Source organism: Leptolyngbya sp. CCNP1308 (genome assembly GCF_034932455.1).
Taxonomy (GTDB): domain Bacteria; phylum Cyanobacteriota; class Cyanobacteriia; order Phormidesmidales; family Phormidesmidaceae; genus Nodosilinea.
Genome location: NZ_JAYGIH010000073.1, coordinates 1 through 55,304 on the forward strand (window position 1 = coordinate 1; position 55,304 = coordinate 55,304).

59 protein-coding genes and 1 pseudogene are annotated in these 55,304 nt (G+C 59.1%); 32 read left to right on the top strand and 28 right to left on the bottom strand.

All coding sequences use genetic code 11. The annotated features are described in order from the left end of the window. The first annotated feature begins 431 nt into the window (after positions 1–431). A complete protein-coding gene (locus tag VB780_RS16675) occupies positions 432–1,565 on the top strand; it encodes a SpoIIE family protein phosphatase (RefSeq protein WP_323352300.1) in 1,134 nt (377 codons plus the stop codon). Between the two features lie 284 nt (positions 1,566–1,849). Here VB780_RS16675 and VB780_RS16680 read toward each other — a convergent pair whose 3' ends face one another. Genes VB780_RS16680 through VB780_RS16690 form a run of 3 tightly spaced genes read right to left on the bottom strand, consistent with a single transcriptional unit; the run spans position 1,850 to position 5,083 of the window. Then, positions 1,850–2,176, bottom strand: coding sequence for an STAS domain-containing protein (locus VB780_RS16680; protein ID WP_323352301.1), 327 nt, complete (start codon positions 2,174–2,176; stop codon positions 1,850–1,852). Between the two features lie 59 nt (positions 2,177–2,235). Then, the gene (locus VB780_RS16685; RefSeq protein WP_323352302.1) at positions 2,236–3,309 is read right to left on the bottom strand and encodes a glycerate kinase; all 1,074 of its coding nucleotides are present in this window, start codon (positions 3,307–3,309) and stop codon (positions 2,236–2,238) included. Positions 3,310–3,361: 52 nt separating this feature from the next. After that, positions 3,362–5,083 carry a DUF3352 domain-containing protein gene (locus VB780_RS16690; protein ID WP_323352303.1) on the bottom strand — a complete coding sequence of 574 codons (1,722 nt, stop codon included), beginning with the start codon at positions 5,081–5,083 and terminating at the stop codon, positions 3,362–3,364. A 356-nt stretch (positions 5,084–5,439) separates the two neighbouring features. Between VB780_RS16690 and VB780_RS16695 the strand changes: the two genes are divergently transcribed. Next, on the top strand, positions 5,440–6,105 hold the full coding sequence (locus tag VB780_RS16695) for a Pr6Pr family membrane protein (RefSeq protein WP_323352304.1): 666 nt from the start codon (positions 5,440–5,442) through the stop codon (positions 6,103–6,105). A gap of 40 nt (positions 6,106–6,145) precedes the next feature. Here VB780_RS16695 and VB780_RS16700 read toward each other — a convergent pair whose 3' ends face one another. From VB780_RS16700 to VB780_RS16725, 6 genes are all read right to left on the bottom strand, one after another. After that, positions 6,146–6,724, bottom strand: coding sequence for a Uma2 family endonuclease (locus tag VB780_RS16700; RefSeq protein WP_323352305.1), 579 nt, complete (start codon positions 6,722–6,724; stop codon positions 6,146–6,148). 81 nt (positions 6,725–6,805) lie between these two features. Then, positions 6,806–7,216 (bottom strand): hypothetical protein, encoded by a 411-nt coding sequence (locus tag VB780_RS16705; RefSeq protein WP_323352306.1) that lies wholly within the window; start codon positions 7,214–7,216, stop codon positions 6,806–6,808. 24 nt (positions 7,217–7,240) lie between these two features. Continuing rightward, positions 7,241–7,918 (bottom strand): arsenical resistance protein ArsH, encoded by a 678-nt coding sequence (gene arsH, locus VB780_RS16710; RefSeq protein WP_416349242.1) that lies wholly within the window; start codon positions 7,916–7,918, stop codon positions 7,241–7,243. Between the two features lie 101 nt (positions 7,919–8,019). After that, the gene (locus tag VB780_RS16715; RefSeq protein WP_323352308.1) at positions 8,020–8,676 is read right to left on the bottom strand and encodes a pentapeptide repeat-containing protein; all 657 of its coding nucleotides are present in this window, start codon (positions 8,674–8,676) and stop codon (positions 8,020–8,022) included. After that, complete coding sequence (locus tag VB780_RS16720; RefSeq protein ID WP_323352309.1) at positions 8,676–10,037, bottom strand: DICT sensory domain-containing protein; 1,362 nt, start codon at positions 10,035–10,037, stop codon at positions 8,676–8,678. The genes VB780_RS16715 and VB780_RS16720 overlap by 1 nt, the downstream gene beginning before the upstream one ends. 70 nt (positions 10,038–10,107) lie before the next feature. Then, positions 10,108–11,700, bottom strand: a complete 1,593-nt coding sequence (locus tag VB780_RS16725; protein ID WP_323352310.1) for a photosystem II high light acclimation radical SAM protein — start codon at positions 11,698–11,700, stop codon at positions 10,108–10,110. A 472-nt stretch (positions 11,701–12,172) separates the two neighbouring features. Here VB780_RS16725 and VB780_RS16730 point away from each other — a divergent pair, with 472 nt between their 5' ends. From VB780_RS16730 to VB780_RS16750, 5 genes are all read left to right on the top strand, one after another. After that, positions 12,173–12,532, top strand: coding sequence for a DUF1830 domain-containing protein (locus VB780_RS16730; protein WP_323352311.1), 360 nt, complete (start codon positions 12,173–12,175; stop codon positions 12,530–12,532). Between the two features lie 144 nt (positions 12,533–12,676). Next, complete coding sequence (locus VB780_RS16735) at positions 12,677–13,114, top strand: DUF4079 domain-containing protein (RefSeq protein WP_323352312.1); 438 nt, start codon at positions 12,677–12,679, stop codon at positions 13,112–13,114. A gap of 77 nt (positions 13,115–13,191) precedes the next feature. Beyond that, positions 13,192–13,761: a hypothetical protein gene (locus tag VB780_RS16740; RefSeq protein ID WP_323352313.1), complete on the top strand. Its 570-nt coding sequence runs from the start codon at positions 13,192–13,194 to the stop codon at positions 13,759–13,761. A gap of 178 nt (positions 13,762–13,939) precedes the next feature. Further along, positions 13,940–15,037 carry an ABC transporter ATP-binding protein gene (locus VB780_RS16745; protein ID WP_323352314.1) on the top strand — a complete coding sequence of 366 codons (1,098 nt, stop codon included), beginning with the start codon at positions 13,940–13,942 and terminating at the stop codon, positions 15,035–15,037. Between the two features lie 129 nt (positions 15,038–15,166). Beyond that, on the top strand, positions 15,167–15,850 hold the full coding sequence (locus VB780_RS16750) for an SH3 domain-containing protein (protein ID WP_323352315.1): 684 nt from the start codon (positions 15,167–15,169) through the stop codon (positions 15,848–15,850). Positions 15,851–15,966: 116 nt separating this feature from the next. On the opposite strand, the gene VB780_RS16755 is transcribed toward VB780_RS16750, so the two are convergent. The 3 genes from VB780_RS16755 to wecB form a co-directional block, all read right to left on the bottom strand. Beyond that, complete coding sequence (locus VB780_RS16755) at positions 15,967–16,887, bottom strand: MBL fold metallo-hydrolase (protein WP_323352316.1); 921 nt, start codon at positions 16,885–16,887, stop codon at positions 15,967–15,969. Positions 16,888–17,235: 348 nt separating this feature from the next. Further along, the gene (locus VB780_RS16760) at positions 17,236–17,871 is read right to left on the bottom strand and encodes a sigma-70 family RNA polymerase sigma factor (protein WP_323352317.1); all 636 of its coding nucleotides are present in this window, start codon (positions 17,869–17,871) and stop codon (positions 17,236–17,238) included. Positions 17,872–18,176: 305 nt separating this feature from the next. Further along, positions 18,177–19,310, bottom strand: a complete 1,134-nt coding sequence (gene wecB, locus VB780_RS16765) for a non-hydrolyzing UDP-N-acetylglucosamine 2-epimerase (RefSeq protein ID WP_323352318.1) — start codon at positions 19,308–19,310, stop codon at positions 18,177–18,179. Positions 19,311–19,672: 362 nt separating this feature from the next. Between wecB and VB780_RS16770 the strand changes: the two genes are divergently transcribed. Beyond that, positions 19,673–20,149, top strand: a complete 477-nt coding sequence (locus tag VB780_RS16770; protein WP_323352319.1) for a CRR6 family NdhI maturation factor — start codon at positions 19,673–19,675, stop codon at positions 20,147–20,149. A gap of 67 nt (positions 20,150–20,216) precedes the next feature. Here the strand turns inward: VB780_RS16770 and VB780_RS16775 are convergent, their stop codons facing one another. Together VB780_RS16775 and VB780_RS16780 are read right to left on the bottom strand one after the other, a co-directional pair. After that, positions 20,217–20,936, bottom strand: coding sequence for an EcsC family protein (locus VB780_RS16775; protein WP_323352320.1), 720 nt, complete (start codon positions 20,934–20,936; stop codon positions 20,217–20,219). An 82-nt stretch (positions 20,937–21,018) separates the two neighbouring features. Continuing rightward, entirely contained in the window at positions 21,019–21,861 is an 843-nt protein-coding gene (locus VB780_RS16780) for a DNA adenine methylase (protein ID WP_323352321.1), read from the bottom strand. A gap of 168 nt (positions 21,862–22,029) precedes the next feature. Here VB780_RS16780 and VB780_RS16785 point away from each other — a divergent pair, with 168 nt between their 5' ends. From VB780_RS16785 to VB780_RS16800, 4 genes are all read left to right on the top strand, one after another. After that, complete coding sequence (locus VB780_RS16785) at positions 22,030–22,227, top strand: DUF751 family protein (RefSeq protein WP_323352322.1); 198 nt, start codon at positions 22,030–22,032, stop codon at positions 22,225–22,227. Between the two features lie 27 nt (positions 22,228–22,254). Then, positions 22,255–22,707 (top strand): 30S ribosome-binding factor RbfA, encoded by a 453-nt coding sequence (rbfA, locus tag VB780_RS16790; RefSeq protein WP_323352323.1) that lies wholly within the window; start codon positions 22,255–22,257, stop codon positions 22,705–22,707. Next, on the top strand, positions 22,704–24,410 hold the full coding sequence (locus tag VB780_RS16795) for a glycoside hydrolase family 3 N-terminal domain-containing protein (protein ID WP_323352324.1): 1,707 nt from the start codon (positions 22,704–22,706) through the stop codon (positions 24,408–24,410). Before rbfA ends, VB780_RS16795 begins: the two co-directional genes overlap by 4 nt. Positions 24,411–24,485: 75 nt before the next feature. Further along, positions 24,486–24,644 (top strand): hypothetical protein, encoded by a 159-nt coding sequence (locus VB780_RS16800; RefSeq protein WP_323352325.1) that lies wholly within the window; start codon positions 24,486–24,488, stop codon positions 24,642–24,644. On the opposite strand, the gene VB780_RS16805 is transcribed toward VB780_RS16800, so the two are convergent. Beyond that, positions 24,641–25,057: a nuclear transport factor 2 family protein gene (locus VB780_RS16805; RefSeq protein ID WP_323352326.1), complete on the bottom strand. Its 417-nt coding sequence runs from the start codon at positions 25,055–25,057 to the stop codon at positions 24,641–24,643. The genes VB780_RS16800 and VB780_RS16805 overlap by 4 nt on opposite strands. A 337-nt stretch (positions 25,058–25,394) precedes the next feature. Between VB780_RS16805 and trpD the strand changes: the two genes are divergently transcribed. Continuing rightward, positions 25,395–26,465, top strand: coding sequence for an anthranilate phosphoribosyltransferase (gene trpD / locus VB780_RS16810; RefSeq protein ID WP_323352327.1), 1,071 nt, complete (start codon positions 25,395–25,397; stop codon positions 26,463–26,465). Positions 26,466–26,505: 40 nt separating this feature from the next. Here the strand turns inward: trpD and VB780_RS16815 are convergent, their stop codons facing one another. From VB780_RS16815 to VB780_RS16830, 4 genes are all read right to left on the bottom strand, one after another. Then, positions 26,506–26,709, bottom strand: a complete 204-nt coding sequence (locus VB780_RS16815; RefSeq protein WP_323352328.1) for a hypothetical protein — start codon at positions 26,707–26,709, stop codon at positions 26,506–26,508. A gap of 59 nt (positions 26,710–26,768) precedes the next feature. After that, positions 26,769–27,401: a rhomboid family intramembrane serine protease gene (locus VB780_RS16820; RefSeq protein WP_323352329.1), complete on the bottom strand. Its 633-nt coding sequence runs from the start codon at positions 27,399–27,401 to the stop codon at positions 26,769–26,771. Positions 27,402–27,406: 5 nt separating this feature from the next. Continuing rightward, the gene (locus VB780_RS16825) at positions 27,407–28,975 is read right to left on the bottom strand and encodes an NAD(P)H-hydrate dehydratase (protein WP_323352330.1); all 1,569 of its coding nucleotides are present in this window, start codon (positions 28,973–28,975) and stop codon (positions 27,407–27,409) included. Positions 28,976–29,058: 83 nt separating this feature from the next. Next, the gene (locus VB780_RS16830) at positions 29,059–29,910 is read right to left on the bottom strand and encodes a hypothetical protein (RefSeq protein WP_323352331.1); all 852 of its coding nucleotides are present in this window, start codon (positions 29,908–29,910) and stop codon (positions 29,059–29,061) included. 639 nt (positions 29,911–30,549) lie between these two features. Between VB780_RS16830 and pip the strand changes: the two genes are divergently transcribed. After that, positions 30,550–31,497 carry a prolyl aminopeptidase gene (pip, locus tag VB780_RS16835; protein ID WP_323352332.1) on the top strand — a complete coding sequence of 316 codons (948 nt, stop codon included), beginning with the start codon at positions 30,550–30,552 and terminating at the stop codon, positions 31,495–31,497. Positions 31,498–31,571: 74 nt separating this feature from the next. Here pip and VB780_RS16840 read toward each other — a convergent pair whose 3' ends face one another. Continuing rightward, positions 31,572–32,057 (bottom strand): hypothetical protein, encoded by a 486-nt coding sequence (locus tag VB780_RS16840; RefSeq protein WP_323352333.1) that lies wholly within the window; start codon positions 32,055–32,057, stop codon positions 31,572–31,574. A 245-nt stretch (positions 32,058–32,302) separates the two neighbouring features. Here VB780_RS16840 and VB780_RS16845 point away from each other — a divergent pair, with 245 nt between their 5' ends. Next, positions 32,303–33,325 carry a CHAD domain-containing protein gene (locus tag VB780_RS16845; protein WP_323352334.1) on the top strand — a complete coding sequence of 341 codons (1,023 nt, stop codon included), beginning with the start codon at positions 32,303–32,305 and terminating at the stop codon, positions 33,323–33,325. A 177-nt stretch (positions 33,326–33,502) separates the two neighbouring features. Further along, positions 33,503–33,850, top strand: coding sequence for a hypothetical protein (locus tag VB780_RS16850; RefSeq protein WP_323352335.1), 348 nt, complete (start codon positions 33,503–33,505; stop codon positions 33,848–33,850). Between the two features lie 81 nt (positions 33,851–33,931). Here VB780_RS16850 and VB780_RS16855 read toward each other — a convergent pair whose 3' ends face one another. Further along, the gene (locus VB780_RS16855) at positions 33,932–34,603 is read right to left on the bottom strand and encodes an SEC59/DGK1/VTE5 family protein (RefSeq protein WP_323352336.1); all 672 of its coding nucleotides are present in this window, start codon (positions 34,601–34,603) and stop codon (positions 33,932–33,934) included. A gap of 77 nt (positions 34,604–34,680) precedes the next feature. On the opposite strand from VB780_RS16855, the gene pyrH reads away from it, so the two are divergent. Further along, positions 34,681–35,409 (top strand): UMP kinase, encoded by a 729-nt coding sequence (gene pyrH, locus VB780_RS16860; RefSeq protein ID WP_323352337.1) that lies wholly within the window; start codon positions 34,681–34,683, stop codon positions 35,407–35,409. Continuing rightward, positions 35,399–35,959, top strand: a complete 561-nt coding sequence (gene frr / locus VB780_RS16865; RefSeq protein ID WP_323352338.1) for a ribosome recycling factor — start codon at positions 35,399–35,401, stop codon at positions 35,957–35,959. The genes pyrH and frr overlap by 11 nt, the downstream gene beginning before the upstream one ends. A 30-nt stretch (positions 35,960–35,989) precedes the next feature. On the opposite strand, the gene VB780_RS16870 is transcribed toward frr, so the two are convergent. After that, positions 35,990–36,151 carry a family 2 glycosyl transferase gene (locus VB780_RS16870; RefSeq protein ID WP_323352339.1) on the bottom strand — a complete coding sequence of 54 codons (162 nt, stop codon included), beginning with the start codon at positions 36,149–36,151 and terminating at the stop codon, positions 35,990–35,992. 556 nt (positions 36,152–36,707) lie between these two features. On the opposite strand from VB780_RS16870, the gene aroF reads away from it, so the two are divergent. The 4 genes from aroF (at position 36,708) to VB780_RS16890 (ending at position 40,621) form a co-directional block, all read left to right on the top strand. Next, the gene (gene aroF / locus VB780_RS16875) at positions 36,708–37,604 is read left to right on the top strand and encodes a 3-deoxy-7-phosphoheptulonate synthase (RefSeq protein WP_323352340.1); all 897 of its coding nucleotides are present in this window, start codon (positions 36,708–36,710) and stop codon (positions 37,602–37,604) included. A gap of 88 nt (positions 37,605–37,692) precedes the next feature. Next, positions 37,693–38,502, top strand: a complete 810-nt coding sequence (locus VB780_RS16880) for a DUF2993 domain-containing protein (RefSeq protein WP_323352341.1) — start codon at positions 37,693–37,695, stop codon at positions 38,500–38,502. A gap of 179 nt (positions 38,503–38,681) precedes the next feature. Beyond that, complete coding sequence (locus tag VB780_RS16885; protein ID WP_323352342.1) at positions 38,682–39,341, top strand: MotA/TolQ/ExbB proton channel family protein; 660 nt, start codon at positions 38,682–38,684, stop codon at positions 39,339–39,341. Continuing rightward, positions 39,338–40,621, top strand: a complete 1,284-nt coding sequence (locus VB780_RS16890) for an NAD(P)/FAD-dependent oxidoreductase (protein ID WP_323352343.1) — start codon at positions 39,338–39,340, stop codon at positions 40,619–40,621. Before VB780_RS16885 ends, VB780_RS16890 begins: the two co-directional genes overlap by 4 nt. A 37-nt stretch (positions 40,622–40,658) precedes the next feature. On the opposite strand, the gene VB780_RS16895 is transcribed toward VB780_RS16890, so the two are convergent. Beyond that, entirely contained in the window at positions 40,659–41,033 is a 375-nt protein-coding gene (locus VB780_RS16895) for a sensory rhodopsin transducer (RefSeq protein ID WP_323352344.1), read from the bottom strand. A 346-nt stretch (positions 41,034–41,379) separates the two neighbouring features. On the opposite strand from VB780_RS16895, the gene VB780_RS16900 reads away from it, so the two are divergent. The 4 genes from VB780_RS16900 to VB780_RS16915 all read left to right on the top strand — a co-directional run bounded on the left by VB780_RS16900 (position 41,380) and on the right by VB780_RS16915 (position 45,636). Beyond that, a complete protein-coding gene (locus VB780_RS16900) occupies positions 41,380–41,946 on the top strand; it encodes a cysteine hydrolase family protein (protein ID WP_323352345.1) in 567 nt (188 codons plus the stop codon). Positions 41,947–42,083: 137 nt separating this feature from the next. Continuing rightward, positions 42,084–43,766, top strand: coding sequence for a chaperonin GroEL (gene groL / locus VB780_RS16905; protein WP_323352346.1), 1,683 nt, complete (start codon positions 42,084–42,086; stop codon positions 43,764–43,766). 98 nt (positions 43,767–43,864) lie between these two features. Continuing rightward, entirely contained in the window at positions 43,865–45,091 is a 1,227-nt protein-coding gene (gene corA / locus VB780_RS16910) for a magnesium/cobalt transporter CorA (protein ID WP_323352347.1), read from the top strand. 32 nt (positions 45,092–45,123) lie between these two features. Further along, positions 45,124–45,636, top strand: a complete 513-nt coding sequence (locus VB780_RS16915) for an adenine phosphoribosyltransferase (protein WP_323352348.1) — start codon at positions 45,124–45,126, stop codon at positions 45,634–45,636. 221 nt (positions 45,637–45,857) lie between these two features. On the opposite strand, the gene VB780_RS16920 is transcribed toward VB780_RS16915, so the two are convergent. Further along, positions 45,858–46,601, bottom strand: coding sequence for a PrsW family intramembrane metalloprotease (locus VB780_RS16920; protein ID WP_323352349.1), 744 nt, complete (start codon positions 46,599–46,601; stop codon positions 45,858–45,860). 96 nt (positions 46,602–46,697) lie between these two features. On the opposite strand from VB780_RS16920, the gene crtL reads away from it, so the two are divergent. Next, positions 46,698–47,927, top strand: coding sequence for a lycopene beta cyclase (gene crtL, locus VB780_RS16925; protein ID WP_323352350.1), 1,230 nt, complete (start codon positions 46,698–46,700; stop codon positions 47,925–47,927). A gap of 73 nt (positions 47,928–48,000) precedes the next feature. Here the strand turns inward: crtL and VB780_RS16930 are convergent. Together VB780_RS16930 and VB780_RS16935 are read right to left on the bottom strand one after the other, a co-directional pair. Then, a pseudogene (locus tag VB780_RS16930) lies at positions 48,001–48,810 on the bottom strand (IS5 family transposase). A gap of 80 nt (positions 48,811–48,890) precedes the next feature. Then, positions 48,891–49,466, bottom strand: coding sequence for a cyclic nucleotide-binding domain-containing protein (locus VB780_RS16935; RefSeq protein WP_323352351.1), 576 nt, complete (start codon positions 49,464–49,466; stop codon positions 48,891–48,893). A gap of 270 nt (positions 49,467–49,736) precedes the next feature. On the opposite strand from VB780_RS16935, the gene VB780_RS16940 reads away from it, so the two are divergent. From VB780_RS16940 to glp, 4 genes are all read left to right on the top strand, one after another. Beyond that, positions 49,737–50,570: an RMD1 family protein gene (locus tag VB780_RS16940; protein WP_323352352.1), complete on the top strand. Its 834-nt coding sequence runs from the start codon at positions 49,737–49,739 to the stop codon at positions 50,568–50,570. Between the two features lie 7 nt (positions 50,571–50,577). Then, complete coding sequence (locus VB780_RS16945) at positions 50,578–51,396, top strand: tetratricopeptide repeat protein (protein ID WP_323352353.1); 819 nt, start codon at positions 50,578–50,580, stop codon at positions 51,394–51,396. A 136-nt stretch (positions 51,397–51,532) separates the two neighbouring features. After that, positions 51,533–51,751, top strand: coding sequence for a hypothetical protein (locus VB780_RS16950; protein WP_323352354.1), 219 nt, complete (start codon positions 51,533–51,535; stop codon positions 51,749–51,751). Positions 51,752–51,972: 221 nt separating this feature from the next. Next, a complete protein-coding gene (gene glp, locus VB780_RS16955; protein ID WP_323352355.1) occupies positions 51,973–53,208 on the top strand; it encodes a gephyrin-like molybdotransferase Glp in 1,236 nt (411 codons plus the stop codon). A 48-nt stretch (positions 53,209–53,256) separates the two neighbouring features. Here the strand turns inward: glp and VB780_RS16960 are convergent, their stop codons facing one another. Beyond that, entirely contained in the window at positions 53,257–53,625 is a 369-nt protein-coding gene (locus VB780_RS16960; protein ID WP_323352356.1) for a hypothetical protein, read from the bottom strand. 253 nt (positions 53,626–53,878) lie between these two features. Between VB780_RS16960 and VB780_RS16965 the strand changes: the two genes are divergently transcribed. Beyond that, the gene (locus VB780_RS16965; RefSeq protein ID WP_323352357.1) at positions 53,879–54,175 is read left to right on the top strand and encodes a putative quinol monooxygenase; all 297 of its coding nucleotides are present in this window, start codon (positions 53,879–53,881) and stop codon (positions 54,173–54,175) included. 10 nt (positions 54,176–54,185) lie between these two features. Here VB780_RS16965 and VB780_RS16970 read toward each other — a convergent pair whose 3' ends face one another. After that, entirely contained in the window at positions 54,186–54,998 is an 813-nt protein-coding gene (locus VB780_RS16970) for a prepilin peptidase (RefSeq protein WP_323352358.1), read from the bottom strand. Positions 54,999–55,304 lie beyond the last annotated feature (306 nt).

Here is a 55,304-nt window from a genome sequence, read left to right on the forward strand (position 1 = left end):
TCAGGCAGCGGTGCCCATTGTGCCTTGAAAAACAGTTCTAGGAAGGCTTTCAGGCTTTGGCGCTGATAAGCACTCGGCATCCCGTCCAACAGTTGGTAAATTAGCTCTTGGGCGTGGGCAAGAATCTTCATGGTCCTTGCTGTCTATACGTTTCACGCCCTTTTCTCTCATCCCCCCAGCCAAGGTGCAAGATCTGAGTCAGAGAACATCAAACCGCTAACCTAGCCGCCCCACTCTGAAGAGATTGCGTAGGATCTTTATGAAGCTCCTGGCTGGGTCAGTTTAGGGTTACGCTAAACCTCAGTATCCCTACTTGTCCGTGGTGCCGGATCAGTGGGGAAAGCTAGACACACCTGGGTTGCTCTACTGCCGCCATCACCACCGACTGGTGCTCCAGGTTTTATGGTTACTCCCTCGGTCTAAAACGCAGCATGATCGACATCCTCATCATTGAGCACGATGCCGCCACAGAGCAGTTTCTAGTCAGCGCTCTTAAGCAGCAGGGGTACAGCGTCACCACGGCCCGCAGCGGCGCAGAGGGCCTGACCCTGGCCGAGAAGCTGCTGCCGGGGGTAATCATCTGCGACTGGAACATTCCCGGTACCATCGACGGGTTGGCCATTTGCCAGGCGCTCAAGCACCACCCGGTGCTCTCGATTACGTCGCTGCTGCTGCTGACCGCCCGCTACAGCACCGCCGACCGGGTAAAAGGGCTGGAAATGGGGGCCGACGATCTGCTCTCGAAGCCTGTAGATATTAACGAACTCAACGCACGGGTGCGAGCGGGGCTGCGCATCTACCAACTCACCCAAGACCTGCGGCAGCAGAAGCAGCGCATGGAAGCCGAAATGGCGGAGGCAGAGGGCTATGTGCGATCGCTCCTGCCCAACGACCAGGCTGGCAGGGTGCCCATCCAGTCGAGGTTTTTGCCTTCCCAGCAGCTTGGCGGCGACTGCTACGACTATTACTGGCTCGACCCCGACTACCTGGTGATGTATCTGCTCGACGTGTCGGGCCACGGGCTGGGGTCGGCGCTGCTGTCAACCTCGGTGCTGAACGTGCTGCGGGCCCAGTCGCTGCCCGACGTCAGCTTTTACCGGCCTGAAAAGGTGCTGCGGGCGCTCAACGAAACCTTTCAGATGAGCGATCAAAACCAAAAATACTTCACCATCTGGTATGGCGTGCTCAACTGCGCCAACCGCCAGCTGCTCTACGCCAGCGCCGGCCACCCCCCGGCGGTGCTAGTTTCCATCGACGCCAACCAGCAGATGACCACCACCCGCCTGCGCACCCCCGGCATGCCCGTAGGCATGCTGCCCGAGGCCAAGTACCAGTGGCAGCGCTGCCATCTGCCCCCCAACAGCAGCCTCTATTTGTTTAGCGACGGTCTCTACGAAGTGCTGCAAGACAATCAGCAGTATCTGGGCCTAGACAACTTTGTGGATTTACTGGCCGTGGCCAAGCGCGAGCGCAGCATCGACCACATTCTCGATACTGTAATTCAGCGCCAGGCTGGGGAAGTGGCTAGCGATGACATGTCGCTGATGATTGTCAATTTGGACTAGGCCTAGGGCATCCCAACCAAACAACATCCTTCCCAAAGGCGCGGGCGCGGTGAAGTTCTAAATAAGTAAGTATTTGGTTGGAACCCTTTCAGTTGGATTGGGAGCCAGGCGATGGGTTCTTGTACCTGCACCTATGGCGATCGCCACCTTAGTTACGGCAAGCGGCGATAACCTTCCTTGATTGGCGATGGCGAAGCAGTTTTTAGCTTTGTCAGCTTTCTGTGGCCTCAGCTAATCTGTCCAGCTTAAAAACCTAGGCCTGGCTCCCCTTTGCATGACCAAACCTAAGACACCTTGAGCTTAGCGTCTTCAAAGGCCTGGCGGTTTTCATAAATTTCAAACACCCGATCCATGCTGGTGAGTTCAAACAGCATGCGCACCTGGTCATTGATGGAGCAAATGCAGAAACTGCGGTTGAGTCCCCGCGCCTTTTTGAGCAGCACCACCAGCGTGCCCAGACCCGAGCTATCGATAAAGGTAATGTCTTTGAGGTCAACCAAAATGACCTCAGCACCCGCTTGTAATAGTGCTTCTACAGCCTCACCAAAGGCTTCGGCTTGGGTGCTGTCTAAAATACCGGTAGGCTCAATAACTTGAACGGTAGAACTCATAATAAGAATCACTATCCTAAATTAACAACTGCTTGGTAGACAGCAACTCAGTACATCGGCTAAATAGTAGCCAATGCTGGCGAGTATATGGCCCTGGGGGTGCGATCGCGGTCGATTTCTACCACTAGGTTAACGTGTTCGCCATCGCCCTTGAGGGCGGCAATAAACAACTCTGGGTGCAGGGCACACCAGAAGTACTCCACAAACGCATCGATGGTGGCGTCGCTCATGCCGGTTTTGCCTTGAGCCTTCATCTGGTGTTCGGCGTCTTTGCGCCACTGCTTACTCAGGCGATAGTCGGCTGGGCACAGCACCATTAGGAGATCGAGACAGTCCCACAGCGGCAGATAGGTGGCCAGTTCAGCGTTCATGTCGCGGGCAAACTGGCGATCGGCCTCGGTGGCAATGGGTGCTGGAGCCTGGTCAAACCGGGCCGGGTCGATGGGGCGCGCCCCCAAAAACCAGCCCTCAAACAGCAAAATATCCACATCTTTCACCCACTCGGGGTCAGCTCTGTCGCCTTCACCACCGTGCAGCGACTTGTCGAACCGGGGTAGAGCCACGGCCTCACCGGCTTTTGCCAATCGAATTTGGGTTAGGGTGTCCAGCCCCAGGTCGATGTCGTGGGTGCCCGGTGGGCCGCGCCACCGCAGCCGAGGATCCACTTGGATCAGCGCCTGGCGATCGCGGTAGGTCTTATAAATATCGTCAATTGAGAGGCCCACCGCCCGGTAGCCCATCACCTGTAGAATGTGCCGCAGAATTAGGGTCAGCGTAGTTTTGCCGGTGCCCTGGCCCCCCAGCACCCCCTGAATCAGCGGGCCAGGCTGGGCGTCGCGGGCCTGTTTGAGGGTCAGGGCCAGGGGCAGCCACAGCCGCCAGTAGAGCCCCAGGTATTGCTCCATCGGTGCTGGGGGCAGGGGCAGGGTGACGTGATGGGGCACCAGGGTTTGCAGCCAGCCCAGGCGTTCTTCGATTTGGGCTAGCCCATTCTCGGCGGTAATGCCCCAGGCAGCGGCCCGCCGGGCATCGGCCAGCTCCCACGCCAGCAGCTGCTGGCGCTGGGCGTCGTCGAGAGCACTCCCCGCCAGGTAGGCGGCAAGCAGGGGCGCGATCGCGAAATCTGGCGCCAAATCCGTCGCGAAATCCGTTGAGGTTGCCGTCGGGTCTGCCATCACTGCGTCGTCACGATTGGTTGCTGAGCTGCACCAGAATGCTGCCGGTCTGCATCGCATCGCTGCGATCGCCACTGACCAGCGTAACCTGTCGTAGATGCTTGAGGGCAGGCTGGGCCGCCGTGCTCCACAGCCGCCACCGGGGCAACTGGGCGACTAAACCAGACTGAATTTGGGGCCAGTCGATATGAACATAGCCGTTGCTGGGGCCAGGCACCTGGGCCACCTGCGACCACCAGGCCGGGCGCTGGCGAGGTACACCAGCAGGGTGAATGACGGCATCCAGGGTGGAAGGGGAGGCGGCCAGAGCCTCGTACTGATCGACCTCGGCGTGCAGCCCAGCCACCTCGGCCACCACCTGCAACGGCTGGGAGCCTCGCATTTTGGGTAAGGCAAGGCGAGTCCATGCGATCGCCGGAGTACCCCGCAGGTCGAGAGCGCCAACCCCCAAGCCCTTTTTCTGGGCCAGGGCCGTCATCCCATCGAGCGCTGCGGTCAGGGTCTCGCTCTGGGGAGCCACCACCAGCCAGTCGGGAGCGCCGGTTTTAGCCGTCCCCAATCCCACGCCGTAGGAGCGATCCACTCCAGTCTGGAGAAAGTCCATCGCGCCCTGCCCTAGCGCACCGTCAATCATTTTGGTCAAAGGAAAGCTGCCCTCGCCCGTGGGAGAAAGCAAGGCCAGCAGGGGATCGAGGCGCTGCCCCAGGGTCGCCAAGTCAGTCCCCACCGCTGCTACCGCCAGGGAATCTGGCAGGTAGGGCACAATGTTTTCCCAATCGGTGGCCCTGACTCGCTGAGGATGGAGGCGATGCCCCTGGGCGGCCAGCAGCGCCGTGTGGCCGACTAGACCCTCGCGGGTGAGCTGCCACGACATTAGCCCCCAGTCCACCTGGTCATCGGTGGCTCCCAGTTCACTCAGAGCGATCGCCGCCCCCTCAGAATTTCGCTCAGAATTCAGCCATTGGTTCACCCCAGGCAGATTCAGCGCCAGTAGCCCCACCCGCTGACTGGGTAGCTCCCGTAGGGCGGTTTTGTAGCGGCGATCGCTCTGAAGATTGAGGTCGCTAGACTGGGCGGCGGTGAGCGCCTGGCGCAGCACGTCGGGGTGGTTGGCCGCCAGTACATAGCGGTTGGCCACTAGGGCCGTGGCCAGCTGGGCAGTTTCTTCCCTGGAGGATCGTGGGATTCCCTGCCGAGCGTAGATCAGCCGGTTGCCCGAGAATTCTTCAAAGGTGAGGGCGTCACCTGCGATCGCGCGGTTTTGCCAATACAGCTCTAGCGCCGCCTGGGCCGCCGCGCTGTCGTTGCAGGCCAGGGCCACCAGGTAGCCAGGCTTGGTGCCATTAGTGGGGTCTTGGTCGAGGTCGGGGGTGACCATGGCGGCGGTTATCTCCTCCCCCAGCCAGGGCTGAATATCGCGGCTGTAGCTAAGGCCGGTGTTGGCCAGTAGCGCTTGCTCAATCAGCTCCTGGTCGCGACGGGTTTCCTGGCGCAGGCGGGGGGCGGCCAGATATTCCCACAGGCTGGCGAGGCGATCGGGGCGCACCAGCACCGAGGCGACGACGGGCGACTGCTTGGGCACAAACTGAAGCGCCAGCGGCTGGGCCTGTCCGCCGCGCTCAATCAGGTATAGGGGCGTGTTGAGGGTTAACCGCCCCAGCAGCCCCAAACCCAGCACCAGCACCAGCCCAGCGACAATGGCGAGGGGACGAATAAACGAGCGAAACTTCATTGACCTCACGCCTGCAACCCAAAAACACCCGCAGCGCGATCGCCCGCGCCGACTAATTCTCCCTAGTGTATGGCCCTTCGATACCCGTAATGCCTCGGATGCCAGCGGGCTGTTTAGAAATTAAACAATGTAAATTTTCGGGTTTCTAGGGGTTAGAGAGAAATGCGCGTCAATTTGTCTGATCTTGGCAGTTTACAGCAGCAGTTCACTCTAGGCTTAGACGGGCGATCGCCGCTGCCCTCCACCCAGACAATCTCAGCCCAATGCTATAGTGAGCGTTGAAATTGGCCAAACCCAGCGGTATTCAGGCCTGTCCTGGCACCGTAGACCTAGACATACAGTTTTTTGGCTGAACTATGCTGCATTCTTCTGACCTGCGACGGTTTGCTACTCTATCGGCCCTGGTGGGCTGGTTTGCCCTGGCGGCGCAGTTTTATCTGTCGGTGCGGCTGGGCATAGTCAACGGCAACGGGGTGCTGGGGGGCATAGTGGCCTACTTGAGCTATTTCACCATTTTGACCAATCTGCTGGCAGCGATCGCCCTCACCGCCGGGGCCCTGCCCGATCGCACTTCTCCGTCGTGGCTGGCCTTCTTTCGCCGTCCCGGTGTCGTCACGGCCATTACCGCCAGCATTGTTGTGGTGGGCAGCGTGTACTTTCTGATTCTGCGGCACATCTGGGAGCCCCAGGGGTTGCAGCTAGTGGCCGATGTGCTGCTGCACTACGCTATGCCGCCGCTGTTTTTTGTCTACTGGTGGTGGGCCGTACCCAAACAGGTGCTGCGCCCCGCCGCCATCCCCCGCTGGATGGCCTATCCCCTCAGCTACGCTGTGTATGCCTTGGTGCTAGGAGCAATTCGGGGTCGCTACCCCTACCCGTTCATCGATGTCACTGCCCTGGGTTACCCGCGCGTGCTGGTGAATTCAGTCGTTATTTTGGCGGTTTTTGCCGGGCTGTGTCTGGCGCTCATTCTGCTAGGGCGACTAGACCAGCGCCGCCACCGTGCCCCTGGCCTCAGCTAAATTGCCGCATGCGTATTAAGCGGGAGTCACCCATAGTTGATTAGTCCAAGATTTGGGCTAGTTTGAGAACAAAATTTGGTAGCACAGATTCTCCAGAGAGCATCTGAGGAGCTTGCTGGGTTTCTACGGCTTGACCCAGCCGATAGATCTCAACCTGTTGGCCTTGAGGATTCAGCAACCATCCGAGGCGTACGCCATTGGCCTGATATTCCTGCATTTTGGCCTGAAGCTGTGGCAAACTATCGCTGGCTGATCTCAGCTCGATAACGAAGTCAGGCACAATAGGAGGAAATTTTTCCCGTTGCTCAGGGCTCAACGCCTCCCAGCGACTGCGCTCGACCCAGGCGGCATCGGGTGATCGCTCAGCCCCGTTAGGCAGCTTGAAGCATGTAGACGAATCGAAGGTGTAACCAAGCTGGGTCTGGCGATTCCAGATACCAAGATCGATTGTGATATCGGCATTGCGGCGACCACTTTCGCCCCCGGTAGGTGACATGATGATGAGTTCTCCCTGGGCTGAGCGCTCAAATTTTACGTCGGGGTTGGCCCGGCACAGCTGATAAAACGCTTCCTCAGTCAAGGCTCCAACAGGGTCAAGGCTAATAGTAATGGCGGTCATGGGGTGCTCCAAGCTGCCAAAGAAAAAACATAGTTCAACTCTAGCGAACCCATCGGAATCTCAACAGATAACCCACGCATTCTACTCCCAGTCCACCGGCTGAATGCGATCGATGTAGTCGAGGTTGGCCAGCTCAATCAGAATGTCTTGGTGGTTGGCCTGGTAGGTGTTGCCGATGGTCAGCACCTCACCCTCGCCGCAGCCAATGCGCCCCCGGCTCTGGGGAAAAAACTGCGCCGAAGGGTCGATGGCGCTCACCGCCTGGGCGTAGGCACCGCCGGCGGGAATGCAGAATTCGTAGTCGAGCGATCGCTTGCCGTCGATGGGGCCATAGAGGCCGTTTTCATCCAAAGTGCTCAGATCAAAGGCAATCTTATCTACCGCGCCGCTGTGGTCTGCGGAGGGCACAGGCTGGCAGGCGAAGGCCAGGGCGAGAACCGATACCCCTAAGGATAGGGCGACGCTGGAGCGCAGGTAGAGAAACCGGGACATTGGGCCAACTCCAGTTGAGGATGCTCAGGCTTGGCTAGGGGCAGCGCCGATGGACTGGCTGACAATGGCTTGAGCCTGCTTTTCAGTCTCGGCTTTGCGCTCGCTGTAGCGATCGGTGAGATAGTCTACTTGATCGCGCAGCAGCAGAGTGAATTTATAAAGTTCTTCCATCACGTCGATGACGCGATCGCGGTAGGCCGAGTCTTTCATGGTGCCGTCGTCGTTAAATTCCTGGTACGCCTTCGCCACCGACGACTGATTGGGAATTGTAAACATCCGCATCCACCGGCCCAGCACCCGCAGGGTATTCACCGCGTTAAACGACTGCGAGCCGCCGCTGACCTGCATCACCGCCAGGGTCTTGCCCTGGGTCGGGCGCACCGCCCCCAGGCTTAGGGGTATCCAGTCGATCTGGTGCTTCATCAGGCCGCTGATGTTGCCGTGTAGCTCGGGGCTAGACCACACCTGCCCCTCAGACCACAGCACCAAATCCCGCAGCTCCTGCACCTTGGGATGGTCGTCGGGTACGCTGCCGTGAATCGGCAAATCGTGGGGATGAAAGAACCGCACCTCGGCCCCAAAGTTCTCGATAATTCTGGCCGCTTCTTCGGCCAGGAGGCGACTGTAGGAGCGATCGCGCAGCGACCCATAGAGAAATAGAATCCTCGGCTTGTGGTCAAAGCTCATGGGGTTCTGCCTCATCAAACTAACGAATCAGAAGCGCCACTTCTACTCCAAACCGCTGGGTCGGCTTTGCAGCAGTCCTCCAACAAAATAAGGGTTTTCGGGGAAAAACTTGACGCCTACTTATCCAGGTGAGTGCCGATCAGGCAGGCTCCAGTGAGGCTAACGCCGTCGAGCTGGGTGCTAGAGAGATCGGCACAGAGCAGATTGGCACCCCCAAGCGAGGCTCCCGAAAGATTGGCCTGGCGCAGATTGGCCTCTTCCAAATTGGCATTGTCAAGCCTGGCCCCCTGCAAGTCGGTCTGGGAGAGGTCGGCCCCCTTCAGGTTAGTATCGCTGAGGTTAGCCCCGCGCAGGTCGGCCCCGCGCAGGTCAACCCCTTGCAGGTTGACCCCCATCAGGTTGCAGCCACTTAAGAAGGCTCCGGCTAGGCTGACGCCACCCAAACGCGCTCCCATCAGGTTCGCGCCTCGTAGATTCGCGCCGCGCAGGTCGGCCCCGGTGATGTCGCACTGCATCAGGTTCGCGCCCCACAGGCTGGCCCGCAGGTCGGCCCCTACCAGACTGGCTCCCATCAGGTTTGCCCCTTCAAGGTGGGCCTTTGCCAGCGAGGCCCGACTGAGGTCGGCTCCTACCAGGTTGGCACCAGCCAGATAGATACCGGCTAGGTCAGCGCCAGAGAGGTCTTCATCTTCCAGATCAACTCCAGCCAGGTGACGGAGCTTGCCCAATCGCAGGGCGGCAATATCTATAGAGTCGCTGGGCACAGAGGTCACTATCGAGGGAGCAGTTCAGAGGACGGGGGAAAGACCGAAGCTTGATCAGCTACATCGGGATTCAACAACCCCGATCCCAAGGTAATTTTAGTCGGTATTGTGGGCAGGCTCATACCCTGCTGGAGCCCCATCACCATCAACCCTAGAATCTCGACAAGTTTAGGATCCCACCGCTGACCGGCCTCGGCTTGGCAGGTGGTCAACACCTCACCTAGCAGGGTCATGTCGGCCTCGGCGGGGTCTTGGCCGTGGCGGGCCTGGGCCGTTCGCCGCTGAAACTCAGCCACCAGCGCCAGCATGCGCGACTCTAGGGGCACGGCATCGCCGACGAGACCCGCCGGGTAGCCGCTGCCATCCCACCATTCGCCCTGGTGGGCAATAATGGCGGCCACCGCCCGCAGGCGGGGCATCAGCCGCAGCGCCTGCACCGCTGGAAGCAGCGGGCAGCTTGGCCCATCGTCGGAGAGGGTAGCCAGATCGGGGGCCGGGGCAATGCGGTGCAGCATGCCCGCTAGGCGCAGCCGCTGGAGCTGCCAGGCGGGCAGGTCGAGCAGCTGGCCCATCATTTCGAGCAGCGCCACCACTTCGCTGGCGGCCATGGGGTTGACGGGATCGCTTAGATCCACCAGCTGGGCCATGCGCAAAAACGCCTGGAGTTCGTTGGAGAGCAGATTTTGGTCGAGGTCGTCAACCACGCTAAAAGCGAGGTTGCCCTGGAGGTCGTTGCGGCTGTTTTGCAGGTAGTGCACCACCTGGGTCACGGTATGACTCACAACGGCGGGCTCATCATTGCGGAGGGCGGAGTTTTGCTGCTTGAGGGTAGCTAAGTAATTGGCTAGCTGCGCCTGAAGGGTCGGGTTATAGCGTCCTACATGGGCGATCGCCAGCTCCACCGTTTGGCTCACCAGGGCCGAGTCGAAGGTCCAAAGCCCATAGAACTTGCGCTCTAGATCGTGCTCGGGGATGCCGGTCTTGCCGTAGTCAGATTCCGATAGCTCCTGACACAGCACCATGGCGGTGTAGTCGGGGGAGAGAATCATCAGGTGCCATTCTTCGGCGACCGGGTCGTCGTTGGCCAGGTCGACCAGGGCGACGTTTTGCCGCTGGCTGGTGGGGTGGTCGTGGAAGCCCGCCTCAGAGGCCGCCATGATCACAATTTGCTGGGCTTTATCTGCGATCGCGCTGTAGCGATCGGCCTCTTCTAAGTACCACTTGCCCCGCTGAAAGGCTGTAATCACCAACGGGGCCGAGCCAGAGGTGAGAATGCAGTCTTCCAGGGCGTGACACAGGGCAACCAGGGTGTTTTTGTAGTAGACGCCATAGTTGAGTGGAGTCGTCTCTTGCTCAGTGCGACCATCCACTAACTGCTTTAATAATGACCCCTCCAGCATCGCAATCCTCTGTAGTATCTATTGCCTAAAACCCAGGTATTCAGGATGATAACGCAGCCAAGGGGCGGCGGTCAGCCTCAATGGGAGCACTCAAAGCTTCCTCTAAAGGAGCCAGCCCCAGGCGCTCTTCCAGAATGTCCATCACCTCGCGGCCAAAGTCGTCGGGGTTGCGCTGCCAGGCTTCCAGACACACCTCCCCCAAGAACGAGCCTAGCGGTTCTGGGTTCCACAACAGCTTCTTCGACACCCAGGGCAGGTGAATATCCAGCGGGTTGTAGTCGCGCTTGAGCATATTTTTCTCGAAGGCGTACTCTTCTAGGTGAGTGTGGGGCTGGAGGCCAATGAAGAAAATCGCTGGCTCTACCTTGTCGCGGCCAAACACCTGTTCTAGGGCGCGATGGTAGGCCAAAGTTTGGCGAATGGTCTCGGGCCGCTCGTCAATCACATTAAAGGAGTAGTTGACCGACACCAGATCGTTAAACCCGGCGGCCTTGAGGTCTTTGCAGTTTTGCAGCACCGTGCGCAGGTTGTAGCCCATGCGCATCTTACGCACCAGCTCTTGAGAACCGCTGGTGATGCCAATCTCAAAATAGTTCATGCCGGTGTCGGCCATCAGCTGACAGAGCCTGGGGGTGAGGTTGTCGGCGCGGATATAGGCAGCCCAGTGAATGTCGGTCATGCCGGCGGCGAGAATCTTCTCTAACAGCTCTTCAGCATCCTTCATGAACCGGCGGGCGGGGATGAACTGGGCATCGGTAAACCAGAAATTGCGCACACCTCGCGCATACAGCTGCTGCATTTCAGCCACCACCTCTTCAGCGGGGTTGATGCGCACCTGCTTGCCCTCGACCACGGTGTAGATGCAGTAGCAGCAGTTGTGTGGGCAGCCGCGCTTGGTCTGTACACCGATGTAAAAGTCTTGATCTTGCAGGTAATAGCCAAACTCGGGCCAGACGGCCTCAATGTAGTCGTAGTTGCAGGCGGTTTTTTCGAGCGGGGCAGGCTCTTCATGAATCAGGCGATCGCGCGGCGTCGTTTCCCCAGCGATATAGCAGCGCTGGTCTGAGAAATCCTGTCCTCGCAGGATGCGCTCCAGCAGCATTTCTCCCTCGCCTACGGAGATGATTGTGCCCTTGGGCAGGCGATTGTGGAGCTGCTCGTAGAACACACTTACCGCACCGCCACCCACCACCGTGGTGACATGCTGAGAATAGCGCCGGGCGCGCTTAACGCCGCGCTTGATCAATCCCTGGTTGCGCCACAGCTCGGCTAGATAGGTGGTGGCCATCCGCAGACCGCCTAGGGCACCCCGCGCCTTTAAGAAGAGATTGCGGGCGTAGAAAAACTCAAAAGCATTTTGCAGCGGGTTGCCGCCCCGCCCGCCTACCGGCGCAAAAATCTGAATATCCCGCCAGGAAAAGACCAGCAGGGTGGGCTTGAAGTCGTCAATGGCGCGATCGAGGGCAGCGCCATAGTCGAGGGGCGGCACGGCACCTAGATCAAAAATTCGCTGCTCTAAATCGGGAAACAGCTTGTGTACATGGTCGGCCAGGTAAACCACCCCGATGGGGAAAATGGGGTTACAGGGCAGCCGCACGTAGAGCACACGAGCCTGGCTGGTGGTAGAGGGCATGCTTCTCAGGCTTGACATATATCTTTACGATAGCACCGTCTCTTGACCTAGGCCGGGGTAGCCTACAAATCTCTCTGGCGGAGGGCTCAAAGCTTGCCGGGGCGATCGCAGCGGTCATGTCCCTTGACAGGCCAAACCCTTAGAGCAAAGAGGATCGGAGCGATCAAAATCGTGGTATAAAGGCACTGTTAAGTTTTTCGCAACTCTTCCACTTTTTACAGTGGGTAGAAAAGCTTGAGCTATTGATCCTAGAGCCATTGGTCAGGGTCGCAGAACGGGTTCGCAAACAACTGAGCTTTGGGCTTAAGCCATCGGTTCCCAGAGCCGACAGCCGCAAAACGTGAAGTACTGTGTCTAACTATTGTGAATAGTTAAGGTGTTGTAGGGGTTGGTAGTCGCCTTTACAACAGCCGGGGATCGCGAAGTGTTACGCTCTGCGTAGTGATTCTTGCAGTATTGCCGTAAAGCATCAATGGCACAAATCCTTGATCCCCTTCCCTCCGATGGTCAGAGCCAGGTGCTCTGCTGCTATATCAACGCCACCAGTAAGATCCAGATCGCTCGCATTACAAACGTACCCGATTGGTACTTTGAACGGGTCGTTTTCCCGGGGCAGAGGCTGCTTTTTGAAACCGTTCCTAAGGCTCTTCTAGAGATTCACACCGGTATGATGGCGAGCGCCATTTTGTCCGACAGCATTCCTTGCGAGCGGCTCCAGGTCGATGCCCCAGAGCCCACGGTTTTTGAGGCCGCCTCAAGTGCTGAGCTTGAGGCGAGTCAATCGTTGGAACCCCGAGACCAGCCTGCGGTAGCTATTTCACCCGCCATCTAGTCCGGTAGACTAAGGGTGTGGTGTGCTTAGCCCTAGCTGTCTCAGCAGCGTCCTAGCGTGACGTTGGTTAGCGATTTGAAGGTAGGATGTTGACCTTCGCTATGCCACCAGAGCAACGCCAATGGTGACATTTGGGTAAGAACAGTGAACCTACCTTCGTTCTTGTGGCTGTGGCGGATCGCGGCCTGGTCTATGGGGCTGACGCTCACGGGCTACGGATTGCTGGCCATTACGGGGGGCGTGCTGTTCTATACCCGGTCTAAAGATCAGGGGCGATCGGCCTGGCTGCGCCCGCTGCACATCGGCTTGGGGACGGCGGTAGTGGCCCTGGTGCTGGTGCTACTGGCCATTGGAATAATTGGCACCCTCGGAGAGTATGGTCGGCTGGGCCATTCATTTCACCTGCTGTTTGGTTTGACTGTGGTGGTGCTGGTACTAGCTTCAGCCTGGAGTGCCAGCCGTATTGCTGTAGAGCGTCCCTGGGCGCGATCGCTCCACGTTACCCTCAACGGTGCCCTGGGTATAGCGCTGGCTGCCGCTGGGCTATCGGGTTGGCAGGTGGTGCAAAAGTATTTACCTTAAAGGGGCAGACCCGAGAGGCTAGCCGGTTCAGAGTCAGGCAGAGGGGTCTGTGTCTCTAGCTCAGGTCTGGGGTTGGTATGGTCAAGTCTTCGCCTTCGGCTACCGTTTCTGACGGTAGTCAAATCTTTCGTATTTCGCCGCTGATTCGCCTGACGCTGCTGCTGCTCTACCTGGCGCTGATGGGGCCTCTACCGTTTTTGGCAAAAGCCACCGATGCTGCGGTTTCGCCCACGCTGCTGGCCATTGGCATTGGGCTGGGCGGTCTGGGGATTTTCGGCGCGCTGGGACAGCGAGTCGAAGTGGATAGCGACGGCATTCGCGTGGCTTACCCGGGGTGGATTCGCTGGCTGTTTCGCGGTGGGTGGTATCTGCCGTGGCGCGACGCCCAGGCGTTAAAGCCGCGCTCCACCGGGCAGGGGGGCATTGTCTACTACTTTGTGGGGGCCGATCAGCAGGCCTACCTGCTGCCTATGCGGGTGGCGGGCTTTGCCCGTCTGCTGAGCCTGGTTGAAACCTACAGCAATCTTGATACCCAGGATATTCGCCCCCTGGCCCAGCCTTGGATGTACTTCATTTTGCTGGGCTTTACCCTGCTGCTGCTGCTGGTCGATGGCTGGACGATTGCTACCGCTCTGCAGATGGGCTAGGCGATCGCGGATGCTTGCATTGCACTGGCATAGTCCGCTGAATTGAGGTGCCGCCGCCTCGGCCCTGGACTGGAGCCAACCGGGCGATCGCCCCTCGGGCGGTATATTAAACCCAGAGTCTTTTTAATCACCACCGCACGACTCGCGGCTCTGCGATCGCTTCCGCTACCCCTAAGCTATGACCCCACCCCATATTCTTCGCCTCGACGCCATTACCAAGCACTATGGCCCCGGTCTACCGCCAGCGATAGACCGGGTCAGCCTCAGTCTGGGGCAGGGGGAAATTTTGGGGCTGCTGGGGCCATCGGGCTGCGGCAAAACCACGCTGCTGCGCCTGATTGCGGGGTTTGAGAAACCGGATAGCGGCATTCTCTACCTGGGCAGCCAGCCGGTGGGTGGAACGACCTGGTTGCCCCCCGAGCGCCGCGATGTGGGCATTGTGTTTCAAGACTACGCGCTGTTTCCGCACCTGACGGTGGAGCAAAATGTCGCCTTTGGACTCCAGCGGCGCGATCGCAGAGGACGGCAGGCCGCACCTGAACTTCAGCAGCGCACCGCCGAGGCGATCGCCCTGGTGGGGCTAGAAACCCTAGCGCACCGCTTTCCCCACGAGCTGTCCGGGGGGCAGCAGCAGCGGGTGGCTCTGGCCCGCGCCCTGGCCCCGCGTCCGGCCATCATTCTGCTGGATGAACCCTTTAGCAACCTGGATGTGCAGGTGCGACTGTACCTGCGCCAAGAGGTGCGGGATATTCTGCGCCAGGTGGGGGCATCCTGCGTCTTCGTCACCCACGATCAGGAAGAGGCCCTGGCCCTGGCCGATCGCGTCGCCGTCATGCACCAGGGTCGCCTAGAGCAGATCGATACTCCAGAGATGGTCTATGGGCAGCCCGGCTCGCGCTTTGTGGCCGAGTTTGTTACCCAGGCCAACTTTTTACCCGCCCAGCCCAGCCCCCAGGGCTGGCAGACGGAGGTGGGCTGCTTTGGCGCTGCCCCCAACGGAGAGGCCGATCCCACCGATCTCATGGTGCGCCAGGAGGATATGGCCCTAGTGGAAGACGCGGCGGGTACGGTGGTGGTGCGCGATCGCCAGTTTTTAGGCCGGGAGTATAAGTACTGTCTACAGACCCCTTCTGGCCAGGTGCTCTATGCTCGACTGCCGATCGATAGCGCGATCGCGGTGGGCAGCCGGGTCCAGATCGCGGTGCCGTCCCAGCGGTTGCGCCTCTACGCCCCTCGGGAGACCGGAGCGCGCACCCCAGCGGTCAGCTCGCTTTAGGCTGGCTCTGGCTGGTGCGATCGCCCCTATACCCCCAGCACCAGCGTTTTGCAGTATGGTTACGCTTAGATTCTGGGAGTAGTTCTGTGCTGCTCTAGCCCCAGTTTTATCATTTCAGGTAATTTTTCTATGAATTGGGTTTTTCAACCTGTTTGCTTATCGCTGGCCCCGCTAGCGCTGCTGACCGCAACCCCTGCCCTGGCCGCTGCCCCAGTTATCCATGAGATCACCAACTCCCCTGTATTAGAAACCTGGCTGGCGCAGGCGGGCACCATTGAAACGGTACTGCTGTTTGAAACGGAATCCATGGCGGTGCGCGTCTATCGCAGCGGCAGCAGTCTGTTTATGAATCTCTACAACAAGGCCACCGATGTTGTAGAACTGCGGGGAGCCCCTACTCAGCTCGTGCCCAGCACCCGTGACCAAACGGTCTATCAAGCCGGAGGCGAGGCTGAGCGGTTTGCCCGTATCAACGTGTTAGGCGAAACCGAGCTAGAAATCATTGCCGCCAACGGTAGCGTTGTGCTCAAAGAGCCCGGTTTTAACACCGTGGTCGGGGTATCTTCGGGCTCTACCGACTTTCGCGGCAACAACTTTGCCCCCGGCACCCCAGCGATCGTACTGTCGGCAGAAGCCGCTCGGCTGCGCTCGGCCCCGCGTTTGGGCAGCACTATATTGAGCACAGCGCCCCGTCGCGCCATAGTAGAGGTGATCGATCGGGGGGGCAACCCCAACGACGGCTTTATCTGGTATCAAGTGATCTACGAAGGCACTACCGGCTGGGTGCGAGGCGACCTGCTTCAGCCCACCTAGGCGGTACCCACGCCTATTCAGAAATGGCGTTGCTGGATACAGATACGAAGCAAAACTGCAACATCTCTCGTAGGGGCAAACTGCCGTTTGGCCCCTACCCGAATTCATACTTCAATTCAGCAACACCCAGAAATCAGGTCTAGGGTCATGCCCTCGCGGGCCAGGCTGGCATGGGCAAAATCGTCTTGCACCTGAAGCTCGAGCTGGTCGAGCTGGTCGTCGCTGTGGCAGGGGTTGTGGTGAAATAGCACCAGGTGTTTTACCTGGCTGGCCTGGGCGACCTCAATGCCCAGGTGCCAGGGTGCCAGACCAGAGCCGTTGGGCTCAGAGTAGGCCGCATCGGCATAGGTGCCATCAAAAATCAGGACATCGGCCCCGCTGGCCAACATCAGCAGATTGGGGTCAACGCTAGTTTGGGTGGGGTCGGTGTCGGTGGCGTAGACCAGCACGCGATCGCCCCAGCTCACCCGGTAGCCTAAAGCGCTAGTGTGGCGGTTTAGACTCCAGGGTTCTACCAAGACATCGGCCAGGGCAATGGGCTCTCCCGCCGCAATATTGTGAAAGGTCATGGCGGCAGCCATGGTTTGCAGCGGTTTAAAGAAGTTGGGCCGCAGCATTTGCTCCATCAGCCGCTGCTTAATAGAAGCGCCGTTGAGGGCCTGGGCACCGTAAATATCGAGCCGGGTCGCCGGGGCAAACGCTGGCGAGAAGAAGGGAAATCCCTGAATGCGATCCCAGTGGGTGTGGGTAAAGAACAGGTGGGCAGACACGGGCTGCCCCTGGGCCATGAGGTGGCGACCCAGCACCCATAAGCCAGTGCCGCCGTCAAAAATTAGCCGCTGACCGCCCACCTGCACTTCAACACAGGCCGTGTTGCCGCCGTAGCGCACCGTATCGGCCCCTGGCGATGGAATGTTGCCCCGCACCCCCCAAAAGGTCAGCGTAAAGGCTGGCGATGGAGCCGCTGGCCCAGGCTGAGCAGCGTCTCCAGCTGGAGTGGTAAAGGGAGCATCGGAAGGACTAGCGATATTGGCCATGCAAATTCAACGTTTCACCAAGTTTAGACGGCGATTCATCGCTCTACACCCCGACGACCAAACTTAGAGGGCGGTCTATGGTCACACCTGTAGAGAATCCCCCACGGGAGCTTCAACTAGTTTACTCTCCAGCTCAAATTTAGTATTCCCCGGCAAATTTAGCGGGCAGCCCGCCTTAGAGCAGACATTCGGCCATTTGACCTAGCTTAGAGTGTTCTAACTAAAACTTATTCAGAATCTCACCGCGACCGACCCAACGGGTCGAGTTCGCCTCCTTGTAAAGGATGTTTTTTAGTGGGGACACGCTTAGACGCCGATTGCAGGCTGATGTTTCCCCTGTGCTACCGACTACGGCAGCGGCTCAAATGCATCGGATTCACTGGCCGAGGAGCCGGGTTCGCCGTTGAAGACGTGGTAAGCGTGCCGCAGCCGCTCTAGGGCCCGCTGTCCCCGCTTGCGCAGCGTCGCTAGGGATACCCGCTCTTCCCCTGCCATCACCAGCCGCGCCTGCACCTCAGGCCAGGTCAAACCTTCGACGACCTTCCACTGAATCAGATGGCGATCGCCCGGTGACAGGGCTTCAAGCGCCTGCAAGACCGAGGCAATGGCCTGGGCGATCGCCACCTCATCCACCGCGACCCGGCAATCTTCAGCATGGGCCGCTTGCTCCATCAGTTCATCAAAGGCGGCGGCTGTGTACCGCTGGCAATCGCGCTTGCACTCGCGAATGATGTTGTAGGCGGTGCGGCGCATCCAGGCCTTGGGCTGGCGAATGTGCTCCTGGTTGTGCTGGGTGTACCGCACGCCCCGCAGGTAGGCTTCGACGAAAATATCGACTTCGGTGATGTGGGCTTGCAGCCCAAACTGGTGGATGGTGCGCTTAATGAACGCGAGCAGCGATCGGGCGTGGGGGTTATTGGGTTTCAGCAGCAGCTGCACATCACGGTTAAAATGCTGCGTTTCTGGCGGAGGGTGAGAAGGCATGACTCTGGGTAGATGACCAGCGGTTAAGTTCTAATGTAGCCGCATCAAGTTTTCATGAAGCGTGAGATTTCCCTACTCAACTCCGTGATTCTTCGGAGGCTGCTATGTGATCTTGGTCACAGGGATAGTCGTTAGCATAGGTTGCAAGCAGGCGAACGTTGCTGACCTGGTGGCTTGTAACCCGGCCTCTAGCCGTATCAAAACTTGCACCACCCTTCTCGCCAAACCACAATTTTTCTGGGGCTACCCCTTCATTATTAAGCTTTGATGACATGATGCCATGGCTGCTTGATGCACCCGTCCGTTCATAAAACGGCAGGTTTACGGGCTGAAAAATACGCTTTGACAATGGCTAAGATGCGATCGGCGGCGTGGCCATCGCCAAAGGGGTTAACGGCCCGAGCCATCGCTCCGTAGGCATCGGCATTGGTCAGCAGCTCCAGGGCGTGGCGGCTAATGGCCTCGGTGCTGGTGCCAATCAGTCGAGCGGTACCGGCTGCGATCGCCTCAGGGCGCTCGGTGGTGTCGCGCAGCACCAGCACCGGCTTGCCCAAGCCAGGGGCTTCTTCCTGAAGGCCGCCTGAGTCAGTGAGCAGGAGGTGGCAGCGGCTCATTGCCCCCACCAGGCAGCGGTAGTCGAGGGGCTCGGTCAAAAAGACGCGGGGATGCTCCCCCAGCAGATTGGTCAGGGGTTCGCGCACCACCGGGTTGCGGTGCAGGGGCAACAGCAGGGCGGTATCGGGCTGGTCGTTGAGCACAGTTAAGAAACCGGCAGCGATGTCGCTGAGCGGGTCGCCCCAGTTTTCGCGGCGGTGTACTGTGGCCAGCAGCACCCGGTACCGATCCCAGTCGAGGCCGTCGATAGGGCAGTCGGGGTTTTGCCCGGCAACGGTGAGCAGCGCATCAATCACGGTGTTGCCCGTGTGGTGAATTTCACCGACTACACCCGCCGCCTTGAGGTGGCCCACGGCGGTGGTGGTAGGGGCAAAGTGCAGCGTGGTGAGCTGAGAGATCAGCCGTCGGTTGGCTTCTTCGGGGTAGGGGCTATAGATGTTGTCGGTGCGCAGCCCCGCCTCCACATGCCCCACCGGAATTTTTTGGTAGAAGGCGGCCAGGGCGGCGGCAAAGGCGGTAGTGGTATCGCCCTGCACGATCACCAGATCGGGGCGGTGGGCCTGAAAGTGGGCCTCCAGACCCTGCAAACTGCGGCAGGTAATGTCGGTAAGGGTCTGCTGCGGCTGCATGATGGCGAGGTCGGCATCGGCAGTGAGGTCAAACAGCGCCATTACCTGGTCAACCATTTCTCGGTGCTGGCCCGTCAGCACCACCTGGGTCTCGGTGTCAGGGTCTTGCTGAAAGATGCGGATCACCGGGGCCAGCTTAATGGCCTCGGGTCGGGTGCCCAAAATAATGCACACGCGCAGGGAAGAGTCAGACATGGGGCCGCCGGAATAAACGCTACACGAACAGATCTTTGGGCATAGTGCCACAGGGCGCACGCCTAAGCGTATTCCATCTCAGAAAACGTTTTGCCTGGAGCCGCGACCTTATTCCCAATGACCGATCGCAATGACCGATCGCAATGACCGATCCCCATGATCGATCACAGTGCATCTCCCCAGAGAATTAGCTGGAATCCGTCAACAGCGATATCTATAGCGGCACGCTGGTTCGCCTTGGCAATGGGGAATAGTGAAAGCTCCGCCTGGAGGTTGGCAATTGACGTTCAGAGCGAGGCCGCCCTCTGCGACAATGGTGCGACAATGGGCAGTAGCGCCCGTTATCTCGCTTTAACTGCCCCATGGCCCACACCATTACCCTGAACGAGTCTCACCTGCAAACACTCGATCTAACCCCGGCCCGCGAGGTAATTGAGCCGCTGTTGGCGGCGGGCAAGGTGCCCAGCGGTGACGTTGGCCTACGGTTTATGGTTGACATCAGTCGCGACCCCACCGACCCCCGCGAGCTGTCGGAGCTGCCGGAGGTGCGGCTGTGGTTTATTCGCCTAGACACGTGCTATCCCTGGCTGCCGCTGATTTTAGACTGGGAGGCGGGGGAGCTAGGGCGCTACGCCGCGATGCTGGTGCCCCACCAGTTCAGCCCCACCGAGGGCATTCGCTACAACCCCGAGGGGCTAGAAATTTTTATGATGGCGAAAATTTTCGTCATCGCCGCCTGGCTGAAGGGACAGGGCATTAGCCAGTACACGCGGCTGAAGTTTATGACCCAAATGCTGGGCTACGAAATTGATGACGGGCTGTTTGAGCTGTTGATTTGAGAGGTGAAAAAGGGAAAGGTTCAAGGTTTTAGGATCAACCCTGACCCTAAAACCTTGAAAGCCCTACTTACACCACAATCTCTGTAGGGGCCGATCGCTTGGTTTCATAGTAGCGGCAGGCAAAGTAGCCCACGCTGTAGATTAGCGATGCGTCGGTGGCAACGCCCAGCACGGCACCCAGGCCCGGAATCAGCTCCGCGATGCTCAACCCCGATTTGACCATGCCAGCGGTGGTCGATGACAGCAGCCAGATCGCGAGCACTTCGCCACGGCGATCGTTGTCGGTGGGCGAATAGCCGTAGATGGTGGCGATGCGGTAGATCATGCTGGCCTGAAGGGCGGCGACCGCACCAATATCAACCAGGGTGAGGGCAAAGGCCACCGGGGGCACAAAGTTGGTGGCCAGACCCACACCTGCGGCCTTGAGGGCAGTTTCGGCCATCACCCGCTGGGCCAGGGTGCGCTTATCTTCTAGGGGATACTGCGATCGCAGCTCATCCACCTGCGATCGCACCTCTACCACATTCACCTGGCCCAGCGCCGCCAGCAGCACCCTCATGCCGGGTATCGCCGTGGCGTACTGAATGAAGGGCAAACTGGCAATCGGGCCGACCACGCTGCCTACGGTGGCCGTCACCGGCTCTAAAAAAGGCTGAAGCCTCGCCAACACAGCATTGCCAGTGTTGGCGGTAATGTTATCTAGCACCGTGACAACGGCCTGCATCACCTGGGTTACGGCCTGAAAGGTGTCGCGGGTCTGGTCGTTGGGGGGTGGGGTCGTCGTCACAGAAAGTCGCCTCTGAATCGCGCAGCGTTATATCAAATTGATAGCCGATTCTACAGGGGCGCTGCATCCGTCCTAAGCAAGGTCAAGGGGAGGTGATTAGCAGTTCGTTGATTTTGCCTCGCCGCCCAGCGCGGGAGTTGATTGCCCTCGCCGCCAGAATCGGGTGCATGGTAAATCCCTGATATAACTCACGGACAAACTCGCAGTCGGAGTTTGAGAGTATCACCCGCTGCCCCTGGCTAGCTAAGGTACGAAACACAATCGCTAGGCGCTCTTGGTCAGATCCGGTAAAGCCATAGCGACTGTAGCCGGTGAAGCTGCTGGTGGAGCTAAGGGGATGGTAAGGCGGATCAAAGTAGACAAAATCGTCGGGAGCGAGGGCTTGCTCCAGCAACATTTCAAACGAAAAAGTCTGAATCTCAGCGGTTTGCAGCGCCGTCGAAGCCGCCCGCAGTAGCAATGGATCGCAGATGGTGGGGTTCTTGTAGTTTCCCACCGGCACGTTGAAATGCCCCTGGGAATTTTCGCGGTAGAGGCCGTTGTAGCAGGTTTTGTTGAGGTAGATCAGCCGGGCGGCGCGCTCTACGGGCGATCGCAATTCTTGCCGCTGGCGCACCTGGTAGTAATAGTCGGGGTTGTGACGACGCTGGTGATCCCACAGGTGGCGAATCAGGGTTTCGACCTGATCGCGCACACAGCAGTAAACGTTGACCAGCTCGGGATTGATATCCCCTAGCACCGCCCGCCGGGCCCGCCCCGCCAGGTGAAAGAACATCGCCCCACCACCCAAAAAGGGCTCGTAGTAGGTGTCGATGGCGGCGGGCAAAAACGGCTCATACTGGCTGAGCAAACGCCCTTTACCCCCCGCCCATTTGAGAAAGGGGCGCGGGTGCAGAGTCGGGGGTGTAGAGAGGGCAACTGTCACAGAATTGCTTGAGATCAAATGTACTTGTTTAAAGAATGCCCCAACTATAGCAAAGCTCGGCCATCGCTACACCGTTTTATCGTGGGTTAGGATGGAAAACGAGTTAAATTCAGAGTCAGTGCGCTGGGCTTTGCGCGCATTGGCCCCTAAAGCCCCCGGTCTGCCGCCATGAAAGATTTTTTTGATAACGTTTCTCGCTATCCGCGCTACTTTATTTCCTTCACCCTGGGGGTGTTTTTTAACGCCGCCCAGCCCCTGGTGCCCCTGCTGAAGCGGCCTTCTACGGCGATCGCGCTGGTTGGTGCCGCAGTGGCCGGTTTTTTGTTTCTCACCTTTACCCTGCGGGCAATGCTGGGCCTAGGTTAATGCCATTACCTTCAGGAGTACAGACCGATGCCCAATAATCGTCGCGTAGAGCGAGTGGCTTCGCTAATCAAACGAGAAATCAGCCAGATGGTGATGCTCGACATCAAAGATGACCGGGTGGGGGCCGGCATGGTCAGCGTTACCGACGTGGATGTGTCGGGCGACTTGCAGCATGCCAAGGTGTTTGTCAGCATCTATGGCACCCCCGAGGCCAAAGCCGAAACCATGGAGGGCCTCCACGCCGCCACTGGCTTTGTGCGCAGCGAACTGGGCCAGCGGCTGCGACTGCGCCGCACCCCTGAAATCATCTTTAAAGAAGATGTGGGGATGGAGCGCGGCACCAATGTGTTGAACTTAATCAACCAGCTCAGCCAAGAGCGGGCCGAAAAGGGCCTGACCGACGAGTTTTTTGAGGATGACGCAGGCACCACTAAAGCCGCTACCCCCGATGAATCCACCCTTGGGGATGAGGAAGAGTGACCTGGGCGACAGTCAACGACTGGCCCTCTGGGGTGAACACCTCGGCTCGGCTGCCCGTCCCTGAAAGTCTATCCCTGGCCAAACAAGTGGCTCAAATGGTGGTGGTGCGAGCCTCAGGCCACCTGTTTGACCACGAAATTCGCTATCCCGCCTGGGAAGCCGACAGCGCCACCCTCACCCGCTACGTCGAAGAACTGGGCGTGGGCGGGGTGATTTTGCTGGGGGGCAGCGCCGCCGAAGTGGGGCTCAAAACCCAGGTGCTCCAGGGTCAGGCCCGCATTCCTCTGCTGATTGCCGCCGATGTGGAAGAGGGGGTAGGGCAGCGATTTAGCGGGGCCACCTGGTTTCCGCCGCCGATGGCGCTGTCGGCGGTGGCCGATCGCGACCCCTCCGCCGCCCTGGCCTACGCCGAGGCCTTTGGGGCCGCCACCGCCGCCGAAGCGCTGGCGATTGGCCTCAACTGGGTGCTGGCCCCAGTAGTTGATATCAACAACAATTCCGCCAACCCGGTGATCAACGTACGGGCCTTTGGCGACGGGCTAGAGCGAGTTAGCGCCCTGACCCAGGCCTTTATTCGCGGGGCGCAAACCCAGCCGGTGCTCACCGCCGCCAAGCATTTCCCCGGCCACGGCGACACCGCCACTGACTCCCACCTCGATCTGCCGGTGCTGCCCCACAGCCTCGATCGCCTCCACGAGTTAGAGCTGGCCCCGTTTCGAGCTGCGATCGCTGCCGGGGTAGACAGCATCATGACGGCGCATCTCAAAATCCCGGCGCTGGATGCCCGCCTGCCCGCCACCCTCTCGCCCGCCACCCTCACCGGGCTGCTGCGCCAGGAGATGGGTTTTGATGGACTAATTGTGACCGACGCTCTGATTATGGGGGCGATCGCCAACACCTACGGCCCTTACGAAGCAGCGGTGCTAGCGGTGGAAGCCGGTGCCGACGTGCTGCTCATGCCCGGCGATCCTGCAGGAACAATTGCAGCGGTAGTAGAAGCCGTGAATCTGGGGCGCATCGACCCAGCGCGCATAACCGCCAGCGTAGAGCGCCTCTGGCGGGCCAAGCAAAAAGCGGCCCCAGCTCTGCTGCCCGATGGCGCGGGCCACGCGTGGGAGCACCTGCCGCCGCCCCCGGTGAACTTAGCCGCCGTGGCCCAACCCGCGACCCGCCAGCTCGCCGCCGACATTCTCACCGCATCGATGACGGTGCAGAGCCAAATCGCTCCCGCCAGCGCCGCCACCCCCGGCGACAATATTGTGATTGTCGATGATGTGATTGGCTGTCGCTTTCTAGAGCGCACGGCGGCGGCTCTCACCTGGCCCCAGCGCCACCATTACCACCTCAAGCTGGTCGATACCCAGGGATGTCAGCATTGGCCCCAGGACAATGGGAACGGATCGGCTGAGCATGGCCTGCGGCCCAGCCTGGTGCAAATTTTTGTGCGGGGCAACCCCTTTCGCGGCTCCGCCCAACTTCTACATTTGGCGACGACCTGGCTGGAAGCGCTGCAATCGGCGCAAATGCTGCGTGGCGTGGTGATCTACGGCAGTCCCTATGCCCTAGATCAGCTGCGATTTTACTTTGAACAGTTGCCCCACGGGTTTACCTACGGGCAAATGCCCCTGGCTCAGAGCCTGATCCTACCGACCCTGCTGCCAGAGCCTTTGACGACTAGCACCAGCCGAGAGTTCACCGATTAGTTGAGCGATCGCCTCACAATTCACCGGGTTGGCTAAAACTGCTGTGCGATCGCCGATGGCTCCACCGGAGCCGATATGTGGCACCTATTTGACACCGAATCGATCGAATCGCTGCTGTTGACGGCTCACCCCGATGGACAGCGATCGCCCCAAACTCAAATGCCGGGGCGATCGCCGCTGACTGCACCTAGGCTCAACCGTCGGTGTCTGGAGCCGCCTGACAGATTGGCCTAGCCGCGATCGAGCTGCACCAGCTCTTGCAGCGACGCCATCAGCTTAATTTCTGCGGCTTGAATTGTGTCCGCTGCCGTCAGCGCAAAAGTCCAGCGCACGCTGACAGTGAATAGCAGCGTCTTAACCCGGCCCTTGACCACCACGCGGCGGGTACCGTCGGAGGTCATTTCATCACTTTCAACTTCAACTTCGACCGGCGTAGCCCGCATGGATACGGCCTCGGCTTGCAGATAGGTGTAGACGGCTTCAGGCCCCACTATGGGTTCCTCAAACGGAGCCAGCAGAACACCATCGGCCTCAAACAGAGCGGCCACAGCGCGGTAGTCTTCAGCGTTGAAGCCTGCAAAGTAGCCATCAACGGCAGAGGAAACCGTCCTTAGCGCTAAGGGGGCTTCAGCGGTGCGAATTGCCATGGTCATCCTCCAGAGATGAATGGTTTTACGATACGGGGCTAAATCTGGTAGAGCGTCTACCTCTTGACAGAAGAAATAAAAATTGAGTTCCCAAAGGGCGCTGGGCGATCGCCCGACCGCTGTTCTGGGAGTAGGAATTGGCTACAGCAAGTGAAGTCTGAGCCAGGACAGCCCAGAATGCCAGGATTCAGGCCTAGCGAGCATTTTTCAGGTTTCGCTCTTCTATTTTCGTTCTTTTGCTATGGCGGTTCAGAAAGAGCGATCGCCCGCAAACGGACGTTCTAGGCGAAAATAGGAGGGCCAATTCGCCGATTTTCTTAACCCCTGGAGCTAAGTCGTGACCCAAGCCATGCCCGCTGCCACCACCCAAGACTGGTCAGCCCTCTTGCAGCGTCTCATCCTCGGGGCATCTCTCAGCCAAGAGCAGGCTGAAACCCTCATGCGCGGCTGGCTCAGCGAAGATATCCCCGAAGTGGTGTCGGGCGGGCTGCTGGCGGCTCTCCAGGCCAAGGGCGTCTCCGCCGATGAGCTGGCGGGCATGGCGCGGGTGCTCCAGGGGCAGTCTCTCGGCGGCGCAGGCAAAATTCACCACGCCACCCCCTGTATTGACACCTGCGGTACCGGCGGCGACGGCGCCCATACGTTTAATATTTCCACCTGCGTAGCGTTCGTCGCGGCGGCGGCAGGCATTCGGGTGGCCAAGCACGGCAACCGCTCGGCCTCGAGCAAGGTGGGGTCTGCCGACGTGCTCGAAGCTCTGGGCGTCAACCTGGGGGCCGACCCCGAGCGGGTCAAGGCAGCGCTGGATGAGGTGGGCGTGACGTTCTTGTTTGCCCGAGGCTGGCACCCAGCGATGAAAGCAGTTGCCCCCCTGCGCAGCACCCTCAAGGTGCGCACGGTGTTTAACCTACTAGGACCGTTGGTGAATCCGTTGCAACCCACTGGTCAGGTAATCGGCGTTTACGACGTGGCAGTGGTGCCCGCCATGGCCGAGGCGCTAAACCAGCTGGGTATTCCCCAGGCGATCGTGCTCCACGGACGCGAGCGGCTCGATGAAGCGGGATTGGGCGATAAAACCGATGTGTCGGTAGTAGAGAACGGCCAGGTCACCAGCGCCGCGATCGATCCCCAAGCCTTCGGCCTGACTGCCGCCCCCCTCAGCGCCCTACGCGGCGGCGAGGTTGAAGAGAATACCGCCATTCTGACCGCCGTACTCCAGGGCAAAGGCACCCAGGCCCAGCGGGATGTGGTGGCCTTGAATGCGGCCTTGGCGTTGAAAGTGGGCGAAAAAGTAAAAGGCGAATCTTTAGAAGACTACATTGCTGAGGGCATCACCCTGGCCAAAGACATTCTTGCCAGCGGGGCCGCCTGGGAGAAACTACAAGCCCTGGTGAAATTCCTCTCGTAAGATTTCTGCTGGATTCGACTCCGCGCAGTCAACGAAACCCTCAGCCATCGGGGAACTGCCAGCAGGGGATGTGCTCGACTCGGCGGCTGCCGCAAGCGCAGACGAGATTTTCATCGTCCGAGACCATCCAGGTCTCGTCGCAGTCGCGGCAGTGGCAGAGGATGTTGTTGAGGTTGGCCTGGGCTAGGCCAAAGCGCCAGCGCGCTAGCTCGTCGGGGGTGAAGTGGGAAGAGGAGTCGGGCATGGAGCGAAAGAGGGAAAAGGGAAGAACGAAGCGGGAAGAGCCGAATTTGGTGGCAAAGGCTAAAAGCCTGAGTTGTACCTTACCCATTCCAGCATGATCGGTAGCTTGCGGGCGACGATCGCACCCGCCGCAAACCCCATACCGTGGCCCACCCACGATTTGCCCCGCTGGAGGGGCAGCAGGCCCAAAAGGGCGCTGCCGTAGAGCAGGCCCACGACAACAGCAGCGGCGATCGCCCCCGGACTTCTTTCAAAATAGCCCCGCAGCAAAATAAAGCCCAGGTAGCCAAATACCACGCCGCTGGCCCCCAGGTGGCGGGTGCCGGGGCGGCCCAGCAGCCAAATGCCCACGCCGCTAAACACCCAGCAAAATACCGTCACCAGACCCAGTACCTCTAGCCCCTGGAGCAGAATGATGGTGCCCAGGATCGCTAGGGGACCAGAGTTGGCGGCCAAGTGGCCGAAGCCGCCGTGGAGTAGAGGGGCCACCGCAATCCCCGGCAGCCCGTCCAGGGTGCGGGGTGCAATGCTGAGTTTGTTCAAGACCTGCCGCCCGGTGACAAAATCCACCACGGCGAGCGCCCACATCAGCGCCAGCAGGTAGGCCAGTAGAGAGATCCCCTGGCGAAAGCCGTCGGGCAAGACAATTTGGTCGAAGGAAAACAAGGCGATCGCAGCCGCAACTAAACTCACGCTCCTCAGGCTAGCACCTGGGCCAGCACAGGGTTCAAGTATTGAGTCAGCTGGGTGCCATCGACCCCTAGTTCGGTGCGATCGCGGGCCGCAGCGCGAGCCCCCTGACCATGCCACCAGGCTCCGGCCAGCGCCGCATCCAGGGCTGAATCCAGGCGATTGTCGGCCTCTGAGGCCATATCTGAGGCCAAGTTCTGGGCCAGCAGACCGCCAATTAAGCCGGTCAACACATCGCCGCTGCCGCCCCGCGCCAGGGCCGGGGTGCTCTCGGGCACGTACCAAAGGGTGCCGTTGGGGTGGGTGATCGCCGTACAGGCCCCCTTCAGCAGCACCACCGCCCCACTCTGGGCAGCAGCCTCCTGGGTTGCCGCGCTACCATCCCCAGCATGGGCTAACTGTTCAGGAAACAGCCGCTTAAATTCGCCTCGGTGGGGTGTTAACACCGTGGGTGCCTGTCGCTGTTGCAGGGTTTCAATCGTGCCTAGATTCGCTAAGACATTGAGGCCATCGGCATCTAGCAGCAGGGGTGTCGGACTCTGTAAAACAGCCTGGACTGGCTCGGTGCCCTGGCGGCTGAGCCCTGGCCCGCAGGCGATCGCGCTGTAGCGACTCAGATCTAGAGTGTCGGACAGATGGGCGATCGCACCATCAGCCGTTTCTGGACAACCCACTACCAGCGCTTCAGGAATTTGGGCCACCACCATCAGCCGCAGCGACTCGGGCACCGCCAGGGTGAGCATGCCCACCCCGCTGGCTCTGGCTCCCAGTGCCGTCAACAGCGCCGCCCCGGCGTAGGGCCGCGACCCCGCCACCAGCAGCAAATGCCCCACCCGATACTTGTGGGTATTGGCCTGACGCGGCAGGGGCAGTTTCTCGCGGATGGTTGCCAGGGTGGCCCGCCGTACCGAGGGGACGTTCTCCAACCCTGCCTCTATGGCTTGGGGGGGAATATCAAAGCCAATTAGATGGGGTTGCCCCAAATACGCCAGCGCTTCCTCCTGGCAAAAGGCCCGTTTCCACAGGCCCAGGCAGAGGGTATGGGTGGCCTGCACTGCGATACCTAAAGCGTCGCCAGTATCGGTGTGCAATCCCGAGGGCAAATCGATACTGACCACGGGACAATTTGCCGTATTGATCGCCGCGATTACGTCGGCCATGGCTCCTTCAACCGAGCGCTCTAGGCCAAAGCCAAACAGCCCATCAATGAGCACATCCCAGGGATCTAGCGTTTCCACCGCCTTCACCACTGAAATGCCTAGATACTTCAGGAACCGCAGATGGTCAGCGGTCAGCGGCTTCAGGCGATCAGCAGGACTGCACACCTGCACCCCATAACCCTGGGCGGCCAATTCCCGAGCGACTACCAAGGCATCGCCGCCGTTGTGCCCCGGCCCGGCCACAACGGCGATTCGGGGATAGCACTGGAGCGGAAACTGATTTATCACCCAGGCGGCAATCCGACCCGCCACCTTTTCCATTAGCGCGGCTACGGGCATACCGGCGTCAAATAGGCCACCTTCAATGGCTCGCATTTGCTCGGCGGTAACGATGCGATCGTGAAGTTCACAGCTCATAGGCCCACCCAACCAACAATAGGCGATGAACCATACAGAGGTTCATCGCCTATTCATCCTATTGATTTATCGCCCAGCGGCATCTACCGCGAAAAGAAAACCCGGCTATTGCCCAGGCCCGCCTGGTGATAGAAATCGTTCCAGCGGTTGGCTAACCCGCGATCGGCAAAGGGGCCAACCGCGACGTGGGGGCCACGAGGTTCCGTGCGCTGCTGCACGCGATCGGGCGGAGTTCCCAGTTGAATCACCTGGCTGCTCAAGGTACCTAGATTTGAAGCATCGGTGGGAATGACGACGTAGTAAGGCGCACTAGTCGACTCAGCGATCGGCGGAGCCGCTGTTGGCGGAGCCCCGATGGCCCCAACTGGGGGGGCGGTCGGCACGCCATAATTGAGCTCTTGACCAAATTCCACATTGCCCGGGGTTGGAGGCACTTGGCCCACACCCGGCGGCAGCGCTGGCACGGGCACAGCCGCTACCGGAGCCTGGGGAAACGCCGCATCGGGCAGGGGAGGCAGATCGCCGTTAGAGGCATACACGTTATTGGGCAGGGCAGCCGTTTGGGAATAGTAGGGCACCGCCGCCGCCACCTGGGCCATCTCGGCCCTGACCCCTAGGGCACCGAGGTCAGTAATGCGCTGCTGGGCATTGCCAGTCATATTAAACCGCCCAGCCTGAATCACCGATCGCCCCTGAAAGCTGGTGCGAAAAGCCGTAGGCTCGACCTGGCGCACCTGGCTCAGGGTAGCCTCGCTGGTATCGCTAACATAAATCAAATATTGCTGGCCGCTAGTAGGCACCTGCTGGGGCAAAGCCGCGCCAGGCACGGGCATAGCCCCAGCGGGTAGGGGCGGCACAACCTCATAGCCCTGGGCCATGCCCTGGGGCGCTGTGCTGAGTATCGCAGTGGCGGCGATCGCTACCGCCGCTGACATTTTTAGAGACAGCCTGCGCCCGCAGCTACTCCGTAATTCCAACCAACCATTCTGCATTGCCATCACGACTCCTGCCCATTACTCGTATGGTGAACCGGTAGACGGTCAAGCATCAACGACTTTTTGCCCGTCCTCTATATGCCTTGAGGATGTTAGCGCAGATTTTAGAAAGCGCATCGTTCTTGCCCAAACTTTTGACTAGCGCAGACTACATCCCCGCTTCTGTGATGTAGATCACCTGCTACAGGCTGTAACATCACTGGAGAAGAGGCCTGTGAGTCACCCGTGAGCGATGTGACATTTCTTACCATAGAGGCAACTCTGCAACAGTAAGCGCTATGGCTAATCCCTGCAGCAAACCCCTCAAAAACAATCCGTTTACCACCCAGCGCGATCCACACACGGGGGAATGGCATGTGGTAAAGACTCACCCCAGGAGTCGTCGATAATTCCTGGGGATGACCACAGCAAGAATTCTGATCAGACCGCTGTACCTGGTCAGACCCATCGCTCCGGCCGCCGCCAGACAACTGCGATCGAGAAGGAAGGAAGTCTTCAAACCGCTTTAACCAGAGCCAGGGGTGCTGGGCTATAGTGTGGGCTCATTCCGTCTGTAACGGAACGCATTCACCCACTACCATGCGCCAACTTTATCCCCCTATTGAGCCCTATCACGCCGAATACCTGGCGGTATCAGACCGGCATCGGCTTTACGTAGAGCAGGTAGGCAACCCCGAGGGTAAACCCGTGGTGTTTTTGCACGGTGGGCCTGGGGGCGGCAGCAACCCCACCTATCGCCAATTTTTCGACCCCAAGCGCTGGCGCATTGTCATCTTTGACCAGCGAGGCTGCGGCAAAAGTTTGCCCCACGCTGATTTAGAAGACAACACCACCTGGGCCTTAGTTAGCGACATCGAAGCTATTCGCACACACCTGGGCATCGAAAGTTGGACGGTATTTGGCGGTAGCTGGGGTAGCACCCTGGCCCTGGCCTACGCCCAGACCTACCCCGATCGCTGCCAGGGGCTAATTTTACGCGGTATTTTTACCCTGCGTCAGCGAGAAATTAGCTGGTTTTACCAAGAGGGAGCCAGCTACCTGTACCCCGACGCCTGGGAGCAATATCTCGCTCCTATTCCGAAGACCGAGCGCAATGATTTGGTGACGGCCTACCACCGCCGCCTCACCAGCGCCAATCTGGAGGAGCGCTTCGCCGCCGCCCGCGCCTGGGCCGTGTGGGAAGCCAGCACCAGCAAGCTCGTGCAGGATCCCGGCCTGCTGCACCACTTTGGCGAAGACGAGTTTGCCGTTGCCTTTGCCCGCATCGAGTGTCACTACTTTATTAACAAGGGCTTTTTCGACACCGACGACCACATCCTCAGCCACGTCCATCGCATTCGCCACATTCCTGGCGTCATTGTGCAGGGCCGCTACGACGTTGTCTGCCCTGCCACCACCGCCTGGGAACTGCACCGCGCCTGGCCCGAAGCCCAGTTTGTCATGGTGCAAGAGGCGGGGCACTCAGCCATGGAGCCGGGCATTACCAGTGCGCTGATTGAAGCGACGGATGAGTTTGCGGGTAAATAGAAGCTAGAAGCTGACAAGGCGGCAAACATATCGCTGCGTTGGTAGGAACGTTCTAACGTTCAGACGTTCCTACCCTACCCCAACACCCGACGGGCAATCCACCGCTGCACGCCCCACAGCCCTCCGGCCACCACGGCCCCCAACCACAGCCCGCGGCCCAACTGAGTATGTCCGTCAATCAGACACCAACCCCCTAGGAGGCCTAATCCCAAGGTGCTGCCCGCCACGGTGGTGAGCATGGCCTGTAGGGCAGCGTGGGTGACGACAATTTGGGTGGCTAAATTCTCGGGGGGTGCGCCTGCGGCTAGGGCTTTAGAAGCGGCCTGAAATGACTCATAGTTGGCGGCTTCGACCTGATAGTAGGTGCCGAGGTCTTCGTCTCGCAGGGCCGAGACGGTGTAAAGGCCAAACTGCTTGGCCTGGGCGATCGCATCGCGAATTTGCCGCCGGGTGGCGATTGGCCCCAGAGCCTCAAACACCGACTGACGGTAGACTCCGGTTTTGGCCATGGTCAGCACGCGATCGGTGAGGTCTAGGGTAGACATGGGGGCGGCATTCACGGGATTTATCCACTCCTAGGCGGGTCGAAACAATGGCCCACTGAGCCGGCTACGCCAACGACCAACGCAGAACTTGTACTACTTGATAGTACGAAAAAACCAGCGATTAACCCACCCCTTAGATGGGCACACTGTTTATTAAGAGAAGGTTAAAATGGCTACTATCTTGACCCAATCTTCACGAAGCTTGGTCGCGCACTGATTTCTCTCCGATCGCGACACTGACAACACCCACAAGGATACCTATGGCAACGGCACAGCAACCTCCCACACTGGATAAACTGGCCCATGGGGCGATCGCCAAATACCTGAAGCAGATTGCCGCCTACAAAAAGCCAGTGCTGGCCGACAATGACCCCGAAAATCTGCACCAAATGCGCGTTGGGCTGCGGCGACTGCGCACCGCTGTGCAGGTATTCGACGCGGGCATTGATCTACCCAAAGCCGGGCGAGAGCCTAAAATTGCGGCGGTAGGGCGCAAACTCGGCAAACTGCGCGATCTAGATGTCGTTGGCATGACGTTGCGCGATCGCTACGCCCCCGACCTGCCCGATGCTGAACAGCAGTGTTTAGACGTTGTATTGCAATATCTCGCCCAGCAGCGGCACAAGACCCTCAAGCAGGTCAAAAAGCTGCTCAAGGGCAAGCGCTACGACAAACTTCAGCAATCTCTGACCGAGTGGGTCGCAAAGCCAGATTATACGGCGATCGCCTCCCTGCCTGCCCACCAGGCAATTCCTGACTTGGTGCTGCCCCTAGTCAGCCAGCTCTGGCTGCACCCCGGTTGGCTAGTGGGCACCAAAACTACCCGCAGCGGCTTGGCCGTCAACCCTCGCATCAGTCAATCTGCCACCGATGCGCTAATTGCTGACCAGGGGCCGGTGCTCCACAGCCTGCGCAAACAGGTAAAGCGAGTGCGCTACCAACTGCGTCTAGTGGCGGACCTCTACCCTGGCACCCTCGATGACGACATCGAGCGCCTCAGCGCCATGCAAGATACCCTAGGCGACCTGCAAGACAGCACGGTTTTGGAGTCGTTTATTGGTGACATCGTGCCCGATGCTACGACCCACCTGCCCACCCTGTTTGCCCTGCTAGCCGATCGGCGCCACCGCGCTTGGCAACATTGGCAGGCGCACCAGAAGCACTATTTAGACATGCAGCAGCGCCAGCGGCTGCGGCTGGCGCTGCTGCACATCGGCGAGCCGGTGACGGCAAACCCAAAACGCCGCGAGGCTACATCAAAAGACAACCATGGCTTCGCCTAGTCGCGCTGTCGAGAGCTGAGAGCTAAGCCAATTCACCTCCGCAAAGGTTAGGATAAAAGCCACAGAAACATTGACGGCATGACGCTATTCAGTCGGCAGATTTGGCTTAACTTTTTAGCGCTGCTGCCTGCCCCACCCTCACAATACTGACCATTGCCGTAGCCTTTTTGCGGTTTTATGACGAACAAGACTTCCGATTCCTCGAACTCATTGCTCAACCCCGAACCTGGAGCAACCGACTCACCGTGGCAGCCCTCGTGGTGGCGTTGGTTAATTTCGGCGTTGAGTGGGACCGTCGAAATCGAGAGACAGGACGCATTGGAAGAGAAAAGGCACGCGCAGCGGATGAACGCGCTGAGGAAGAGCAACGAAGAGCTGAGGAAGAGCAACGAAGAGTTCAAGAAGAACAGCGAAGAACTGAAGAGCGAGAACAAGCGACTCGCCGAGCTCGAATCCAAAATCGATGGATTATTCTCCAAACACGGCATCAAATTGAGCCCAGCGACCAAACCCGAGCAGCCTTGATGGATTTTCTGCTGTTTTTGCAAGAGTACGGCGAATAGTAATACCCTCTTCCCTTAGATTGTGGTGCCACTGCCGACTGGTTTAGCCCAGGCTGTGCATGAGTCCATAGGCCAATGCCGCACTCCCCAGCGGCACCGTTAGGTTGTCGAGGCCGTAGAACGAGAGGGTTTCTAGCAGGGTGGCGGCGATCGCCACCAATACCGCCGTGCCCCACACCGTCCCGGTGAACCCCACCGTTAGCCCCAGCACCAGCAAAACCACGACAAAGCTGGCCAGGGCCATAGCTAAACTGCCCTCCCAGCTCTTCTGGTTGCCAAAAATTTTGTAGGGATGGCGGCCAACGTTTTGTCCCACTAGGGCAGCCAGCCCATCACCCCAGGTCATCACCAAAATGCCGAGGGCGGCGTACTGCGGCAGCCCCAACGGCCAGAAGACCGCCGTCAGTACCCCAATGCTGACGGCGTAAAAAAACGTACCCAGGCTGTGGCGTCCTACACCGTTGATCCCCGGCAAAATGGGCAGTCGGTAGGACAGCAGCGCCACGCCGCTAAACACGACCGAGGCCGCTATCCCCATCCAGGCGGGGGTGCGCAGCCACCAGGCCAGCAAAATCACGTGACCGGCCCCAATATGGACAATTTTTCGGGTAATTTCGGTGTCGAAGTGGGCGGTGCGGCGCAGCCCTTCAGCCACTCCCCCAACAACCGCCAGCCAGGCGGCTACCAGTCCAATTTGCACAAGCGCGGTGGCCATCATGGCGGGGGAAGCAAGTATAGTGGGGTGGGACTTCTAGACCTTACTACACCAGCCTCCTATGGATACTACCTACTATGGATAAACCCTATAAGCGCGTGCTGCTAAAACTGAGCGGCGAAGCCCTCATGGGCGATATGGACTACGGTATTGACGCCAACGTGGTAGAAACCATCGCGACCGAGATTGCCGAGGTGATCAAGGAAGACATTGAAATCGCCGTAGTGGTGGGGGCTGGCAATATTTTTCGCGGCATCAAAGGCTCAGCCGCCGGGATGGATCGGGCCACCGCCGACTATATCGGCATGATCGCCACGGTGATGAACGCGATGACCCTGCAAGACTCCCTGGAGCGCATGGGGGTACCGACTCGGGTGCAGACGGCGATCGCCATGCAGGAGGTCGCCGAGCCCTACATTCGCCGCCGCGCCATTCGCCACCTGGAGAAAAACCGGGTGGTTATTTTTGGGGCGGGCTCCGGCAACCCGTTCTTTACCACCGACACCACCGCCGCCCTGCGGGCAGCTGAGATCAACGCGGAGGTGGTATTTAAGGCCACCAAGGTTGACGGCGTCTACGATTCTGATCCTAAAATTAACCCTAACGCCAAGCGCTTTCGCACCCTCACCTACGGGTATGTGCTGCAGAACGATTTAAAAGTGATGGACAGCACTGCGATCGCCCTCTGTAAGGACAACAACATCCCTATCATGGTATTTGACCTGTCGGTGCCTGGAAATATCAAGCGGGCGCTGATGGGCGAATCTATCGGCACGATTGTAGGAGAGTCTTGTGATGTCAGTTGACGATATTTTGCTCGAAACCGAAGACCAGATGCAGAAGTCTATCGAGGCGACCCAGCGCAACTTCAACACCATTCGCACCGGGCGCGCCAATTCCTCGCTGCTCGATCGCATTGAGATCGACTACTACGGTGCCCAGACTCCCCTCAAGCAGATGGCCAACGTCTCCATCCCCGACTCCACCACGCTGATGATTCAGCCCTACGATGCCAGCAGTCTGACCACCATCGAAAAGGCGATCTCGATGTCTGATGTGGGCCTCACCCCCAATAATGACGGCCGGGTGATTCGCCTCAACATTCCGCCCTTGACCAGCGAGCGCCGCAAAGAGTTTGTTAAAACGGCGGGCAAAGTGGCCGAAGAAGGTCGTGTTTCCATTCGCAACCAGCGCCGCAACGGCATCGACGCCGTCAAAAAGCTAGAGAAAGCCAGCGACATCTCCGAAGACGAGTCGCGCGATGCCCAGGATGAGATTCAAAAGCTCACCGACAAATACATTGCCAAACTCGACGAAGCCCTAGCCGCCAAAGAAAAAGACATTATGACCGTGTGATGGCCCGTAGAGATGCGGCCACCCGTGTCTCTACGACACGACGCATTTTGGTCTGACAAAGTAGGCGAAGTGCATGGGGTAGCCCTCGGCGTAGAGCTTATCGACTTGATTTTGGGCAATGGCTTGGCTTTGAAACACGTCTAGAACGGTTTCTCGACCGTTGGCATAGCGCACACAGAGTTCCCAAGTCATAGTGATTTCCCAATGGCAGTCTAAGGCGGCGGTGGTGGGCCTGGCTTTACGATGGCTTTATACAGGCCAAGCGTCTTCATCCTAGGTTTATTGCCTGAGGATGTACTCCGAGGAATCCACGAACTTAGACCTTCCCGAGACTCTGGGCCAGTGAAGAGCTAAATTCCTGCACCCCGGTTGACGCTCTTCAGCAGCCCTGTTAGATTGCAGATACGTTTCGGTTCGTTCGCCGCAATGACCGCGTCCGTAAGAGCATTTTATTTTTGGTGGCAGCCGTCGGTTCACAGGTCGTGAGCACCGTTTGTGTTGCCAACCTTGTGAACCGCGGAGCTTACCCTCTGCGGTTTTGTTTTTTGGTTTTGATTCGTTAGCCCTTTTTGCGTTAGCCGCCATGCAAATTTTCACCACCAATTGGTTTTACGGATTTTTTTACACCACCGGGTCAGGCTTGTGGTGATAGGACTTCCTATGCCCTCTACCTGACCCGGAGCCACAAGCTTCGGGTTTTTTGTTTTCTGTTGCGATCGCCCCGTTCTTTACCCCCCTTTTTTTCATCATGAAAGACGCTGTTTTGACCCGCAAATCTAGCCCTGACCACCGCTCGGTAGTGGCCCTTACCAATACCGTCGCCATTGGCGGCGACACCCTGCTGATTGTGGGCGGCCCCTGCGCCGTCGAAAGCGCTGAGCAAATGGAGCAGGTGGCCCGCCATCTGGCCCCCACCCCCGTGCAGGCGCTGCGGGGCGGGGTCTTCAAGCCGCGTACGTCACCCTACGCCTTCCAGGGCATGGGAGAGGCGGGGCTGCGCATTCTGGACGACATTCGCCAGCGGTTCGAGATGCCGGTGATCTCCGAGGTGATGGCGATGGATCAAATTCCGGTGATGGCGGCTCAGGTAGATGTGTTGCAGGTGGGCAGCCGCAACATGCAGAACTTTGACCTGCTCAAGGCTCTGGGCCGTATCGACAAGCCGGTGCTGCTCAAGCGGGGGCTGGCCGCTACGATCGAAGAATTCGTCATGGCGGCGGAATACATCCTCAGCCACGGCAACCCCAACGTAATTCTCTGCGAGCGGGGCATTCGCAGCTTTGATACCTACACCCGCAATGTGCTGGATCTGGGGGCGGTGGTGGCGCTTAAGCAGATTACCCACCTGCCGGTGATGGTGGATCCCAGCCACGCCGCTGGCAAGCGCGAGCTGGTGCCCGATCTGGCGCGGGCGTCGATCGCCGCTGGGGCCGACGGCCTAATCATCGAGTGCCACCCGGTACCCGATGCATCTGTGTCAGATGCGCGTCAGGCGCTTACCCTAGAGGAGATGGCTACGCTGGCCCGCAGCCTTGAACCTATGGCGGCAGTTCTAGGGCGTCGCCTGAAGCAGGGGGCAGCCGTGGGAATGACCTCTGGTCTAGAGCCAGAGCGGTCTTTAGGGGCGATCGCCCTAGCCGCCTGAGGCGATCATCAGTATCTCCAATGGGTGGCATTAGCAATGTCCGCTGTCATTGGGCTTCATATTTTGTTACAACATTAGGGGAATTAGGTTGGTAATAACCTCTATGTTTGGTGGCTTTACCGGGTTTCAGTCCAAAGGATCCAATGACTTTGGCGAACGGATGATTAACTCTGTGGCTACCCAGTCGCTGCGTCACCTGTTTAGCCGCAGCGACGCTGTGGAAGTAGCGGTGCGCTGCTCTCCCTCTAGCAAGCTCCTTCAGGGCACCATTGACAGCTTTCGCATGGAAGGGCGCGGCCTTGTAATTCGCAAAGAATTTGAGGCCGCCGAAATGATGTTTGAGACCGATGCGGTGTCGATCGATGTCGGTTCAGCCATCAGCGGCAAAATTCGCCTGCGCCAGCCCACCCAGGCGGTGGCCCAGGTGACGCTAAACGAAGACGCCATCAACCGCGCCTTTGAGGCTGAACTGGTGCGCCAGCACCTCGAAGGGGTCACTGACGAGGCGGTCACCTCCCTCTCGGGGGGCGACCCTGTCACCTTTCGAGATATCAACATCACGCTGCTGCCCGACCAAGCGGTCAAAATTACGGCCAAGACCGATTTGCCTAACCATCAAGACGTGCCCATTCAAATGTTGGCCAAGGTGACGGTCGAAAAGCGGCGGCGGATTATTTTTGCCAACGCTGAATTCTTGTCTGAGGGCATTCCTGAAGCCCTGACCTCAATTTCGGAGACCCTGACCAAGGGCTTTGCCGAGGTGCTCAACCGCATGGTTGACCTAGAGCGTTTTAACCTTGACGGAGTGCTGCTGCGGGTCAACCGCCTAGAAACCCAGGGCAAGCAGCTAGTGTTTAGCGGCTACGCCCAGATTGAGCATTTCCCCGGCACGATATAGCAACCATCCCCTGAGCGGAGTCGAAGGGGAGCAATATGGGGCATTGAAACATTCAAGCGTTTCCAGGGTTTCTCAATGTCGTGACTGACAGGACTAACGGCTATGCCCCCAAGACCCTAGGCCGTAAACCTCGGCTGGCCAGTATCATAATTGGGTTCTTGGGTTAGGGCATCGGCGCTATGGGTAACTGGTTTACGGCGGGGGGCGTGGTCATGTGGCCGCTGTTCCTGTTTTCCCTCACAACGCTGACCCTGGCCGTAGAGCGTGGCTGGTTTTGGCTGAAAATTGGCCGCGAGCAGAAAGGTCTGGTACCCCAGGTACTCAATACGTTTAGCCAAAATCCCCAGCGGGCGATCGCCAAACTCAAGCAGCATCAGCAGTTGCCCATTGCCCGCATTTTTCTGGCCGCCCTCACCCTGGGCGACGCCACCCCCGAAGAATTTCGTCTGGCCCTAGAGAGCGCCGCCCAGGCAGAGTTGCCGGTGCTAAAGCGTTTTCAAACTCTGTTTGAAACGGTGGTTGGAGTCGCCCCACTGTTGGGGCTGCTGGGCACCGTGCTGGGGCTGATGCAGACGTTTTCGACCCTGCGCCTGGGCGATACCGGTGGCCCGGCGGCCAGCGGTGTGACTGCTGGGGTGAGCGAGGCTCTGATTTCTACGGCGGCGGGGCTGGTGGTGGCTCTGGTGGCCCTGCTGCTGACGAACCTATTTCAGGGGCTGTACCGCCGCCAGCGGGCCTTCATCCTAGAGGCGGGGGGCAAACTGGAGATTCTCTACCGCCGCGCCCAGCGCCAGGGGGCGATTAGCTCTAGCGTCTTTTTGCCGGGGAGCCTGCCGTGAGGGGTGACGATTGGAGGGGATCGGGCGAAGCCCAGCGGGCGGCGGTGATTGTGGTGGGGGCGGGGGCAGCGGGGCTGTTTGCGGCGATCGCCTGCGCCGAAGCCAACCCCGGCCAATCTATCCACATTTTTGAGGCGGGGCGCGAACCCCTGGCCAAGGTGAGAATTTCGGGCGGCGGGCGCTGCAATGTCACCCACGCCTGCTTTGACCCGGCGGTGCTAGTCAGCCACTACCCCAGGGGCGATCGCGCTCTGCGTGGCCCCTTCAGCCGCTTTCAGCCCCGCGATACGGTGCAGTGGTTTGAGCAGCGGGGGGTACAGCTCAAAACCGAGGCCGATGGCCGCATGTTCCCTACCACCGACGACTCGGGCACCATTATCGATTGCTTGCTGGGGGAAGCCCGCAGATTGGGCATTCAAATTCACACCAGCCAGGCGATTGCTCAAATTCACCACGACGATGAGGGCTTTTGGTTGACCACCCGCGCCGGGGCCAAGTGGCAGTGCGATCGCCTGCTGCTGGCTACGGGCAGCAGCCCCGGCGGCTACCGATTGGCCCTCAAGCTCGGCCACGACCTGGTACCGCCCGTGCCTTCGCTATTTACCTTCAACATCCCTGACCCGGCGCTGCGCGACTTGGCGGGGGTTTCGGTCGAGACCGTCCACCTCAGCTTGGCATTGGAAGATTCCCCAATGCTCACCCAGAGTGGCCCGCTGCTGATTACCCACTGGGGTATGAGCGGCCCGGCGGTGCTCAAACTCTCGGCCTACGGGGCGGTGGGATTGCACCGTCAGCGCTACCGAGCGACGCTGACGGTGAACTGGCTACCGACGCTCAAGCAAGACCAGGTGCGGCAAAAGCTAACCAGCCTCAAGCAAGAGCAGGGCAAGCGGCAGGTGGCAGCGTTTTCGCCGTTTCCAGAACTGTCGCGGCGGCTGTGGCAGTATTTGGTTCAGCACCGGGCCAAGGTGAGCACCCAGCTAAACTGGGCCGACCTGTCTAAGGGGCAGATGCAAACGCTGGTGACGGAGTTGACGCGGGGAGACTATGCGATCGCCGGCAAAGGCGTTTTCAAAGACGAATTTGTCACCTGCGGCGGCATTCCCCTACCCGAGGTCAATTTCAAAACTCTGGAGAGCCGTCGCTGCCCAGGGCTCTACCTAGCGGGCGAAATTCTCAACATTGACGGCATTACAGGCGGGTTCAACTTTCAAAACGCCTGGACTACGGGCTGGCTAGCGGGGCAAGCCATGGCCGCAGCCCTGGCAACTACGGCATAAGCATCGCGCCATTAGCCGGGTTTGGACTGAACCAGCATCACCCCGCGTAGGCAATGGTGCTGAGCAGCGCGATGTCGGCCCGACGAGAATCGAGTCGGGTGTGCTGCACCACAATTGGTATATCTGACTCGACCGTGCTGGCGTATTCGGTGCCTCGGGGGACGGGTTCAGGGTCGCGCAGATGGTCGAACCGCACATGGTTGGTACGGCGGGCCGCAACGGTGATGTGATAGGGGCCGACGGGTTCGCGATCGCTAAAGTACAGCGTGATTTTTACCTGGGCATCCTGGTCGGAGGTGTTGAGCAGGCAGGCGGTTTCATGGCTGACCAACTCTGGCGATCGCTCGGTATCATCGGGGGGGATATAGCCTTCTGCGATCGCCCAGTAGGTTTTGCCGATGGGGGGTGCCATATGAGGGCTCCTGTAGTTCAGTTATTTGGCTTGATCCTCAGGAGCTTAGCCAGTTTGCCCAACCCACGCGTCTATCGCAGGAACCACGTTCCAGTTTGTAGGTGATGATGACACCGGCGGACAGCGCCAAGATTTTCGAGTTCTGCGTGGCCACCGTTCTGTTAAAACGGCTTAACGATAGAGAATGCTGGTATGTCGAACTGCGCCCCGAGTATGATTTTGCGCAGACGCAGGGCGGTGTGAGGGGTAAATACGCTGAGCGCGATCGGGCACCAGGTTGATGCCTAAGGCCCAAGCCTTTCCCCCCGTGCTGAGTCAGTCAACTGTGTCGCCAAGGGAATTGACCATGCACCCACCCGCTCTACTGGTGCCCGCCTTACTGGTGATTGACGTGCAAAAAGGGTTAGATGACCCTGTCTGGGGGCAGCGCAACAACCCCCAATCCGAGGCTAACATTGCCCGTCTGCTGGCTGAGTGGCGCGATCGCAGCCTGTCCATCGTTCACATGCGCCACTGTTCGGTTATGCCCCACTCGCCCCTGCGGCCCGAGTTGCCCGGCAACGCCTACAAAACCGAGGCCCGGCCCCTCCCCGGCGAAATGGAATTCACTAAAACCGTCAACAGCGCCTTTATCGGCACCGGACTAGAGCCATACCTCAGAGCGCAGGGCATTACGGCGCTGGTGGTGGCGGGGTTGACCACCGATCACTGCGTCTCGACCTCGGTGCGCATGGCCGCAAACTTAGGGTTTGAGGTCACTCTAGTGACTGACGCCACTGCTACCTTTGAGCGGCGCGGCCACGACGGCACCCACTATGCTGCCGAGGCTATGCATGCGATCGCCTTGGCCAGCCTGCACGGCGAATTTTGTACAGTACAAACTACCGAGCAAGTTTTGCGCTCCCTGGCGTAACTCCCTGGCATAACTTTCTGTCGTGGAGGATCGGTTATTGCGACTTACCGACTGTCTCCCACAGCGATACTCTAGCGAGGTTAGCACTCTGGCATAGCGAGTGCTAAGTTTGTCTCTGGAGAGCTGAAAGACAGGACATGGCAAAACGAGTTTCCTTTGATGAGGCCTCACGGCAGGCCCTCGAAAAAGGCGTCAACGCCTTAGCCGACGCCGTTAAAATTACCCTCGGCCCCAGGGGGCGCAACGTCGTACTGGAGAAAAAGTACGGGGCACCCCAGATTGTCAACGACGGCATCACCATTGCCAAAGAGATCGAGCTAGAAGACCCCTTTGAAAACCTGGGCGCTCGCCTCATGCAAGAGGTGGCCTCTAAGACCAAAGACCTGGCGGGCGATGGCACCACCACCGCCACCGTGCTGGCCCAGGCCATGGTGAAAGAAGGTCTGAAGAACGTAGCGGCGGGCACCAACCCCGTCAGCCTGCGCCGCGGCATTGACAAAGCCGTGAGTCTGATGGTGAAAGAAATTGCCGCTGTGGCCAAGCCCGTAGAGGGCAATGCCACCATTGCCCAGGTGGCCACCGTCTCCGCTGGCAGTGACGAAGAAATCGGCACCATGATTGCCGAAGCCATGGATAAGGTGACCAAAGACGGTGTCATCACCGTAGAAGAATCGAAGTCTCTCTACACCGAGCTGGATGTGGTTGAGGGGATGCAGTTCGATCGCGGCTACATTTCCCCCTATTTCGTCACCGACCAAGAGCGCATGGTGACCGAGCTCGACAACGCCCGCGTGCTGATCACCGACAAAAAGATCAGCTCCATTCAAGATCTGGTGTCGGTGCTTGAGAAGGTAGCCCGCGAGGGTGCGCCCCTGCTGATCATTGCCGAAGACATCGAGGGCGAGGCCCTGGCTACCCTGGTGGTCAACAAGGCCCGTGGCGTGCTGAATGTAGCGGCGGTGAAAGCGCCCAGCTTTGGCGATCGCCGCAAGGCCATGCTGCAAGACATCGCGGTACTCACCGGCGGCCAGGTAATCTCTGAGGAAGTGGGCCTCAGCCTCGACACCGCCGACCTGTCCATGCTCGGCCTGGCCGTCAAAGCCACCATCACCAAAGACACCACCACCCTGGTGTCCGATGCGGGCAACAAAGCCGACATCGACAAGCGCATCGCTCAAATTCGTAAAGAGCTGGCCGTCACCGACTCTGACTACGACAAAGAAAAGCTCGGAGAGCGCCTGGCCAAGCTGGCGGGCGGCGTTGCCGTGATCAAAGTCGGGGCCGCCACCGAAACCGAGCTCAAAGACCGCAAGCTGCGGATCGAAGACGCTCTCAGCGCCACCAAGGCGGCGGTAGAAGAAGGTATCGTCCCCGGCGGCGGCGCTACCCTGCTGCACCTGGCCGCTAAGCTGGAATCGCTGAAAGACTCCCTCACCGCCGAGGAAGCGATCGGCGTAAATATCGTGCAGCGGGCGCTTGAGGCACCCCTGCGCCAGATCGCCGACAACTCCGGCCAGCAAGGCTCGGTCATCGTCGAGAAGGTTAAGGCCATGGACTTCCCCATGGGCTACAACGCCCTCACCGGCACCTACGAAGACCTTATTCAGGCGGGCATCATCGACCCCGCCAAGGTTGTGCGCTCTGGGCTGCAAGATGCGGCCTCCATTGCGGGACTGGTGCTCACTACCGAAGCCCTAGTGGCCGAAATTCCTGAGCCTCCGGCTCCCGCTGGGGATCCCGGCATGGGCGGCATGGGTGGCATGGGCGGCATGGGTGGTATGGGCGGCATGGGCGGCATGGGTGGCATGGGCATGATGTAGTCTGCCCCCAGTCGTCTTTGAAAATGCTTAACCCTTAGGGGCACAGTCACGGCTGTGCCCCTATGCTTTATGAGGTGGAACTTTTGGGAGTTAGAACCATGGCGCGCCGCACACCAAACCCAGGGGCCAGCCCTTCCCTAGGCCCAGCCGATCGGCCAGTTGACGCCGAGACGCTGAGGGCGGCAGTGGCTAACACCTTCAAGACCTCGCCCCACGAGGGCAGAAAGAAGCTGATTGACTTCAACTATTCGACCCCCGGCACCCTCCCCGGCACCCTCAACATACCGGGTGACGCCCTGCCCACCGAACTGCATTTAATGGACTATGGCCCAGATGCTGTGCGTACCACCACCATCGACCATCCGATCGAGTGCGAAGCTCTAGGCAAGCCCGAAAGCGTTACCTGGCTCGATGCCCGAGGGCTGGGCAGCGAAAACACCCTGCTGCAAATTGGCCAGACCTTTGGCCTCCACCCCCTCATGCTCGAAGATATTGTCAATGTGCCCCACCGTCCCAAAATCGACTTTTACGACGACAAGATTTTGATCATCATGCAGATGGTGCAGCCCAAAAAAACCGGCTCTGGGGTAGGCAGTGAGCAGGTGAGCTTTGTCATGGGCAATGGCTTTCTGGTTACATTTCAAGAAGAGCCCGAGTGGGACTCGTTTAATCCGGTGCGCGATCGCATTCGACGCGGCACCGGCACCATTCGCACCCAGGGGGCCGACTACCTGGCCTACGCCCTAATGGATACCATCGTCGATAGCTTCTTTCCAGTGCTAGAGGTGATTGGCGAAACCCTCGAAGATCTTGAAGAAGAAGTGGTGGCCAACCCCACCAATGCCACCATCAAAAAAATTCACCGCATGCGCCGGGCGCTGATGAAGCTGCGGCGCTACATCTGGCCCCAGCGCAGCGTGATCAACGGCCTGATTCGCGACAGTGACAACTTGATCAGCCAGGAGGTGCGCGTCTACCTGCAAGATGTCTACGACCACATTGTGCAAGTCGTCGATATCATCGAAAACTACCGCGAAATCGCCTCCAGCCTGATGGATGTCTACCTCTCCTCCATCAACAACCGCATGAACGAAGTCATGAAGCTGCTGACAGTAATCTCCTCCATCTTTATTCCCCTCACGTTCATCGCTGGCATCTACGGCATGAACTTTGACACCGAAAAGTCGCCCTTCAACATGCCAGAGCTGGGGTGGTACTGGGGTTACATCATGTGTCTGGCCGTCATGGCGTTAATTGCGGCCCTACAAATTTACTTCTTCTGGAAACGCGGCTGGTTCGATAACTTTTCGACCACAAAACGCTGATACCATAACAACGCCCTTAACCCGCAGCCGCAATGGATCTCAAAGCCCACATCCGCGAAATTCCCGACTTTCCCAAGCCCGGCATTCTGTTTCGCGACATTACGCCACTGCTAAGCAGTCCCGACGCTATGCAGTACAGCATTGACGCCTTTGCCGAACGGGTAGCCGATTATCGTCCCCACTACATCGTGGGCATCGAGTCGCGAGGCTTTATCTTTGGCGTGCCCCTCGCCTACAAAATGGGCATTGGCTTTGCCCCTGTCCGCAAGCCCGGCAAGCTGCCCGCTGCTGTGCACACCGCCAGCTACGCGCTGGAATACGGCAACGACACCCTCGAACTGCACCAAGACGCCTTTCCGCCGGGCAGCCGAGTGCTAATTATTGACGATCTGATTGCCACCGGGGGCACCGCTGCGGCCACCGCCCAGCTGGTCGAGCAAACTGGCTGCACCGTAGCCGGATATGGCTTTGTCATTGAGCTAGTCGGTCTAGAGGGCCGCACCAAGCTCCCGGATGTGCCGGTCACCGTCCTGTTGCAGTATTGATTCTAGGTAAGGGGACAAAGTAGAAGGCTGTCTCAATGCAGCAGATTAGCCCTTCCATAGGGGCAAACACCGTTTGCCCTCCCCCCTAGGAGATTTCTGGGAAAGAAGATACCAGCTTTAATCCAGTGACTGTAGCTGCCGTAGGGTGGGCACTGCCCACCATCGGGGAAACTCTTTTACAGAAGTCGCCTTAGTTCACCCTTTTATTTCCCAGAACCGTCTTAGGTTTTGGGCGTCAGAGCAAGAGCGTAGCGCAGGCAGCGCATGACCACAAACCACAGCACCGCAATCACCAGCACCAAACCCACCCGGTTGAGCCACCAGCTCGACTCCAGCGCCAGGGCGTTAAAGGCGGCGTGGGCCAGCATTGCCGCCACCAGCCCATTGCGCACCAGCCCGTTACCCTGGCCAGCGGGAGAAAATTTCGCCACCCCCAGAGCATAGCCCCAGAGAGATGACCACAGGGCATGACCCGGCCCCGTCAGCAGTCCCCGCAGGGCAAACATGCTGAGCACAGCGGGCCAGGCTGAGGCCAAGGCATCCCCCGGCACCCCCAGCCGCGCCACGGCAAAGTAGGCGTAGAGCATGGAGCCAATCACCTCTAGGGTGGCGAACCCCAATCCGGCAGCGGCGGCAAAGATAATGCCGTCTACGGGTTCGTCAAATTCGGGATGGTGGTAGATGCCTGCCTTCACCACCCAAAATTTTGCGAGTTCGGCCAGCACGGGTACCACCACCACCGCCATCAGCCAGGCCGGTAGGGGAATAAACTGCCGCACCAAAAACACCGGGATGAACGCCAGAATCCCTAAGCCAAAAATTCTGAGCACCAGACCGCGCGGTTCTGGGTTGAGCTTGTCGCGAGTGTAGAAAAACCACAGCAAAAACGCCAAAGGGGCCAAGGCCAGAGCCACAATGCCCACCACCGTAGCCAGTACGCTCGGATCGCTCGCAAGATTTGCCATGGGGCTAAGAATTTGGGTAAATCGCTTCTGAATGATACCTCGACCACAATCTTTGTAAGATAGGGGTTCACGGCAAACAAGGCGGCGGGCAAGCTCATGCAGGATGTGTTGGTCATTGGCGCGGGGCCAGCGGGGCTATCGCTGGTGGCAGCCCTGGCAGAGACGGGGCTGACGGTGCAGGGGTTGGCCCTAGCCGATCCGGCGCACCCCTGGCCCAATACCTACGGCATCTGGGTTGATGAGCTCGAAGATGTCGGCCTGGTGCCGTTTCTAGACCATCGCTGGAAGGACTGCCTGGTGCAGGTCAACAGTGGCCCCGTGCCTCTGCACCGCGAGTATGGTCTGCTGAGTAAAGATCGGCTGCAAGCCCACTGGCTGACCCAGGCTGAGCAGAATCGAGTCACCTGGCATCGGGGGAAAGTGGTTCGCCTTGAGCACGGGCCGACCCACACCCAAGTCACCACGGCATCGGGTGAAACTCTCGCCGCTCGACTGGTGATCGATGCCACGGGCCATCAGGCGGCGCTGGTGCGGCGTCCAGAGGCTCCGGAGCTGTCGTTTCAGTCGGCCTACGGCATTGTGGGGCGCTTTTCTCAGCCTCCAACCGCCCCTCAGCAGATGGTGCTGATGGACTTTCGCGACGACTACCTCAGCCCAGAGCAGCGGCAAGAACCACCGACCTTTCTCTACGCGATGGATCTGGGCGATGGGATGCATTTTGTGGAAGAAACCTCGTTGGCCCACCACCCGGCGATTTCTATGGAAGTGCTGGCTCAACGTTTGCACCAGCGGCTGCGCCATCGGGGTATTGAGGTCGAGGATATTCACCATGTGGAGCGGTGCCTGTTTCCAATGAACCAGCCGCTGCCCGATTTTACCCAGCGGGTGGTGGGCTTTGGCGGGGCAGCCAGCATGGTGCATCCGGCCTCGGGCTATATGGTGGGGGCACTGCTGCGGCGGGGGCCGGGGTTGGCGGAGGCGATCGCAGCGGCCCTCAGCTCATCCCAAACTACCCCTGACCAAGTGGCCCACCAGGCCTGGCAAGCCCTTTGGCCTGCCGATCGCGTCCGCAAGCACTATCTCTATCTCTTCGGCCTCGAAAACCTCATGGCCTTTGATGCGCCACAGCTGCATCAATTTTTTGATACCTTTTTTAACCTGCCGACCGACGACTGGGCCGGTTTTTTGGCCGACAATCTCTCCCTGCCTGAGGTGGTGCAGGCCATGCTGGGGCTGTTTGGCCGCGCCCCCAACCCCGTGCGCTGGGGGCTGATGCGATCGGTGTTTAGCCACGGCCACCTGCTGGGGCGCACCTTGATGAGCTAGGGCGTGTTATGAAACCCCTCCGGCAACATCTGTTGCCGCTAACGATCCGTGAGACAGCTTCAGGATTGGAAGTTTAAAGCCAAAGCATCATGGCTGAAATCGTCAGCAGGGCAAGATAATTGACCGCTCGTTTCTCATAGCGTGTGGCAATGCGCCGATACTGCTTCAATCGATTTAGCGTACGCTCGACCCGATTTCGTTCTCGATAGGCGGCGTGGTCAAAGCGAGTGCCCTGGCGAGATTCATTCGCCCGCCGGGGAATCATTGCGCCAATCCCCCGCCGTCGCAGATAGTCACGAATGGGTTTGCCGGTATACCCCTTATCCCCTGCAACCCGTTTCGAGTGGAGGCGGGGACGCCCCGGCCCCGCTCGCTTGACGGCCCCTCGCTCCATTAATGGCTCAACCATCGCGGCCTCATGACGCTGACCAACTGTGAGCGAGAACGTCACCGGTTTGCCAGACGCTTCGCAACGGAGGTGAATCTTGGTACTGAAGCCGCCTGGGCTATAGCCAAGAGCTTCTTGCTCGGCTGAACTGCCGCTAGCGCCAGCGGCGTGCTGATGCGCTCGAATCACGCTGCCATCGACAAAATGGAGCGTTCAGCCAAACTCCCCAGCCGTATTGGCGTGCTGCTGCAACCGCTCCAGGATCTCAGACCAAAGTCCGCGTTTGCGCCAGGCATAAAATCGTCCCGATACCGTTTCCCAGGCCCCATATCGGTCGGGCAAATTGCGCCAGGGGGCACCCGTACGTAAGACCCAAAGAATGCCATTGAGGGTAACGCGATGGTCATTGGGCAGTCGTCCGCCTTCAGGGCTCGGTTTAGGCATCAATGGCTGTAAGCGTTGCCATTGATCATTGGTCAAATCTCGTCGTGAAATAGGATTGCGTTCTGCCAAAGGCTGTCAGTTTAAGTGTACTAATCTACACTCCCATCGTATCGCCGGTTTTAAAACACTGCCTAGTCGCTAGAGTCAACCTCAATTTCTTCCCAAGGGTTGGAGTTGACATTGCGCAGACGCTTGAGCATCCAGTCAAAGCGAATGTTGCCCATGGAGAGCATATCGCCCATCTCGTCGAGCCCAGCCTCATTGGGGCTAGCCACCGGACGCCAGTGCTCGCCCTGGAGGTGCTTGACGGTGCTGCGCAGGCGGCTCGAGAGCAAAATAGCCAACGCTCGATAAAAGCGTGAGGCAAACCACATGTCATGCTGTAGCTTGTGACGCAGCTGACTACAGGAAATGGCCAGCACAATACCGGCTTCGAGGGCCGTTACCGTCGCCGAAGGCGGTTGACCATCCACAAACGACATTTCGCCCACCACCTCACCCGTTGCCAGCTGAGCAATGGGCTGGTCGCCCATGGCCGCCACCGAAACCTCTAAACTACCGTTTAGAATGAGGAAAATATCGTCGCAGGCGGCACCCTCACGAATCAACACCTCTCCCGGTTGCAGTTCTCGACGCTGACCAGCATCAATCAGCCAATCAACGTCTTCATCGTCTAAAACCCCGAGAATAAATACCACACGCTTCATGACTGCGGCCCCACGTCACAATACCCGAACCGCCCATGGCGGTGATAACAGCACCCACTGATCTGCACCCCAAGGACAGAGGCCAGCCGAGGAACATTGCCGTATCGCTACCTGATGTCAATCATGCCAGTTTTCTAACATAGCCTACGATGGGATGTAAGGAACATTGCTCTAGTATTGGTGTTCTGCAACAGTTCTCAACACCAGTTGAAGGATTGAGACTTGGCCTTCGGGCCGCCAGATATTGCCCATTCTCTACTTAAGTTTTCCATGACTACTGCGACTCCGGGGACGGCCATGGCAGCCTCGGCCCTCACCGACGACGTGGCTGTGCGAGCCTATTTTTTAGGCCAAAGTATTGATCTAAGTGCCCTGGCTAACCCCAACGGCCCAGCATTAGCTCCGTCGTCGCCGCTGATGGTGCCCGTCGGTGAGACCGGGCAGGGCGTGCTGTTCAGCTACGGTGCCGTAGTGCTATTTGGCCTTTCAGAATCGGCTGAGCAAGCCTTTGTTACCACTCTCAAGCCCCACATTGCAACCCCCATTGACCAGCCCGAAACCGAAGCCGCTACAATTCGCCTGGCCCCCAACAGCAGCGGCAAAGTGCAGGATGGGCTGATTTTTTTGTCGTCCCTTGATGGGCGTCACCTGCATCTAGTGGCCGATGTGATGGCTAAGAGCGTTGTCTTGGCCCACTACGAGATCGGTGCCGCCGCTGTGTTCGATCGCATTGAGCCCTACGCTGTGGAGCTACAGCACCAGCACCGCCCTAGCGTTCAGGGCGACCAGTTACTCAAGCAGATTGGCCAGACGTTGATGATTCAGCACAAAATTGTGGGTCGAGTCGAAATCGTCGATAAGCCTGAGCTGCTGTGGGAGTACCCTGAGCTTGACTTCCTTTACCACCGCCTGGAAGACGAGTACGAAATTCGCGATCGCCACTCTGCCCTAGAGCGCAAGCTCGATCTGGTTAGCCGCACCGCTGAAACGGTGCTCGATCTCCAGCGGCACCAAACCGGCCTGCGGCTGGAGTGGTATGTGGTGCTGCTGATTGTGGTAGAAGTGCTGCTGTCGCTCTATGACCTGTTTGTTCGCCCCCGCTGAGGTTCCGATGGGAAAGTCTATTGTCGTGAATCAAACTGAGTTTGAGCAAGCGGTGCTGCAACCGTCGTTTGATCGGCCGGTGCTGGTCGATTTTTTTGCCACCTGGTGCGGCCCTTGCCAACTGCTCAAACCCATGCTCGAAAAGCTCGCCCAGGAATACGACTTCACCCTGGCCAAGGTCGATATTGACGCCAACCCCGATCTGGCCAAAGCCTTCAAAGTCGAGGGGGTGCCCGACGTGCGTGTTGTCACTCAGGGGCAGGTGCAGGAGGGGTTTGTGGGAGTGCTGCCCGAGCCGCAGCTGCGGGAGCTGTTGGCTGGTCTAGGTCTGCAATCCTCTCTGGAGCAAGATCTGGCGGCGTTTGAAGCCGCCCAGGTCAGTGGGGATAAAGCTGAGGTATTGCCCGCCCTAGCCACGCTGCTGACCCGCTACCCCAACAATGGCCAGATTTTGCTCAAGGCCGCCCAGGTGTACCTGGTGCAGGGAGATGATGCCCTGGCCAGCCAGTATTTAGATTTGATCGACCCGAGCGATCGCGCCACCGCCGACCGGGCCGATGGCATTCGAGGCCTGCTCACCCTGCGCCAGTCCTTAGCCGACTTGGGGAATTCTGATTTAGATATCGCCTACGGAGCCGCAGGGCAGGCAGCGCTAGAGGGCGATTTTGCCGCCGCCCTAGAGGGTTTTTTGGGGGTGGTGGAGCGCGATCGCACCTACCACAGTGACGCTGGTCGCAAGGCCATGCTCACCGTCTTTAAACTCTTGGGTAACGACGACCCCCTCACCCTCACCTACCGCAAACGCCTAATGCAAGCCCTTTATTGACCAAACCTTTACTTAGGAAAGTTTAAAGAATATCAGGCCAAAAGCGTTTGGTTAAAGCCACGACAGTTATTGTAAAGACAGTTCCCTAAGCTGATTTTTTAGCATTTTGGCCAACGCTACCTAATCGGTAAACCCTATGTCCCTCCTGGCACGCTGGCTTGAGTTTTTGCGATTTCTCGAAGGGCTGTTGGAGTTCTTAGACTTTCTCACCACCCCCCTGGGTCTGGTAGCCAGCGTGGGGCTGGGGTTCTATAGCCTGCTGGTCTTTTTGGGTGCCGATGCCTCAGCCGCCGCTACCCTAGCCGGCTCAGTCGCTTTGGGCCTCAGCTGCCTCATCACCCGCCCCGACTTCTGAGGCGATTGCAAAAACAGTTTCCCAGTGGTGGGCAGTGCCCACCCTACGGTGGCTACAGTCGCTGGATGAAAGCTGGTATCTTCTTTCGCAAAAATCTCCTGACGCCTACCGTCTCCATTCCCATAGATAGGCGCGATCAACTCAACACTTAAAACTAAGCACTCAGAACTCCTCTCATCTCCTTCCCCATCCTCACCACCGCCCCCATTCCCTCACCCGTTATGCTCCCCGCCGCCGAGGCCGAAGCCAAAATTCTCGATCTAATGCCACTGCCAACCGAGGTAGAGCTGGTTTCCCTAAACACCTGCCTGGGTCGCGTTCTCGCCAAGGCTATTCCCAGCCCGCTCGATTTTCCCCACTGGGATAACTCGGCGATGGATGGCTATGCCGTGCGCTACGAGGATGTGCAGGGAGCCAGTGCTGGGCAGCCCAAGGTGCTGACGCTGACGGAGACAATTCCGGCGGGGCGATCGCCCCAGCTACTCGTCGGCCCAGGCCAGGCCGCCCGCATTCTCACGGGCTCCATGCTGCCCGCTGGAGCCGACACCATCGTGATTCAAGAAGTCACCCAGCGCGAGGGCGATCGCGTTTTGGTGCTAGAAACCCCAGCGCCGCAGCAGTTTGTACGCCACAAGGGCAGCTTTTGTCGGGCAGGCGACCTGCTTATGGCCCCAGGCCTCTCCATCGGCGGGCCAGAACTGGCGGTACTGGCCTCAGCCCAGTGTCTTCAGGTGCCGGTATTTCCCCAGCCTCGGGTAGCAATCCTCTCCACGGGCGATGAGCTAGTGATGCCGGATGCGCCGCTTCAGCCGGGGCAAATTGTCGATTCTAACCAGTATGCGCTGGCGGCCTTGGTGCGGCAGGCGGGGGCAGTTCCCCTGCCCCTGGGCATTGTGCCCGATCAGCCCCAGGCGCTGAGGGCCGCAATTCAGTCGGCGCTGGCTCAAGCGGATGTAATTGTGTCATCCGGGGGCGTCTCTGTAGGCGATTACGACTATGTCGATGAGATTTTGGCGGAGCTGGGGGCGACGCTGCATATTCGCTCGGTGGCGGTCAAGCCCGGCAAACCGCTTACTGTGGCAACCTTCCCGGCAGAGGGGGGGGCTGCACCGCTGTACTTTGGCCTACCCGGCAACCCGGTGTCGGCCCTGGTGACGTTTTGGCGGTTTGTAGCCCCGGCGCTGCGGAAGCGATCGGGCCTAGCTACCAGCTGGGGGCCAACGTTTGTGCCCGCTACGACTCGCGATGCGCTGAAGGCGGGGGGCCAGCGAGAAACCTACCTGTGGGGAAAGCTTACAGCGACTCCCCAGGGCTACGAGTTTGGGTTAGCAGGCGGCGGGCACAACTCTGGCAATTTAATCAATCTGGCGGGAACAAACGCGCTGGCGGCGGTGCCGGTGGGGACAAAACTGATCCCTGCAGGAGCTACGGTTTCAGTAATGGTGGTGGGTTCTTAGCAGGTCGGCCCCTTCGACTCCGATCAGAGTACGGCGATCGCAGGCGGCTTAGGCTGGCTTTTTCTGGCCGATCGCCTCACAGACATACTCCATCGCCGCAGAGTTGAGGAGATCGGGGGCAACGGGCATCCAGCGATCGCTGCCCACGGGGCCATTGAACTCGACATCGCGAAAGCGGCGGCGATCGCAGTCATATTCGGTCAAATAATCAGTGCGCTGGGGCTGCCCAGAGCGGCGATCGACATAGTAACTAGCCACCCGCACATGTCCCTGTCCCCTAGGCTCGATAGAATCGACATCGACAAACTGCTGCTGCTGGCCTTGGCTGGCTTCGGCCACCGCCTGCCAGGTAGCAGCCAGGGCGCTGGTTGGGTAAACAGCCCAAGTCAGGGCTAGCCCTAAAACCAACGCAACCATCCTGCCCAGCCACCATTGCGATATTGGCCCCAAAGGCAACAGGACATGCTTAAAAAATTGCGGGCGTTGTTTCACAGGGGGCATTCTGGGAGTATGGTGGGCTCAAGTTCAGGCAGCGATGCCGCGATTCACGTAGCATTCGGGAACCGACTCGGAGCGAGTATCCATTCCGGAATCGCCCCACAGATCATGAGTTACCCCAGCCCGCTTAGTCAAGGCTATGGGGCGAGGCACAGGCAACAGGAGGCCAGCCGTGACCCGCAAAATTCGCACAATTACCAAAGTCATTGCGCGATCGGGGCAGGCTGATGCCCTCAAAGCGCTGATGATTGAAGTGGCTGAACTAGCCCGCGAAAATCCAGGCTGTCTGCGGTTTGAGCTGTTGCAGGGCAACGCCAACCCTGGAGAGCTGGTCAGCCTAGGAGAATGGCAAAACGACGCCGCGTTTCAATCCCATTTTCGCTCGGGATATATGGACGAGTTTATGCGCGAGATTCCTGAACTAGTCGATCATCCCCCCGATATCCAGTGGTACACGCTGGTGATGTAGGTGATGGGCTTTAAAGCGTAGGGAAAAACAGCGCCCGGTAAGCCCCAATCAACGCCTCACCCCAGAACAGCGTGAGCACGGCACCGATCGCTAAAAACGGGCCAAAGGGCATTGGCTGACGGCGGCTAATGAGTTTGAGGGCGATCGCCCCTCCCCCCACCGCTGCCCCCACCACACAGGCCAAAAAACCGCTGAGCAACACTCCCTGCCAGCCGAGCCACGCTCCCAGCATGGCCGCCAGTTTGGCATCGCCGCCCCCCATGGCCGTTTGGCCTAACGCCGCCGAGGCAAACAGAGTAATCAAGTCAAAAATCCAAATGCCCAAGACCGCTCCCAATATGCCGCCCAGCAGGCTTTGCATGGGGCTAGGCCAAGATTCACCCTGAAGCAGGGGCAGCAAAAACTTCACCCCCAAGCCGAGCAGCAGCCCCGACTGAGTGAGGGAATTGGGCAGCGTCAGAGTATCCACATCAATAAACGCCAGCGCCACCAGCCAACTCAGCAACAGCCAATAGCCCAGCATGAGCCAGGTGGGGCCAACCAGCCAAAACGTCGCCAAAAACAGCGCCCCGGTCAACGCCTCAATCAGCGGATAGCGAGGAGAAATCGCAGTGCGACAGTAGCGACAGCGCCCCCTGAGCCAGAGCCAGCCCAGCACCGGCACGTTGTCGTAGGGTTTGAGCTGGGTATGACACTTAGGGCAGCGAGACGGCGGGTGCAGCAGCGATAGCCCCGCAGGTACCCGGTAGATCACCACATTGAGAAAGCTGCCCACGGCGGCACCAAACAGAAACACAAGCGCTGAGGTGACGAGGGCATCCATAATAGGCAGTCGAACGGACAAAAGAACAATCGGGGATGTCAGAGCCAAACCAGTCGCGGGAGCATACCGTTGATTTTGGGGTTGTCCCAATTAGTGGTTGTCTCAATTAATTGACAAACTACTAGGTTTAGAATGCCCAGGACGCTGGGGATGAACGATCTGGCTAGGCGATCGGTCTATGGCCAGGCTCGAAAACCCAGCTTTGCGGGTGAAAAGCACTGTGAAATTGATGTCGTTGACCAAAATAGAGCAGGGACACTGCATTTGCAGGTTGTCTTGGTTAGCTCAACCTGGGCCAAAACGGGC

Coding starts and splice junctions, on each gene's coding strand:
- VB780_RS16675 (WP_323352300.1), top strand. CDS start 432: ATGATCGACATCCTCATCATTGAGCACGATGCCGCCACAGAGCAGTTT.
- VB780_RS16680 (WP_323352301.1), bottom strand. CDS start 2,176: ATGAGTTCTACCGTTCAAGTTATTGAGCCTACCGGTATTTTAGACAGC.
- VB780_RS16690 (WP_323352303.1), bottom strand. CDS start 5,083: ATGAAGTTTCGCTCGTTTATTCGTCCCCTCGCCATTGTCGCTGGGCTG.
- VB780_RS16695 (WP_323352304.1), top strand. CDS start 5,440: ATGCTGCATTCTTCTGACCTGCGACGGTTTGCTACTCTATCGGCCCTG.
- VB780_RS16700 (WP_323352305.1), bottom strand. CDS start 6,724: ATGACCGCCATTACTATTAGCCTTGACCCTGTTGGAGCCTTGACTGAG.
- VB780_RS16705 (WP_323352306.1), bottom strand. CDS start 7,216: ATGTCCCGGTTTCTCTACCTGCGCTCCAGCGTCGCCCTATCCTTAGGG.
- arsH (WP_416349242.1), bottom strand. CDS start 7,918: ATGAGGCAGAACCCCATGAGCTTTGACCACAAGCCGAGGATTCTATTT.
- VB780_RS16725 (WP_323352310.1), bottom strand. CDS start 11,700: ATGCCCTCTACCACCAGCCAGGCTCGTGTGCTCTACGTGCGGCTGCCC.
- VB780_RS16730 (WP_323352311.1), top strand. CDS start 12,173: ATGGCACAAATCCTTGATCCCCTTCCCTCCGATGGTCAGAGCCAGGTG.
- VB780_RS16740 (WP_323352313.1), top strand. CDS start 13,192: ATGGTCAAGTCTTCGCCTTCGGCTACCGTTTCTGACGGTAGTCAAATC.
- VB780_RS16745 (WP_323352314.1), top strand. CDS start 13,940: ATGACCCCACCCCATATTCTTCGCCTCGACGCCATTACCAAGCACTAT.
- VB780_RS16750 (WP_323352315.1), top strand. CDS start 15,167: ATGAATTGGGTTTTTCAACCTGTTTGCTTATCGCTGGCCCCGCTAGCG.
- VB780_RS16755 (WP_323352316.1), bottom strand. CDS start 16,887: ATGGCCAATATCGCTAGTCCTTCCGATGCTCCCTTTACCACTCCAGCT.
- VB780_RS16760 (WP_323352317.1), bottom strand. CDS start 17,871: ATGCCTTCTCACCCTCCGCCAGAAACGCAGCATTTTAACCGTGATGTG.
- wecB (WP_323352318.1), bottom strand. CDS start 19,310: ATGTCTGACTCTTCCCTGCGCGTGTGCATTATTTTGGGCACCCGACCC.
- VB780_RS16770 (WP_323352319.1), top strand. CDS start 19,673: ATGGCCCACACCATTACCCTGAACGAGTCTCACCTGCAAACACTCGAT.
- VB780_RS16785 (WP_323352322.1), top strand. CDS start 22,030: ATGAAAGATTTTTTTGATAACGTTTCTCGCTATCCGCGCTACTTTATT.
- rbfA (WP_323352323.1), top strand. CDS start 22,255: ATGCCCAATAATCGTCGCGTAGAGCGAGTGGCTTCGCTAATCAAACGA.
- VB780_RS16800 (WP_323352325.1), top strand. CDS start 24,486: ATGTGGCACCTATTTGACACCGAATCGATCGAATCGCTGCTGTTGACG.
- VB780_RS16805 (WP_323352326.1), bottom strand. CDS start 25,057: ATGGCAATTCGCACCGCTGAAGCCCCCTTAGCGCTAAGGACGGTTTCC.
- VB780_RS16815 (WP_323352328.1), bottom strand. CDS start 26,709: ATGCCCGACTCCTCTTCCCACTTCACCCCCGACGAGCTAGCGCGCTGG.
- VB780_RS16825 (WP_323352330.1), bottom strand. CDS start 28,975: ATGAGCTGTGAACTTCACGATCGCATCGTTACCGCCGAGCAAATGCGA.
- VB780_RS16830 (WP_323352331.1), bottom strand. CDS start 29,910: ATGTCAGCGGCGGTAGCGATCGCCGCCACTGCGATACTCAGCACAGCG.
- pip (WP_323352332.1), top strand. CDS start 30,550: ATGCGCCAACTTTATCCCCCTATTGAGCCCTATCACGCCGAATACCTG.
- VB780_RS16845 (WP_323352334.1), top strand. CDS start 32,303: ATGGCAACGGCACAGCAACCTCCCACACTGGATAAACTGGCCCATGGG.
- VB780_RS16850 (WP_323352335.1), top strand. CDS start 33,503: ATGACGAACAAGACTTCCGATTCCTCGAACTCATTGCTCAACCCCGAA.
- VB780_RS16855 (WP_323352336.1), bottom strand. CDS start 34,603: ATGGCCACCGCGCTTGTGCAAATTGGACTGGTAGCCGCCTGGCTGGCG.
- pyrH (WP_323352337.1), top strand. CDS start 34,681: ATGGATAAACCCTATAAGCGCGTGCTGCTAAAACTGAGCGGCGAAGCC.
- frr (WP_323352338.1), top strand. CDS start 35,399: ATGTCAGTTGACGATATTTTGCTCGAAACCGAAGACCAGATGCAGAAG.
- VB780_RS16870 (WP_323352339.1), bottom strand. CDS start 36,151: ATGACTTGGGAACTCTGTGTGCGCTATGCCAACGGTCGAGAAACCGTT.
- aroF (WP_323352340.1), top strand. CDS start 36,708: ATGAAAGACGCTGTTTTGACCCGCAAATCTAGCCCTGACCACCGCTCG.
- VB780_RS16885 (WP_323352342.1), top strand. CDS start 38,682: ATGGGTAACTGGTTTACGGCGGGGGGCGTGGTCATGTGGCCGCTGTTC.
- VB780_RS16895 (WP_323352344.1), bottom strand. CDS start 41,033: ATGGCACCCCCCATCGGCAAAACCTACTGGGCGATCGCAGAAGGCTAT.
- VB780_RS16900 (WP_323352345.1), top strand. CDS start 41,380: ATGCACCCACCCGCTCTACTGGTGCCCGCCTTACTGGTGATTGACGTG.
- groL (WP_323352346.1), top strand. CDS start 42,084: ATGGCAAAACGAGTTTCCTTTGATGAGGCCTCACGGCAGGCCCTCGAA.
- corA (WP_323352347.1), top strand. CDS start 43,865: ATGGCGCGCCGCACACCAAACCCAGGGGCCAGCCCTTCCCTAGGCCCA.
- VB780_RS16915 (WP_323352348.1), top strand. CDS start 45,124: ATGGATCTCAAAGCCCACATCCGCGAAATTCCCGACTTTCCCAAGCCC.
- VB780_RS16920 (WP_323352349.1), bottom strand. CDS start 46,601: ATGGCAAATCTTGCGAGCGATCCGAGCGTACTGGCTACGGTGGTGGGC.
- crtL (WP_323352350.1), top strand. CDS start 46,698: ATGCAGGATGTGTTGGTCATTGGCGCGGGGCCAGCGGGGCTATCGCTG.
- VB780_RS16935 (WP_323352351.1), bottom strand. CDS start 49,466: ATGAAGCGTGTGGTATTTATTCTCGGGGTTTTAGACGATGAAGACGTT.
- VB780_RS16940 (WP_323352352.1), top strand. CDS start 49,737: ATGACTACTGCGACTCCGGGGACGGCCATGGCAGCCTCGGCCCTCACC.
- VB780_RS16945 (WP_323352353.1), top strand. CDS start 50,578: ATGGGAAAGTCTATTGTCGTGAATCAAACTGAGTTTGAGCAAGCGGTG.
- VB780_RS16950 (WP_323352354.1), top strand. CDS start 51,533: ATGTCCCTCCTGGCACGCTGGCTTGAGTTTTTGCGATTTCTCGAAGGG.
- glp (WP_323352355.1), top strand. CDS start 51,973: ATGCTCCCCGCCGCCGAGGCCGAAGCCAAAATTCTCGATCTAATGCCA.
- VB780_RS16960 (WP_323352356.1), bottom strand. CDS start 53,625: ATGGTTGCGTTGGTTTTAGGGCTAGCCCTGACTTGGGCTGTTTACCCA.
- VB780_RS16970 (WP_323352358.1), bottom strand. CDS start 54,998: ATGGATGCCCTCGTCACCTCAGCGCTTGTGTTTCTGTTTGGTGCCGCC.